The 57671-nt window shown below is 60.4% G+C and carries 39 protein-coding genes and 1 pseudogene (1 of these 40 only partly in view); 15 read left to right on the top strand and 25 right to left on the bottom strand.

Annotation, left to right across the window (positions count from 1 at the left end):
• Positions 1-84 precede the first annotated feature (84 nt).
• Positions 85-2865, top strand: a complete 2781-nt coding sequence (locus CRD60_RS04475; protein ID WP_113860098.1) for a hypothetical protein — start codon at positions 85-87, stop codon at positions 2863-2865.
• Positions 2866-2950: 85 nt separating this feature from the next.
• On the opposite strand, the gene CRD60_RS04470 is transcribed toward CRD60_RS04475, so the two are convergent.
• From CRD60_RS04470 to nrdF (CRD60_RS04450), 4 genes are all read right to left on the bottom strand, one after another.
• Complete coding sequence (locus CRD60_RS04470) at positions 2951-3541, bottom strand: anthranilate synthase component II (protein WP_113860097.1); 591 nt, start codon at positions 3539-3541, stop codon at positions 2951-2953.
• Entirely contained in the window at positions 3522-5039 is a 1518-nt protein-coding gene (locus CRD60_RS04465; protein ID WP_113860096.1) for an anthranilate synthase component I family protein, read from the bottom strand. Before CRD60_RS04465 ends, CRD60_RS04470 begins: the two co-directional genes overlap by 20 nt.
• A 989-nt stretch (positions 5040-6028) precedes the next feature.
• Complete coding sequence (locus tag CRD60_RS08795; RefSeq protein WP_161522186.1) at positions 6029-6184, bottom strand: hypothetical protein; 156 nt, start codon at positions 6182-6184, stop codon at positions 6029-6031.
• 68 nt (positions 6185-6252) lie between these two features.
• Entirely contained in the window at positions 6253-7248 is a 996-nt protein-coding gene (gene nrdF, locus CRD60_RS04450; RefSeq protein ID WP_236630850.1) for a class 1b ribonucleoside-diphosphate reductase subunit beta, read from the bottom strand.
• A gap of 477 nt (positions 7249-7725) precedes the next feature.
• Here nrdF (CRD60_RS04450) and zwf point away from each other — a divergent pair, with 477 nt between their 5' ends.
• The 3 genes from zwf to pgl all read left to right on the top strand — a co-directional run bounded on the left by zwf (position 7726) and on the right by pgl (position 11168).
• On the top strand, positions 7726-9264 hold the full coding sequence (gene zwf / locus CRD60_RS04445) for a glucose-6-phosphate dehydrogenase (RefSeq protein WP_201737205.1): 1539 nt from the start codon (positions 7726-7728) through the stop codon (positions 9262-9264).
• On the top strand, positions 9261-10205 hold the full coding sequence (locus CRD60_RS04440) for a glucose-6-phosphate dehydrogenase assembly protein OpcA (RefSeq protein WP_113860092.1): 945 nt from the start codon (positions 9261-9263) through the stop codon (positions 10203-10205). The genes zwf and CRD60_RS04440 overlap by 4 nt, the downstream gene beginning before the upstream one ends.
• A gap of 144 nt (positions 10206-10349) precedes the next feature.
• Positions 10350-11168: a 6-phosphogluconolactonase gene (gene pgl / locus CRD60_RS04435; RefSeq protein WP_113860091.1), complete on the top strand. Its 819-nt coding sequence runs from the start codon at positions 10350-10352 to the stop codon at positions 11166-11168.
• Positions 11169-11262: 94 nt separating this feature from the next.
• Here the strand turns inward: pgl and gndA are convergent, their stop codons facing one another.
• The 3 genes from gndA to CRD60_RS04415 all read right to left on the bottom strand — a co-directional run bounded on the left by gndA (position 11263) and on the right by CRD60_RS04415 (position 16657).
• Positions 11263-12714: an NADP-dependent phosphogluconate dehydrogenase gene (gene gndA / locus CRD60_RS04430; protein WP_113860090.1), complete on the bottom strand. Its 1452-nt coding sequence runs from the start codon at positions 12712-12714 to the stop codon at positions 11263-11265.
• A 186-nt stretch (positions 12715-12900) separates the two neighbouring features.
• Positions 12901-13599, bottom strand: a complete 699-nt coding sequence (locus tag CRD60_RS04425) for a helix-turn-helix domain-containing protein (protein WP_161522185.1) — start codon at positions 13597-13599, stop codon at positions 12901-12903.
• A 1381-nt stretch (positions 13600-14980) separates the two neighbouring features.
• Positions 14981-16657 (bottom strand): MFS transporter, encoded by a 1677-nt coding sequence (locus CRD60_RS04415; protein ID WP_113860088.1) that lies wholly within the window; start codon positions 16655-16657, stop codon positions 14981-14983.
• Positions 16658-16874: 217 nt separating this feature from the next.
• Between CRD60_RS04415 and CRD60_RS04410 the strand changes: the two genes are divergently transcribed.
• The 6 genes from CRD60_RS04410 to nrdF (CRD60_RS04390) all read left to right on the top strand — a co-directional run bounded on the left by CRD60_RS04410 (position 16875) and on the right by nrdF (CRD60_RS04390) (position 22592).
• Positions 16875-17717 carry a TetR/AcrR family transcriptional regulator gene (locus CRD60_RS04410; RefSeq protein WP_127975637.1) on the top strand — a complete coding sequence of 281 codons (843 nt, stop codon included), beginning with the start codon at positions 16875-16877 and terminating at the stop codon, positions 17715-17717.
• Between the two features lie 392 nt (positions 17718-18109).
• Positions 18110-18373, top strand: a complete 264-nt coding sequence (gene nrdH, locus CRD60_RS04405) for a glutaredoxin-like protein NrdH (RefSeq protein ID WP_113860220.1) — start codon at positions 18110-18112, stop codon at positions 18371-18373.
• Complete coding sequence (gene nrdI, locus CRD60_RS04400) at positions 18370-18888, top strand: class Ib ribonucleoside-diphosphate reductase assembly flavoprotein NrdI (RefSeq protein WP_113860086.1); 519 nt, start codon at positions 18370-18372, stop codon at positions 18886-18888. The genes nrdH and nrdI overlap by 4 nt, the downstream gene beginning before the upstream one ends.
• A 125-nt stretch (positions 18889-19013) precedes the next feature.
• Positions 19014-21209: a class 1b ribonucleoside-diphosphate reductase subunit alpha gene (gene nrdE, locus CRD60_RS04395; protein WP_113860085.1), complete on the top strand. Its 2196-nt coding sequence runs from the start codon at positions 19014-19016 to the stop codon at positions 21207-21209.
• Between the two features lie 101 nt (positions 21210-21310).
• Positions 21311-21487, top strand: a complete 177-nt coding sequence (locus tag CRD60_RS08790) for a hypothetical protein (protein ID WP_161522184.1) — start codon at positions 21311-21313, stop codon at positions 21485-21487.
• A 112-nt stretch (positions 21488-21599) separates the two neighbouring features.
• Positions 21600-22592, top strand: a complete 993-nt coding sequence (nrdF, locus tag CRD60_RS04390; RefSeq protein WP_113860084.1) for a class 1b ribonucleoside-diphosphate reductase subunit beta — start codon at positions 21600-21602, stop codon at positions 22590-22592.
• 622 nt (positions 22593-23214) lie between these two features.
• On the opposite strand, the gene CRD60_RS04385 is transcribed toward nrdF (CRD60_RS04390), so the two are convergent.
• Together CRD60_RS04385 and CRD60_RS04380 are read right to left on the bottom strand one after the other, a co-directional pair.
• A complete protein-coding gene (locus tag CRD60_RS04385) occupies positions 23215-25140 on the bottom strand; it encodes an isopeptide-forming domain-containing fimbrial protein (protein WP_113860083.1) in 1926 nt (641 codons plus the stop codon).
• Between the two features lie 681 nt (positions 25141-25821).
• Positions 25822-27054, bottom strand: a complete 1233-nt coding sequence (locus tag CRD60_RS04380) for a putative ABC transporter permease (RefSeq protein WP_113860219.1) — start codon at positions 27052-27054, stop codon at positions 25822-25824.
• A gap of 501 nt (positions 27055-27555) precedes the next feature.
• On the opposite strand from CRD60_RS04380, the gene CRD60_RS04375 reads away from it, so the two are divergent.
• Entirely contained in the window at positions 27556-30453 is a 2898-nt protein-coding gene (locus CRD60_RS04375; protein ID WP_113860082.1) for a YhgE/Pip domain-containing protein, read from the top strand.
• Complete coding sequence (locus CRD60_RS04370) at positions 30450-32708, top strand: YhgE/Pip domain-containing protein (protein WP_113860081.1); 2259 nt, start codon at positions 30450-30452, stop codon at positions 32706-32708. The genes CRD60_RS04375 and CRD60_RS04370 overlap by 4 nt, the downstream gene beginning before the upstream one ends.
• Positions 32709-34896: 2188 nt before the next feature.
• Here the strand turns inward: CRD60_RS04370 and CRD60_RS04355 are convergent.
• The 4 genes from CRD60_RS04355 to CRD60_RS04340 form a co-directional block, all read right to left on the bottom strand.
• A complete protein-coding gene (locus CRD60_RS04355) occupies positions 34897-36717 on the bottom strand; it encodes an ABC transporter ATP-binding protein (protein WP_113860078.1) in 1821 nt (606 codons plus the stop codon).
• Positions 36718-36743: 26 nt separating this feature from the next.
• Positions 36744-38636, bottom strand: a complete 1893-nt coding sequence (locus CRD60_RS04350) for an ABC transporter ATP-binding protein (protein ID WP_113860077.1) — start codon at positions 38634-38636, stop codon at positions 36744-36746.
• 144 nt (positions 38637-38780) lie between these two features.
• On the bottom strand, positions 38781-39257 hold the full coding sequence (locus CRD60_RS04345) for a MarR family winged helix-turn-helix transcriptional regulator (protein ID WP_330848978.1): 477 nt from the start codon (positions 39255-39257) through the stop codon (positions 38781-38783).
• Positions 39258-39392: 135 nt separating this feature from the next.
• Positions 39393-41006, bottom strand: coding sequence for an amino acid permease (locus CRD60_RS04340; protein WP_113860075.1), 1614 nt, complete (start codon positions 41004-41006; stop codon positions 39393-39395).
• 290 nt (positions 41007-41296) lie between these two features.
• Between CRD60_RS04340 and CRD60_RS04335 the strand changes: the two genes are divergently transcribed.
• Complete coding sequence (locus CRD60_RS04335; RefSeq protein WP_113860218.1) at positions 41297-42850, top strand: amino acid permease; 1554 nt, start codon at positions 41297-41299, stop codon at positions 42848-42850.
• A 187-nt stretch (positions 42851-43037) separates the two neighbouring features.
• On the opposite strand, the gene CRD60_RS04330 is transcribed toward CRD60_RS04335, so the two are convergent.
• The 5 genes from CRD60_RS04330 to CRD60_RS09100 form a co-directional block, all read right to left on the bottom strand.
• A complete protein-coding gene (locus CRD60_RS04330; protein WP_113860074.1) occupies positions 43038-46868 on the bottom strand; it encodes a family 43 glycosylhydrolase in 3831 nt (1276 codons plus the stop codon).
• 460 nt (positions 46869-47328) lie between these two features.
• Positions 47329-48402 carry a ketol-acid reductoisomerase gene (gene ilvC, locus CRD60_RS04325; protein ID WP_113860073.1) on the bottom strand — a complete coding sequence of 358 codons (1074 nt, stop codon included), beginning with the start codon at positions 48400-48402 and terminating at the stop codon, positions 47329-47331.
• Between the two features lie 294 nt (positions 48403-48696).
• Positions 48697-49995 (bottom strand): MFS transporter, encoded by a 1299-nt coding sequence (locus CRD60_RS04320; protein ID WP_113860217.1) that lies wholly within the window; start codon positions 49993-49995, stop codon positions 48697-48699.
• 539 nt (positions 49996-50534) lie between these two features.
• Positions 50535-51593 (bottom strand): sucrose phosphorylase domain-containing protein, encoded by a 1059-nt coding sequence (locus CRD60_RS09495; RefSeq protein ID WP_456236472.1) that lies wholly within the window; start codon positions 51591-51593, stop codon positions 50535-50537.
• 9 nt (positions 51594-51602) lie between these two features.
• On the bottom strand, positions 51603-51902 hold the full coding sequence (locus CRD60_RS09100) for a carbohydrate ABC transporter permease (protein WP_236630832.1): 300 nt from the start codon (positions 51900-51902) through the stop codon (positions 51603-51605).
• 121 nt (positions 51903-52023) lie between these two features.
• Between CRD60_RS09100 and CRD60_RS09095 the strand changes: the two genes are divergently transcribed.
• Positions 52024-52389, top strand: a complete 366-nt coding sequence (locus tag CRD60_RS09095) for a hypothetical protein (RefSeq protein ID WP_236630831.1) — start codon at positions 52024-52026, stop codon at positions 52387-52389.
• 138 nt (positions 52390-52527) lie between these two features.
• On the opposite strand, the pseudogene CRD60_RS09295 reads toward CRD60_RS09095, so the two are convergent.
• The 7 genes and pseudogenes from CRD60_RS09295 to CRD60_RS04285 all read right to left on the bottom strand — a co-directional run.
• Positions 52528-53016 (bottom strand): annotated as a pseudogene (locus CRD60_RS09295) (extracellular solute-binding protein); the annotation flags it as partial.
• Positions 53017-53129: 113 nt separating this feature from the next.
• On the bottom strand, positions 53130-53432 hold the full coding sequence (locus CRD60_RS09290; protein ID WP_269088604.1) for an extracellular solute-binding protein: 303 nt from the start codon (positions 53430-53432) through the stop codon (positions 53130-53132).
• Positions 53429-53650, bottom strand: a complete 222-nt coding sequence (locus tag CRD60_RS09285) for an extracellular solute-binding protein (protein ID WP_269088603.1) — start codon at positions 53648-53650, stop codon at positions 53429-53431. Before CRD60_RS09285 ends, CRD60_RS09290 begins: the two co-directional genes overlap by 4 nt.
• An 11-nt stretch (positions 53651-53661) precedes the next feature.
• Entirely contained in the window at positions 53662-53811 is a 150-nt protein-coding gene (locus tag CRD60_RS09090) for a hypothetical protein (RefSeq protein ID WP_236630830.1), read from the bottom strand.
• A gap of 247 nt (positions 53812-54058) precedes the next feature.
• Positions 54059-54421, bottom strand: coding sequence for a fluoride efflux transporter FluC (locus CRD60_RS04295; protein ID WP_113860071.1), 363 nt, complete (start codon positions 54419-54421; stop codon positions 54059-54061).
• A complete protein-coding gene (locus CRD60_RS04290; RefSeq protein WP_113860070.1) occupies positions 54418-55299 on the bottom strand; it encodes a fluoride efflux transporter FluC in 882 nt (293 codons plus the stop codon). Before CRD60_RS04290 ends, CRD60_RS04295 begins: the two co-directional genes overlap by 4 nt.
• Before the next feature lie 29 nt (positions 55300-55328).
• On the bottom strand, positions 55329-56630 hold the full coding sequence (locus CRD60_RS04285; protein WP_113860069.1) for an adenylosuccinate synthase: 1302 nt from the start codon (positions 56628-56630) through the stop codon (positions 55329-55331).
• A gap of 426 nt (positions 56631-57056) precedes the next feature.
• On the opposite strand from CRD60_RS04285, the gene CRD60_RS04280 reads away from it, so the two are divergent.
• On the top strand, positions 57057-57671 hold the 5' portion of the coding sequence (locus tag CRD60_RS04280; protein ID WP_113860068.1) for a hypothetical protein. 381 nt of this gene lie beyond the right edge of the window; only the first 615 of its 996 coding nucleotides appear in the window; the start codon lies at positions 57057-57059; its stop codon lies beyond the right edge, outside the window.

Below are 57671 nucleotides of genomic sequence, written 5' to 3'. Positions count from 1 at the left end.
TCCCAGATAGCCTCTGAGGTCAATTCCACACGGTTTTATGGTACAGAGAGGCGTAAGGCTGCGCCACGAAAAGGACAGTAGTCCATGAACAACAACTTGCGCACGGACGACAACACTCAGACCCACAGCTCGTTCACAGAGCGGGCCGGCAGGACCCTGCGGGCCCTCCTGATTCCACTTGCGGCGATGGCCCTCGCATTGGCCCTGACCCCCCTGGCCGGAACAAGCCCTCAGGCGCAAGCCGCCGAGGCACCGGTGGACCCCACACCACGCCTATACAAGATGCTGGGCTACAACAACCGCATCGACACCTACCAGGATGAGATCCGTATGGACTTCGTGCTCCGTGTTGCCCATGGGGCCGTGGACCCGACCTGCGTCGCCAAGGAAGGCCCCAAACGTGGCCAGAGCGTGGTCAAACCAGGGGAGTATCCAGCAGCCGGAAACCGCATCGCAACCCAGGCTTGCGGCAACCTTGGGTTTCTGTACTCCTATTATGGCGGCCACAACAACACCAAGGAATGGTGGCGGGTCAAGTATGTGCGCACCATGGGTGGGGCCGGCGCCTCCGATGCGGTGACCATGGATGGCGCCTACCGTTGGGCCCACAACCAGGACCAGTACTACACCATCCACAATGTGCTGAGTTCCGGCAGTTACGACTATCTGACCATTTCCATGGAGACCGACATCAACTACCCTGACACCAGAACCGCCGCCCACGACTCCGGGCTGGCACCAGTCTCCTCGGACCACAAGGGTGGGGTACGGTTCCCCCAATACATCTACGCCTTTGTGGGAGACAACGCCGGCTACTGGTCCTGGACCAAGAACCATGAGGCCGGCAAGGTCTACGGGGATGGCATCCTCTCGACCAATGACACCCAGCAGTTCGTGAGCGACGGCCTGCCCAACATCGCGCAAGAGGCCACGACGGACCTCTATACGGACGTGGTCACCGATACCGCGGACCCATCAAAGGGCAACCACAACGGCCCCATATCCCTCATCGGCTGGGATCAGACACCACAGCTCTGGAGCGGCGGCCAGGCCAACTGGGGACTAGTGACCGACTATGGCCTTCGCTACCACTACAATTACCGGACCGGCGACAGCACGGCTTCTGCCCCCCTCAATACCGCGGCCGAGGGCGTGGCACCACCCCGGTCCTTCTTCGTCTTCTGGAACAATCCGGCCTACGGCAAGACCTACACGGATAGTCATGGCGCCAGCCACCCGTATCCCTGCTCCAAGACGACCTCCTTCTACTACCAGTGGGTGGCCCTCAAGAACGGCAGCGACTGGGTGCCGGTATCCTCGCTGACCCCCACCGCGCAAAAGGTGGACGGGCAAAGGCCCTATGCCTCCGAGTCCCCCTCGTATACTCCCAGCAACGCCAGCGACCCTGTGGCCTACAATGAGGCCCCCAGACCTGGCCACAGTCCCAACACCCTCATCTCACCAGGCAGCGCCCAGCACCCTGACGGCTCCATCGACTTCAAGGCGGCCAAGGATCAGGACGGCCTGGACGGCTATTTCAAACTGGTGACCTGGCCCATCACCAGCAACCAGGACGGCAGCCTCACCGGCTGCGATACCGGCGAGTGGAAGAACGCCGCCAACCCTGACGCCGGCATCACCAGCTCCATGCCCCAAAGCCAGATCACTGAACGAATCAGCAACGGTTGGACGGTCGACACGGCCTTCTACAAGTATGAGTTGAGCAACCCGGCCCCGCCGGTCATCACCGACATCTCGCCCTCGCGGACCAGCAACGCCCACCGGTATGCCCAGACATTGACCCCGACCATCTCCGGCACCGGCGTCCCCAGCAGCCCAGGCAACACCTACCGTGTGGACCTGTACCGGGAGAATCCGGCCCATCCCATCAATGACGCAAACCCGAACGATACTGGGACCAAAGGCATATACGTGGGCAGCGTACAGACTGACGAGCAGGGCACATGGTCCATACCCGACAGCAATATCGACGGAGGCAACGCAGACGGGAAAACCCAGCGCTACCACGCCTGGATCGTGGAGGAGACCTCGGCCTGCGGCCTGACGTCCACCTTCTCCAACATAGAGTCGGTCACGCTCCTGACCGAGACCGACCCGGCTCCGCAGGTCCTTGAGGTCAAGGTGCCCCACACCGTCAACGGTTCCCTGCCTTCTGGCAGTTCAGTCACGGTGAGCGGAAGGGCGGCTCCCCTACACGCCAACATCTCCCGCCTGCAGCTCTATGCCATCGCACTGGCTGACCACTCGGGCACCCCGGTCCTGCTCTACACCAGCGACCTCCTGCCCTCAGTGGGCGACCAGGCCTGGTCCACCCAACTGAGTCCCTCAGCATTCGCCCAGTCAGCGACCGAGGCGCGTTACCGCTTCCAGGCGGTGCTCATCAACCCTGTTGGCGCGCAGTCACCCAAGGGCGAGATGACCCAGAACATGGACATGACACCACCAAAACCAAGCATCGCCCATGCGGACTGGCGGGGCATCGACGCCAGCTCACTCAACGGATTCACAGCCGGCGACTCCAGCCCGGAGCAAGGAGACATGATTCAGGTGGAATGGCCTGACGGATCCCAAGCCGCGTACTCCCCCAGCCACCTCACCGGGGCCGACGGCTCCTGGCATATCGACCTTCCGTCCAGCATGCAATCCGGTACAGTACGCATATGGGCCAAGGATTCAGCCGGCAACGAGTCCGCATCGGTCGAAGCTCAGCTGCAGAGCATCAAACCCGTGACTTCCCTGCCCTTCACCGGCGGCCCAAGACTTCCGATGCTTCTTCTCGGACTGCTGGGAGGCTTCACACTGATACTTGTGGGCCTGGTCACAACAATGCGGCTCTCCTCCTGAACAAGAGGTCACTAGCGCACCAGCCAGGGGCAGCCCCTCCAGCTCAGAGGTGCCGGCCGCCAGCAAAGCGGGAACTGCCCCCTCATCAGCCCAGGCCAGCAGGCCGACAGTATTGATCGAAGAAGTTGGCGATCAGCCGCCGGCCTTCCTGACTGGCGATGCTCTCAGGATGAAATTGGACCCCCTCGATCGGGAACCGCCTGTGGCGCAGCCCCATAACATACCCATCGTCCTGAGCAATGGCACTGACTTCCAAATCAGGCGCGGCCTGCGCTGACTGCCGGTCGACCACGAGCGAATGGTAGCGAGCGCCCTCCAACTGGTCTGGAAGACCGGTAAAGCAACCCCTCCCGTCATTGTCAATCAGGCTTGTTTTGCCATGACGACGCTGGTCGGCAATGGTGACCTCTGCCTGGAAGAACTCCCCAATGGCCTGCATTCCCAGGCAAATGCCGAAGACCGGTCTTTGCCCGGCCAGGCGATCCAGCAGTTCAAGATATCCGGCGTCCTCCGGCCGACCAGGCCCTGGACCCAGTATCACGGCATCGTAGTCCATAGGGTCCAGCTGCGGCAGCTGGTTGGTCCGCGCGACATCGGTCTGCACCCCCAAGAGGTCCACATAGTTCTTGACTACATATACGAAGCTGTCAAAGGCATCAACCAATAAAACCCTCATCAGCGAGCTCCTTTCCGGTGATGGCCAGGTAGGCCGAACTCATTTTCTTAATGGTCTCCAGCCATTCGCTCTCGACCTGAGAATCCTCCACAATGCCGGCTGAGGCTCGAAGACGATAGGTGCCCATACCCTCGGCGGCAGCCTGGTAGGCGGCGGTACGGATGCAGAGGGCGGTCAGGGTGCGGCCATCGAAGCCCAGGAATCCGACGGCTCCCGCATAGACTCCTCTGGACGTGACCTCGGTCTCTTCAATGAGTTCGACCGCCCGAACCTTGGGGGTGCCTGTCATGGTTCCGGCAGGGAAGGCCGCTGCGAAGGCATCGTACTTATCGAGTTCCGGCCGCAGCTGGCCGACCACGTTCGAGACCATGTGAATGACGTGGGAGTAAAGTTCGGTGACCATGAGCTGGGTGACCTCCAAGGATTCTGGAATGCAGCAGCGGGCCACATCATTACGGCCCAGATCCACCAGCATCAGGTGTTCCGACCGTTCCTTGGGGTCAGATGTCAAGCGGTCAATGGCGGCCTGCCGGGCTGGGCCGCCCTCTGCAGGATTGCCTACTGTACCGGCAATGGGCCGTAGGGTGATTTGCCCCTGGGGAGTCAGGCCAATGAAGAGTTCCGGACTGGCTCCTATGATATGCAGTCCTTGTGGAGTGACGAAGTAATACATGTAGGGAGAGGGATCCTGAGAGCGCAAGTGGCAGTAGACCTGGAAGGGTGCAATGGCAGAGTCGACCACGATCTCATGCCCAAGCTGAAGCTGGTAGACATCACCCTGGGCGATATGCCGCTTGGCTTTGGCGAACCACTGTGAGAAATGGTCACGATCAATGCTGTCGTGAGCCCGATAGGGGCGGGTGGTGTCCCGTAGGCTAACAGTCTCTTCCTCCGGACATGACTGTGCCAATACGGCCATGGTTTGCTCGGCCAGTTCGGGGCAGTCGCCAGCAATATGGATGATGGTCAGGCTGCCGCTTCCATTCTCCGGATTGAGGGTGACGATGCCCCGGTAGAGGGTCAGGGAGATGACCGGTGGCTCACTGCTGCGATCAATGCGCTCCTCCAAATCCTCTATCATGAATATGGTGTCATAGCCGAAGTAGCCGAACCAGCCCATGCCGAAAGTCCCATCAGGGTCACCCTGCCGGTCGAACAGGGCCTCAAGCCGACGCAAGACCACAAAGACCGCCTCCATATCAGCAACCCGGCTGCGGTGAACTCGGTCCTTACCAGCCGGACCCAGTAGAGTGATCAGCTCCTGGTCCACAGGGCCTGCCTCCAAGCTTTGGACGGACAGCGTCCGGTCGCTGACCTCCAGGGTGAGCATGGGATCGAAGCCGATGATTGACCTGCTCCCATCTCGTGCGGGTCCTGCGAGCGACTCGAGCAGGAACAGACGGTCCTCGCCATGGACCGCCCGCAGCTTGCCATAGAGGTCAAGCGCCTTCCCTGGTGACGGGATGCTTCGGGTTTCTATCTGCGCTGGAATGCTCATGATTGCCTTTCTGATATGGCGAGACCCTTACTGAGTGGCACTGTTCTGCTGCCGTCATGCCACCCCTGCCTGACCAGCAGCCTCATGTTCGCGTGCGGGAAGCCGTGGACGAGGCCAGGCCTGGGTCTCATATACATGTATGGAAATGTGGCTTAGGGCTACAGCTAAGCCTTGTGGGCATGGCCCGAATATCCATGGGGGCCTGTGCCTGGCTTTCAGCGCCTATCGCCGAACCGGCACCCATCGCACGCTCATCGCGGAAGGGCGAGGGAAGGTGTGGAAGGGCGGGTCTGCGAATCCGTGCCTTTCTACCTAGAACAGCGGACCAGCAAGCTATCGGTCCAGCAGACCACCATCGGCACCTGCACTCCAGTGTCCGCTTGCGCCACTCAGGGCACCGGGTTCGAACCCGCGAATCAGATTAACGACGCCATCGAAAATCGGCAGAGGAGCAGGCACACATGTGCAGCTGTTCGCAATCCGATATATAAGCAGTCATGCTGTTGATGGTAAGGGCAATACGGGCATACCTACGCGCGAAATCCACCATGTGGACTCAATACAGCAACATTGCTGCTATTCACTTGGCGTAACGCGAGACCACCTGCGGGTCCACCGGCACAGGACCCATGCAGCATCCGGCTACTGCTGGAGCGAGCCTGCCGAGCCAGGCCTCCCAAGCCTCCACCACAAGCCCAGCAGAAGGACTGAGACAAGCAGCCGGAATGCAAGGTGCGAGAAATGAATCTGCCCGTACATGACCAGTCCGTTGACAAGGGCCGCTGCCAGAAGACCCAGCACTCCCACGGGCAGGAGTTGCCACCACCTCAGTGAGGCCAAGAGGCAGACCGCGCACAGCAGCGTCAGAATCCGCGGCCAGAGGGGCATCTCAGCATCCACCATGATGGCCGACGCTCCCATCAGCAGGGCATATACAACTGTCAGGCACCTATAGAGTATCTTCATGGCGGCTCCCTTCACCGGCCATATTACTTGAAGTTCACAGCCGCAATCTTATCCAGCCACCGTTGGCGGCGCTCAGGTCTGGAACCTGTGATGCCGCCGAAGTCATACCAGCTTCCTGTGCCCACGCCCAACTGCTTCAAAGTCTTGTTGACGACGATCCACTTAATCCCATTGCCCATGAAAAGCATGGAAATGCGATGGTTTGAGGAGGGGGCTAGAGCGATACCTAGCCCCTTCCCCGGCATTCCTAGAAGGCCCAGTCGTCGTCATCGGTGGACTCGGAATGGCCCATCACATAGGAGGAACCCGACCCGGAGAAGAAGTCGTGGTTCTCGTCCGAACCCGGCGACAGGGCAGCCAGAATTTCGGGGCTCACAGCGGTCTCCTCCGCAGAGAACCGCGCCTGGTAGCCTAGGTTCATCAGGGCCTTGTTGGCGTTGTAGCGCACAAAGGCCTCCACATCTTCCATGAAGTCGAAGCCCTGGTAGTTCTCTTGGGAGTAGCGCATCTCCAGATCATAGAGCCGGCCCATCAGGTCCATGGTGTAGCGTTCCAGCCGCTGCTGCTCCTCGGGACTGCGCTGTTCCAGCCCGCGCTGATACTTGTAGCCCGAATAGTAGCCATGGATGGCCTTGTCGCGCAGAATCAGGCGAATCATATCGGCAGTGTTCATCATCTTGCCGCGGGAGGCGAAGTGGAGGGGCAGGTAAAAGCCCGCGTAGAGCAGGAGGGAGGAAAGGAGGGTGGCGGCAACCTTGCGCTCCAGGGGGTCCTCGCTCTCATACTGCAGCAGCTCGGTCTTGACCCGCTCCTGCAGGAGGTCGTTGGCCACGGCCCAGCGGTAGGCACGGTCTGTCTCCTCAGTGGAGCAGAGGGTGGAGAAGATGGAGGAATAGGAGCGGGCATGGACGGCCTGCATGAAGGCGATATTGGTGTATACGGCCTGCTCGTGCTCGGTGCGGGCGTACTCAATCTGGCAAATCTCGCCGACGGTGGCCTGGGTGGTGTCCAGCAGGGTCAGCCCGGTGAACACACGCACTGTGGTGTCACGCTCCAGCTGGGTCAGGCTCGCCCAGGAGGGGATGTCGTTGGACAGGGGGATTTTCTCGGGGAGCCAGAAGTTGGAAATCAGACGGTTCCAGACCTCCAGATCCTTCTCATCAATGATGTTGTTCCAGTTGATGGGGCGTACGCGCGCCTCATGATTGTCGCGGAACCGGGGAGGGGTAACGGAAGCCGCCATCATGGCATCATCGGCATACCGCAAACCGTCCTGGCCCTCACTATTATTCAATGTCCTGTCGTCCATATGGACCTTCCTTGTCCTACCGGCCCTATTGGCCCGGCCCTTCTGCTTGACCTTGCACTCACGGCTGACCGAGTCACAGACCGGGCCTGAATCAGGCCCGCCCCTCAACCGACCTCACACTTCCAGCCCATCGTCCTTGCTCCACAAACACAATATCTAGTGTTTTGTCTCAAGTCAGACACTAGATAACGTATTGCATAGAGAAGGAAAACCCAAGCCCAAAACCCCGAACTGAGCACAATGTGACATACCTGACATTGTCGTCAAGCTCAAACAACAGCCTCAACACCAGCCAAAAGGCCCCTGAACGGCAGCGGCCCCTCGATCGCACCCGAAAAAGAGGAGGGGACGACAATTCTCCTATATGGAATAGAGACATGAAGCCTCAACAGGCTAGCTAGAATGGGGTGCATGAGCGAAACAACCACCTGGGCCAATCCGCTAAGGGACCCACGCGATTTGCGCCTGCCGCGCATCGCAGGCCCCTGCAGCCTGGTCATCTTCGGAGTCACCGGAGACTTGGCCCAGAAAAAACTTCTACCCGCCGTCTATGACCTGGCCAACCGTGGTCTCCTGCCACCCAGCTTTGGCCTGATTGGTTTCGCGCGGCGAGACTGGGCCGCCGACCACTTCGTCGACGTGGTCAAGGAAGCCATCCAGGCCCACTGCCGCACACCCTTCCGGGAATCCACCTGGAACAACCTGCTCAAGGGCATACGCTTCGTCCAGGGAACCTTCGACGACCCGGCCGCCTTCGAGCGCCTGAGCCAGACCGTCCAGGAGCTGGACCGGGACCGGGGCACACGCGGCAACCACGCCTTCTACATGTCGGTGCCACCCAGCGCCTTCCCGGTGGTGGCCAAGCAGCTGGCCGCTTCGGGGCTGTCCCGTTCCTCCGAGGGCGCCTGGCGCAGGGTCATCATCGAGAAGCCCTTCGGCCATGACCTCAAGAGCGCCCAGGAACTGGACCGCACGGTCTCCGAGGTCTTCGACCCCTCCTCCGTCTTCCGCATCGACCACTATCTGGGCAAGGAGACGGTGCAGAACCTCCTGGCCCTGCGCTTCGCCAACTCCATGTATGAGCCCATCTGGAACTCCAACTACGTGGACCATGTGCAGATCACCATGGCCGAGGACATCGGCATTGAAAGCCGTGCCGGCTACTTCGACGGCATCGGAGCCGCCCGTGACGTCATCCAGAACCACCTCCTCCAGCTCATGGCCCTCACCGCCATGGAGGAGCCGGTCTCCTTCGCCGCCGAGGACCTGACGGCCGAGAAGATCAAGGTCCTCTCCGCAATCCGACTCCCCCACGACCTGTCCAAGCACACCGCCCGAGGCCAATACGCCCAGGGTTGGCAGGGTTCACGCGAGGTCAACGGCTACCTGGACGAGAAAGGTGTTGACAGGGGCAGCACCACCGAGACCTATGCGGCCATCCGGCTTGATGTTGACACCCGCCGCTGGGCCGGCGTCCCCTTCTACCTGCGGACCGGCAAGCGTCTGGGCAAGCGGGTCACGGAGATCGCCGTGGTCTTCAAGCGCGCCCCCCACCTGCCCTTTGAATCCACTGCGGTACAGGAACTGGGCAATAACGCCATCGTCATCCGGGTCCAGCCCGATGAGGGTGTCACCATGCGTTTCGGCGCCAAGGTGCCCGGAGCCACAGCCATGGAGGTGCGCGACGTCTCCATGGACTTCAGCTACGGCCGGTCCTTCACTGAGAGCTCGCCGGAGGCTTACGAGCGCTTGATTCTCGACGTGCTGTTGGGTGATCCGCCGCTCTTCCCGACCACCAAGGAGGTCGACCTGAGCTGGAGGATCCTCGACCCGATCGAGGAGTTCTGGTCCACGCTTGGCCAGCCCCAGCCTTACCGCGCCGGCACCTGGGGACCCGCCGAGGCCGACCAGATGCTCGCACTCGACGGACGCCATTGGAGGATGCCATGATCATTGATCTACCCAGGACCCATACCCGCGAGGTCTCCCAGAAGGTCGACGAGCTCCACGAGGAGCGGGGGGAGGCGGCCACCGGCCGTGTGCTGACCCTGCTCATCGCCACCGATGAGCGGCAGCTGGAGAAGTCACTGGAGGTGGCCAACGCCGCCAGCCGTGAGCACCCCTGCCGGGTCATCGTCATCGTCCCCAACCATGAGCCCAGCGACAATGACCAGGATGCGGACTCCGATCTGGACGCCCAGGTGCGCTTCGGCGCGGACGCCGGTGCAGGCGAGATCATCATCCTGCGCCCCCGCAACGGGCTCATCAAGCATCAGGACACCCTGGTGATCCCACTCCTGGTGCCCGACGCCCCGGTCGTGGCCTGGTGGCCGACCGAACCGCCAGCCAACCCCTCGGAGGACCCCCTGGGCAAGATCGCCAGCAGCCACATCACCGATGCCCTGCGTTCCAGCAACCCGGAGGCCAGCATCGAGCGCCTGCGGCGGAACTGGTCGGCCAGGGACATCGACTTGAGCTGGACCAGGCTCACCGCCTGGCGCGCCATGCTGGCCTCCATGCTCGACCAGCCGCCCCACCTGCCCGTCACCGGCATCGAGGTTTCGGGCCCCCGCGACTTCCTGCCCATGACACTGCTGTGCGCCTGGTTGAGACTGCGCCTGGACGTGCCGGTCACAACCAGATACGACAAGGGTGCCAAGGCGGTGACGGGAGTCTACCTGACCCGGGAGGATGGCGTGCTGGCACTAGAGAGGCCCAAGGGCGACCAGGCCACCATCAGCCAGCCAGGCCAGACCCCGCAGCCCATCTCCCTGCCCCCCCGGACCCTGGAGGACTGCCTCAGCGAGGAGCTGCGGCGAATCGACCCCGACGAGGTCTACGGCGAGGTCATCAACAAGGGCTGGGACCTGATTCACGGCCAGGTCGAATAGACAGCCTCAAAGAAAGGGCGGCACTGCCAATGCGCAGGGCCGCCCTTTCTGTTACCGGTGGAACCCGCCGACAGGCAGCCTCAGCCCATACCAACCGCCCACCATCACCTATACTGGCAAGCACAGGATTCAAAGGAGCAGGCCATGACACGAGGACAGTTCATCGTTTACAAGGACAAAGATACCCTGGCCCAGGCGGCGGCCCAGCGCATCATGCTTACCCTCCTTGAAGCCCTGCCGGCCGGGCCCCAGTCCGACACAGGCACCCTCTCCTCCAACCGGCAGAACCGTTTCGACCTGGCGCTGACCGGTGGTTCCGACACCATTGCGGCCTTGCAACATATGGCCTCCAACCCGCTGTTGCCCTCCGTGGCCTGGGAACGAGTTCACCTCTGGTGGGCCGACGAACGCTTTGTGGCCGCCGGCGACGAGGACCGCAATGACCTACAGGCCAAGCGCCTGCTCCTGGACCAGCTGGTCGAACAGGGACTCCTGCCTGCGCCCAACATCCATGCCATGCCTACGGACCAGACGCTGGCGACCGGCACGGCACCAACGGCCAACGACACAGAGGCCCTGGATGCTGCCGCCAAGACCTACGAGCAGGAACTGGTGGAGGAACTCGGCCCCCAGCCCAGCTTCGACCTGCTGATTCTGGGCATGGGTCCCGACGGCCACTACGCCTCCCTCTTCCCCAACCACCCCCAGGTCCGCGAGACCCGTCGCCTGGTCGTGGGAGAGACCGACTCACCCAAGATGCCGCCCCTGCGCCTGACGCTGACCACACCGGTCCTGGCCCACAGCCGCCGCTCCTGGTTCCTGACCGCCGGAGCCGGCAAGGCCCAAGCCCTCAAGGAGGTCCTGGCCAAAGGCCAGAACCCCGCCTACCCGGCCTCCTTCGCCGACGCCCAGAACCAACTCCTCTGGCTGACCACCCCAGACACCGTCTCCCTCCTCTCCTAGCCCACGCTCCCTTAATCATTACGAGACTGGGTGGTACGAACAACAAAAGACCCTTGGGGCTCCTTATGAGCGCCAAGGGTCTTGGTGGGTGAGACTAGGCCTCGATCTCGGGGCGGCCGGGCTCAGCCCAAAGGGTATGGAAGGCGCCGGGGGCGTCGACACGGCCATAGGTGTGGGCGCCGAAGAGGTCGCGCTGGCCTTGGATCAGGGCGGCGGGCAGGCGCTTGGAGCGCAGGCCGTCGTAATAGGACAGGGAGCTGGCGAAGGCCGGCACGGGCAGACCCTTGAGGGAGGCCTGGGCGACCACGCGGCGCCATGATTCCTCGGCCTGCTCGATGGCTTCCTTGAAGTAGGGTGCCAGCAGCAGGGAGACATCAGCCTGGCCGGACTCGAAGGCGTCGGAGACCACGTTGAGGAACTGGGCGCGGATGATGCAGCCGCCACGCCAGATCCGGGCCACGGCGGCCTGGTCGATCTTCCAGCCGTATTCCTTGGCACCAGCGTTGATCTCGTCGAAGCCCTGGGCGTAGGCGACGATCTTTGAAGCATAGAGGGCATGGCGAATGTCCTCTATGAAGGCCTTGCGCTCCTCGGCGGACAGGTTCATGGCGGTGTCGGGACCAGCCAGACCGACCTTGTCGGCCTCGGCGCGCTGGGCCTCCTGGCCGGAAAGTCCACGGGAGAAGACGGCCTCGGCGATGCCGGTGACCGGCACCCCCAGGGAAAGTGCGGTCTGCACGGTCCAGGTTCCGGTGCCCTTCATGCCAGCCTGGTCAACAATCACATCAACCAGCGGCTTGCCTGTCTTCTTGTCGACCTGGTGGAGAACCTCGGAGGTGATCTCAATCAGGTAGGAGTTGAGCTCGGTCTTGTTCCACTCCTCGAACATATCGCCAATCTCAACCGGGCTCATGCCCAGGCCGCGGCGCATGAGGTCGTAGGATTCAGCGATCAGCTGCATGTCCGAATACTCGATGCCATTGTGGACCATCTTGACGAAGTGGCCCGCACCGTTCTCACCGATGTGGGTGACGCAGGGCTCGCCCTCGGCCACGGCCGCAATGGACTTGAGGATGGGACCCAGGGTCTTCCAGGACTCCTCGGTGCCACCGGGCATCAGGGAGGGGCCGTTCAGGGCGCCCTCCTCGCCGCCGGAGACGCCGCAGCCCACATAGTGCAGGCCGCGAGCGCGGATGTCCTTCTCGCGCCGGATGGTGTCCATGAAGTAGGAGTTGCCGCCGTCGACGATGATGTCGCCGGGTTCCATGGCGTCGGCCAGCTCCTCGATGACCGCGTCGGTGGCGGCTCCGGCCTTGACCATGATGATGGCGGTGCGGGGCTTGGCCAGGGAGGCGACGAACTCCTGAATGGTCTTGGAGGGGATGAACTTGCCGTCGTTGCCGTGCTCGCTCATGAGCTTTTCAGTGCGGTCATAGTGGCGGTTGTAGAGGGCTACGGTGTTGCCATGCCGGGCCAGGTTCCGTGCCAGGTTCGATCCCATGGCCGCCAGGCCTACCACTCCGATATTCGCTATAGCTTCTGCCATTGCTGACCTTTCAATCCCTTGCCGGCCTCCGCCCAGGGGCTGCCCCGGCTCCGTGCTGTAACAAAGCTGTCTTCTCAGTTTAGCCTTACCCGGCAAGTTGGCACAGACACGGTCCCATATTCTGTTGCCAGCCAAGGAGACAAGGGCGGGTCCATCCGCAATGAACCAGAAGTCCGCGCCATTCCACTACAAGGCGTGGCGCTTGCCCTGGGCAAGCCAGCTTATGCCAAAAACATGAATCAGGGTCCATACGATGCCCACGCCGAGAAGGCAGCCAAGCATACAGACCAGGAAGAACGCGATGACGGGTCCCGCAATCGGATGGGACTTGAAGGCCAGCCCAGGAGACTGGGGTATAGCCCAGCGTTGAAAGCGCGTACGCTTGCTCCTGTCCACTTCCTCGCCAGCTAGGAAGGCTTTGATCTCGCGATAGGTCTGCACATCATTACGGGCCTTTATCCGATCGGTGTAAGCGAACGTCAGGACTCCGAGGACTGCCGCGATCACCACCACGGCCAGAGTGGCATCCAAAATCACGATTTGCTTATGGAACATCATATAGAGGCTGAATCCGATGATGATTGCCGCGTACATGAGGGCTATGGGGATCACACCAGCCCAGTTGGGTCGCCGGAGGGTCTTGGCTTCCGAATCAATGCTCTTATCCATAATGTCGAGGTCTCCCTTGATCAGCTGGTCGATGGTCACATCGAAGGGATTGGAGAGGATGAGCAGGTTCTGCACGTCCGGGTAGTTGCGGTCGTTCTCCCAGTTGGATATGGTCTGGCGGGATGCGCAGATCCTCCCCGCATGATCCGTCCTGGGACATACCCTGCTCCGATCGATACCGGCGAATCTGATTGCCGAGTTCCATACCTCTGCCACTCGCTTTCCGCGACCATCGTTCACTGATAGAAGTTGGTTGGTGACTATGTGTTTGAGTCATCGTGACCTGCGCAAGTCCGACCCCCTCACGCCAGCAAGCCAACCTCGTCCCAACCAAAAATCAGCCCGGCAAAATTCTTTGACACCCTTATTTTCAAGGGTTCGCGCAGCTTATGTACGTGCTGTTCTAGACAGTCTGTTGGCTTCATTGCGATGGTCCGGTCAAAACCATCCTTATTCCGTAGGCTTTTTACGCAGGACCCTGAAATAATTCTTGACGAAATCCCGACGGCTACGAAAAACCTCTGGTCGGTGGCTGTCTCCTGATTCGCATCAAATTGCTTGGCAGTAAGTTCAAGAGTGCACAATAAGTCAGCAACCTGCTCAAGCCAGTATATTACAGGCGAAACATTTTTATGTATGACTGCTTCCTTACAGAGGGCACAGTCAATCGACGCCCTCAACGCATCAGTAACTACCTATTGGCCATTATCGTAGTAGATCTTAACCGTGTCGAATGATTGAAAATACTCGAGATGCGACCATAGGAAATCAGCCAGATCTTTCCTTAGCTGAGCGGTGAAACGCACTTTATCATCATTGAATTCTTTTTTTGCCGCGCAAAAGTCACATACGTAAATGGTGGCTTGCGCGCCAAGGTAAAGAAGGCAGGAAACAATCTCTTTCGTGCCTCCACAGGTAAATCTCGATACACGTCATGCCCGTTGGGCAAGGGGCTTGCTTGAAACGGAATATCTGGCAAATTGGAACTTTGCAAATGAGACGCACATCCTTTTAGACCTCATTGAAAGTCTCCGACTGGTTATGGAATACAAGAGTTATGAGATAGTAACGTGACAGCTTTCCCCACTCGCCAGATTCATCAACCATGATGCTGAGCTCAGACATAGGCAAGGGACCCTTAAATAAGGTGCCGGGGAATACCCCCAGCGACTTGGAACCTTTTAATCTTACGATTGCAAAGCACTTATATTGCACACAACATGGCGTTATATCAATCAACCTTGCTCTGAAGCAATTAGAACTGCCCATATAGATATGTGGGCCTTGAACGGATTCGTTCGAGTCCCACATGATCCCCACACCGGATGGCTGTTGCAACGGTAGCGTAAAAGCAGTCACGAAGCTCCATCACCGGCGTGGTCCAGACGCTGGATGCAAACACTGGGGCCCGGACGCGCTCAGTCGTCCGGGCCCCAGTGTTCCCCTTGCCGGTCGGGTAGGTCCAACCTCACTTCAAGGGATCGAATGTCCGACCCAACCGGCTACCAGCCCCGTGCATATCCCCATGCACCACAAGGGAAGATTCGTGATGCCGACGGCGGTAGGGGCCAGGACCACCCTCGGCGTGTGTCAGCTCCTATATGCCGGCCTGCTTGGAGGCGGAGCGGACCTTGATGGAGGCGACCAGTCCGATCAGCAGGAGGACGCAGGCGATGCCCATGGCCCACTGCCCGGCCTGGATGAAACCGGAGGTCATGGCATCGACCACCTGGGGGCCCAGGCCGCCAAGCTTGCCGTTGGTGCCTTGGGAACGGATGCCGCCGATGGCGTTGCCCGCTGAGCTGCTGACGGCCTTGGTTAGCCCGTCGGCGATCCGCTGTGGCAGGTGCTCGATGACCTCAAGTTTGCCGGGCAGTACGGCGTGGAGGGCCACAGCCAGGGATGTACCAGCCACGGCCGCACCCAGGCCGGTGCCCAGCTGGCGGACGGTGGACTGGGTGGCCGAACCCTCGCCGGACTGGGCGATGGGCACCTGGGAAAGCACCAGCGAGGTCAGCTGGGCCGAGGCAAGGCCCAGACCGAAGCCATAGATAACCAGTGGCGCGAGCAAAAGCAGGGCAGAGGACTTGGCGGGCATAAGGACAATGAGGATGACCACTCCTATGATTTCCAGCACCAGACCAAGCTGGACGGTGCCGCCGGGACCGATCTTGGCGGACACGAGCCGGGCCAGACCACCGGCGACAATGGAGCCGACCGCCAGGCCGGCGATCATGCCACCTGCGCCCAGGGTGGAGTACTGGCGGGCGTTAATCAGGTAGAGCGGCAATACGAAGACGATCACAAATTCGCCGGCGGCGATGGCCGCGGCCGCCAGGTTGCCCCAGGAGAAGGTGTGAATACGGAATAGGGAGAGGTCGAGCATGACCGGCTTGCCGATCCGACCACGCTTGCTTTCGACCAGGGCAAAGGCCCCAAAGAAGAGGAAGCCGAGCAAAAGGCAGCAGGGGATGGGAGAGATGGGCCAATCCTTGCCCCAAGTCAGGGCACCGAGCGTCAGCTCGCTGTTTGGCTTCCACCAGCCATAGGTCTCGCCCTCGATCAGACCGAAGAGCAGCAGGGCCGACCCCAGGGCCGACAACACGACACCCAGGGGGTCGAATCCGGCCTTGACACCCTCCTGGCGGCCACCCGACTGGGGTACGAAGAGGACGGAACCGACGAAGACGATCAGACCCAGGGGCACGTTCACCAGGAAGATCCAGCGCCAGCCGATGGTCTGGGTGAAGAGACCGCCCAGCAGTGGGCCGATGGCGGCGGCGGCGCTCATGACGGCACCCCAGACACCGAAGGCCGCTGCCCGGTACTTGCCCCGGAAGGTGGCCGAGACCGTGGAGAGGGTGGTGGGCATGATCATGGCTCCGCCGATGCCTTGGAGGGCACGGGACGCCAGGAGGAGGCCGCTGCCCTGGGAGGAGGCCGCCAGGAGGGAGCTGAGGACGAAGATGACCACGCCCACCTGCAGGACAGTCCGTCGCCCGTGGATGTCGCCGAGCTTGCCGAAGGGAAGAAGCAAGGCCGCCAGCACGATGCTGTAGAGGGAGGTGATCCACTGGGCATCGGTCAGGCTGATGTGGATCTCGTTGATGATGGTGGGGATGGTGACGTTGACGATGGATCCATCGAGCACGATCATGGCCAGTCCCAGGGCCAGCACCCACAGGGCGTTCCAGGGCGGGGTGTCAGCCTCGGCCGCCTGCCTGCCGGCAGGGTTGCCAGTGGGCGATGTGCGCTTCCCGGTCTTCTCACTCATGATTCGCCTCCGAAAGACATGCTTGACGGGCGGTCCTGTGGCATCCTCGCATAGCAGAAGCTTTCAGGACACGCCGTCTCTAACTTTTGCGACTATACGTCCCTACAATGGAAAGCGCAAGTCGGTCCACAGGGTGTCGCAGTCCCATACCCCAGCGTATACACTCCTGCGATGGGGAACCAAACAGGCGACACGAACGGGAGAACGAGGTGATTCGATGCCACGCATCAGCGAAGCGACACTGGCCGAGCACAGAAAGAACACCATGCAGGCCCTCCTGGACTCGGCCGAGCATATCGTCAAGACCCACGGCAAGGAGGCCCTGACCCCATCCGCCGTATCCAAGGGCGCCGGCATCGCCCGCAATTCCATATACCGCTATGTACACGACATGGATGACCTCTGTCAGCTCCTCCTTGAACGGCACATGCCCCACTGGCAGCATGCCTTGGAGGAAGGACTGGCACAAATCCAGGACCCAGTGGACATCATAACCGCTTGGGTACGCATCAACCTCGACGAGGCGGTGGGGGAAGGCAAGGGCTGGCTGCTGGAGATTCCCAACCTGCCGATGGACAAGATACCCCAAGACCAGGCAGGGTCGAAAGAGGACCAGCACGACAAGCAGGGACGCGAGGACGGCCGGACCGAGCAAGCAGGCCCATCAGACCGGGACCGCGAGGCCAATGCCGAGCAACAAGGCACGACAGGCAAGGACCGCAGCAACAAGGCCTACGGCGAGTTCAATCACAATTATCGCCACATCAAGCAGCTATACTCCCAGATCGATGAACCCATGATGAAGGCCTGGCAAGCCCTCAACCGCGACAAGGCGCGAATCGGCATCGCCCTGACCCGGGGGATGCTTGGCAGCAGCATGCATCTGCTCACCATCAGAGGAACCTCACCCGTCTACGGGGACAAACCTGGCGCCACCGCAGATGACCAGTCACACAAGTCCAGGAAACAGCAGGCAGAGCAGGCCGCCATCATCGAGGACACCGTCCAAGCCTGTCGCACCATCGCCGAAAGCTTCCGGGGCGAGGAGCGGCCAGATTAGGCAGATCCCAAGCGGAATACAGACCCCGCCAAAGGGCCAGGACGGCAAGATTCCTCACTCATCAGGCACATCATCGATGACGGCAAAAACCGCTACCGTAAACCCCGGCAACTTGCAAGCCAGAAACCCAGATGTGATTAATACAACAATTCACGATTCGACATCTAGTGGCCAAGGGTTCGACGATTGGCTTGGAGCCTAGGGATACAGGGCTTTCAAGCACTACATCTAGTGTTTGCTGCGGCGACACGCCACTATAGTTAGTGATTCTCTTCCAAAGAACAAGCATGTAATCTGTCTATTCTGTAAGTACTGATTCCCGTAAGCCCAAGGGCGAGAGAATTATGACCTGCCCTGCCAGACCGGCTGAGCACCCAGACCAGGAGGACATCATGACCGTTACCGTCTTCACCAAGCCCCGCTGCCCCCAGTGCGAGGCAACCAAGCGCCAGCTGACCCGCCAGGGCGTTGATTTTGAGACTGTAGACCTCACCGAGAACCCCGCCACCCTGGACCAGCTCCAGGAGGCCGGTTTCCGCCAGGCCCCCGTGGTCATCACTCCCGATGCCTCCTGGAGCGGCTACCGCCCCGACCTGATCAAGGCCCTGGTCAAGCAGGACGTGACCGAGCTGGCAGATCACCAGGTCCTAGCATGAGCCAGCCCGAATACGCCGCGGAGGGAACACAGGCCATAGGGGCCGTGGTCTACTTCTCCTCGGCCTCGGAGAACACGGCAAGGTTCATGGCCAATTGCCACCTGCAGGACGAGGGAATCAACGTCTACCGCATTCCCCTGCGGCCCAAGGAGCCTGCTCTGGAGGTCCGGGAGCCCTACATCATCGTGGTGCCGACCTATGGCGGCGGCAACCCGAAGAAGGCACTGCCGGTCCAGGTCAAGAAGTTCCTGAACGAGCCCGAGAACCGCTCGTGGATTCGTGGGGTGGTCGCAGCCGGGAACACCAACTTCGGCGAGGCCTTCTGCGCCGCAGGTGACATTATCTCCAGAAAATGCAAGGTGCCCTTCATGTACTACTTCGAGCTCATGGGCACTCCCGAGGACCAGGCCAAGGTCAGAAAAGGCGTGCTGGATTTCTTCCAGCAGCACCCTGAACATGCCTCCGACAGTGTCACCGCGGATACCGTCGCCTCAGGCACTGTCAGCGGGATGTAAGCAAGCCGCCAGCAACACACCGGTAAGGCCGGCACAACACACCAGCAGCAATCGGCTTGGGACAAACCCGTCCGCAGCCCGTCTTTCCAAGCCGGACCAGGCCCACAACACACTAAGGAATACCAATGGCAAGCATCGACAACACCATGCTGAACATGGACCAGACCCAGGAGCCGACCGGGGAGACCTACGATCCGGCCCACGACTACCACGCCCTGAACGCCATGCTCAACCTCTACGACGCCGACGGCAAGATCCAGTTCGGCAAGGACAAGGAGGCGGAGCGCGAGTACGTCAAGGGCCATGTGGCCGCCAACACCCTCTCCTTCGGCAGCACCCGTGAGCGCCTGGACTACCTGATTGACCACCAGTACTACAACAAGGCCGTCTTCGACCAGTACAGCCCTGAGTTCCTGGACTCCTTCTATGAGCACATCGAAGCATCCGGCTTCGAGTTCGACACCTTCCTGGGCGCCTTCAAGTTCTACACCTCCTATGCCCTGAAGTCCTTCGATGGCAAGCAGTACCTCGAGGACTTCCCCCAGCGGGCCGGGGCCGTGGCCCTGGAGCTGGCCAGCGGCGACGAGCAGGCAGCCATCAAGTACGCCGACGAGATCATCTCCGGACGCTTCCAGCCGGCGACCCCCACCTTCCTAAACCTGGGCAAGGCCCAGCGCGGCGAACCGGTCTCCTGCTTCCTGGTGCGCATCGAAGACAACATGGAGTCCATCTCCCGCGGCATCAACGCGGCCCTCCAGCTCTCCAAGCGCGGCGGCGGCGTGGCCCTGCTCCTGACCAACCTGCGTGAGCAGGGAGCCCCCATCAAGCACATCCAGGGCCAGTCCTCCGGCGTGATTCCGGTCATGAAGCTCCTGGAGGATTCCTTCTCCTACGCCAACCAGCTTGGTGCGCGCCAGGGCGCAGGCGCCGTCTATCTGAACGCCCACCACCCTGACATCCTGCGTTTCCTGGACACCAAGCGTGAGAATGCGGACGAGAAGATCCGCATCAAGTCCCTCTCCCTGGGCGTGGTCGTGCCCGACGTGACCTTCCGCCTGGCCCAGAAGAAGGAGAAGATGGCCCTCTTCTCCCCCTATGACGTGGAGCGTGTGTACGGCAAGCCCTTCGCCGACATCTCCGTGACCGAGCACTATGACGAGATGGTGGCCGACGACCGCATCACCAAGACCTACATTGATGCCCGTGAGTTCTTCATGACCCTGGCTGAGATCCAGTTCGAGTCCGGCTACCCCTACATCCTCTTCGAGGACACGGTAAACAAGGCCAACCCCATCGAGGGCCGAATCACCATGAGCAACCTATGCTCGGAGATCCTCCAGGTCCAGGAGGCCAGCGAATTCAACGAGGACCTGACCTACAAGCATGTCGGCAAGGACATCTCCTGCAACCTGGGTTCCCTGAACATCGCCAAGGCCATGGACGACGGCCTGGCCGATACGGTCGAGACCGCCATCCGCGCCCTGACCGCCGTTTCCGAGGAGGAGAACGTGGACTGCGTGCCCTCGATCGAGCGGGGCAACAAGGAGAGCCACGCCATCGGCCTTGGCCAGATGAACCTCCACGGCTTCCTTGCCCGTGAGTCCATCATGTACGGCTCCGAGGAGGCCCTGGACTTCACCGACATCTACTTCATGACCGTGGCCTACCACGCCTACAAGGCCTCCCATCAGCTGGCCGTCGACCGTGGCTCCGCCTTCAAGTCCTTCCCGACCTCCGCCTACGCCAAGCCGGCCGGCCAGGGGAACTATTTCGACAAGTACACGGACGGCAGCAGGTCCCTGGAGCCCCGCACCCAGCGGGTCAAGGACATGTTCGACCGTTTTGGCATCAACATTCCCAACCTTTCGGATTGGGAGACCCTGCGCGACGAGATCATTCGCGACGGCATCTACAACCAGAACCTCCAGGCCATTCCGCCCACAGGGTCCATCTCCTACATCAACCACTCCACCTCCTCCATCCACCCGATCGCCTCCAAGATCGAGATTCGCAAGGAGGGCAAGATCGGCCGCGTCTACTACCCGGCGCCCTACATGACCAACGACAACCTGGAGTACTTCAAGGATGCCTACGAGATTGGCTGGCAGGCCATTGTGGACACTTACGCGCAGGCCACCCAGCACGTTGACCAGGGCCTGTCGCTGACCCTCTTCTACCCTGACACGGTCACCACGCGCGACCTGAACAAGGCCCAGATCTACGCCTGGCGCAAGGGCATCAAGACCCTCTACTACATCCGCATCCGCCAGCAGGCCCTGGAAGGGACCGAAGTGGAGGGCTGCGTCAGCTGCATGCTCTAGGCGGCAGCCCGCTGGTGGCGGGAGCCTGAGTCTGATCCGTCAGCGTTCAGGCTTTGGCTCCCGCCACCGCACTGTCATCAGTAGGCAGTAAAGGAGAATATATGTCACCCCGCATCTACAAGGCCCTCCTGCATCTGACGGCCCCGGAGGACTTCACTGAGGTCAAGTCAGCCAGGCAGGTCCACACTGCCGGCGCCCAGGCCTTCAAGCCCTTGGCAGATGGCAACCCACAGGCCTTCATGAAGCCCAGCAAGGCCGAACTCCGAAAGACACCCTGAATGCCCCTGCCGGATGCCGGTTCACTGACAAAACAGTGAACCGGCCAAAGGCAGCCTTCCCGCATTCTTAACAGCAACAACCAACCCCCTCATAGGGAGAAAGACAAGAACCATGGCACCCATTTCCGTTCCACGCAAGCCCCTCAAGCTGATTGACCGCGTATCCGCCATCAATTGGAACCGTCTCGAGGACGAGAAGGACCTGGAGGTGTGGGACCGTTTGACCGGTAACTTCTGGCTGCCGGAAAAGGTGCCGGTCTCCAACGACATCCCGATCTGGAACAAGATGAGCGAGGAGGAGCACACCCTGACCATGAGGGTCTTCACCGGCCTGACCCTCCTCGACACCATCCAGGGCACAGTCGGCGCCGTGTCGCTGATTCCCGACTCCCTGACCCCCCATGAGGAGGCCGTGTACACCAACATCTCCTTTATGGAGTCCGTGCACGCCAAGTCATACTCCTCCATCTTCTCCACCCTGGCCTCCACCCCGGAGATTGACGCCGCCTTCGATTGGTCTGAGCACAACGAGTTCCTCCAGAAGAAGGCCGAGATCGTCCTGGACTACTATGAAGGCGACAGCCCCCTCAAGCGCAAGGTGGCCTCCACCCTGCTTGAGTCCTTCCTCTTCTACTCGGGCTTCTACCTGCCCATGTACTTCTCCTCCCACGCCAAGCTGACCAATACCGCCGACCTGATCCGTCTCATCATCCGCGACGAGGCAGTTCACGGCTACTACATCGGCTACAAGTACCAGAAGGGCTTGGAGAAGGTCTCCGACATGGAGCGTGAGGACATGCAGGACTACACCTACGACCTCCTCAACGAGCTCTATGACAATGAGGTTGCCTACACCGAGAGCCTCTACTCTGGCGTGGGCCTGGTGGAGGATGTTGAGAAGTTCCTGCGCTACAACGGCAACAAGGCCCTCATGAACCTGGGCTACCCCGCCCTCTTCCCCGCCGAGATCTGCGATGTGAACCCCGCCATCATCGCCTCCCTGAGCCCCAACGCCGACGAGAACCACGACTTCTTCTCCGGCTCAGGCTCCTCCTACGTGATGGGCAAGGCTGTCGAGACCGATGACGAGGACTGGGACTTCTAAGGAGCCTTACAGCCTTTTACCCAGCACCACCTTGACTGCCTAAGCTGGCCGTCGCCCCTCATCAGCAGGAGCGGCGGCCAAGTCATATCCGCAGAACAGCAGCGATGAACTCAATGTAGAGGTTTTTGAGAAGTTGAAATGAAACAGTGACTATGCAGAACGTGTTGCTGTCCACAAGAAACATCTGTGCTTCCTGAATTACAGCTTGAGAGCTTGTATGACGAGAGACCAACCGCCCAAGTATTCACAAATCACCTGCTCTCGTCGTAGAGCAGAATCTATCAAGTGATCGCGATTAATCAATGCTTGGGAACTCGCTCATATTGAATTCGTGTCAACAACTCTGTGGACCGGACATGAAGGCAAAAAGTGAAACGGCCGGCGCCGAACCTGGAATTCTAGGAATTTCAGGCCGACACCGGCCGCCCATACGTCTTCTGGCCCCGCACGGTACAAGTCCGCAGGGCGAGGAACCGGGAAAGATGGGGGTATCCCCCGGTTCGCCGCAATTTGACCAAAAAACGTAGGTCTTAAGACGCAGCGAGGCAAAGCACTCACTGGTCAAAACTAGAGGGTCTGACCTGAGACCTGATCAGGAATCAGGTCAGACCGTAAAGGGACATCAGCGGGTCAGCAGACCAGCGGAAGCGGAGGCCATGCGACGGCGACGGACCTGAACCAGGACCAGAGCCGTGACACCGGCACCCAGAGCAACGATGACGGCCAGGATGATACCGGCGCCACCAGTGATGGGCAGCTGAGCGATGTTGGTGACGTTGTCAACACGAACGGTTTCCCACAAAGGCTTGCTGGTACCGTCGTTCGGGTTGTTCCTGGTACCAACATTGGTAATCAGGCCGAAGTCGCTGATCGGAGCAGAGGTGTAGGTGAAGACAGGAGCATCGGGAGTACCACTGTTGATGGTCTCAGTGAACTCAGGCAGAACAGCGGAGTGATTAGTAGCCTGGACGGTCTCCTTGATCTTATACTCGCCAGCAGCAAGACCATCAATATACAGGTGTCCCTTGGGTGCATCAGGTAGGCTTGCACTCGTGGCATCAGAAACCTCAAGCTCCTCGACGCAGGTAGTGTTGTTGACTGCGCAGGTGTTGGAGACAGCCTTCTTGAAGTTACCATTACCCAACTTCACGAACTTCAGGGAATCCATAACACCACTCTTCCTGACAGTGAACTTGGCACCAGTGAGGTAAGCTGAGGAAACCTTGTCCTGCTTGTTGATATCGAAACCGTAGAAGTACAGCTGAGGTGAGGTGTTGTTGCCATTGTTGTTGTTTCCATTGTTGGACTGGCCAGGAACTTGCTGCTCGTTACCAGTGTTGGTTTGACCGGTGTTGGCATCATCACCATCACCAGAGCCACTATTGCCAGGCACGTTCGGACCATTCTGCGGGGGGTTGTTCGGGGTGGCAGGAGCGTTGGGGTTGGTGGAGTGACGAATGCTAACATTGTTGTTGATGTTGGTGGAGTCAGCGGTGGAATTCACCAGAAGCTGGTACTTAATCTCAATATCGGCGCCAACTGGGAAAGTGGTGCTGTTCATGATGCCGTTGAAAGCAACAACGAAACGGTGCCGACCAGAATCAGTAGTGAGAGTCCAAGTGTTTACGCCAGACGTGACTGGACGGTTGTTAACCAGGACCGTAACACTGGTGGGCAAATCGAAGCCTCGACCGGGAGCATCAGTGACACGGAAGAGGTATCCGCCCAGAGGGTAGCCAACAGTCGAAGGAACCTTGGTCTTCACGGAGAAAGGAACCTGATCGCCGATAGCCACATCCTGAGCCGAAGTGGTTTTGGTGAGCTCAGGCTCGTTTTCAGACTTGAACTCGACCTTACCCAGCTCAGGGGAAGATGCGTTCCCAATATGTACGGCATTGGAGCCTGAAGTACCAATCGGGGTACCAACCAGCATCGGGATGGACTTATTCCCAGTTACGCCGGCACCGGAAGTCTCAACAATCACGTACAGACCCTGCGCCAGGTTGGAGAAAGTCGCACCAGAAGTAGTTGCTGTAACTTCGGTCTGACTGTTCAAATCGGCCTGAACCGTAGAATCAGCAGTGAAAGAGGTCATGAACTTACGCAGCATGCCGTCGAAGTGCGCACCCCGGCTATTGGAGGTTGTATCTGCACCCGAGTAACCGGACCAGTCAGTGGCAACCTGGGCAAAAGCATTGTTGGCGTACTGACCGGAGTTGAAAACGCCACCGGCTGCAGTGATAGCATTCTCTGCAGCGGACTCATAGGTGCCAACAGTGGAGACGGATACGCCATCAGCGATGGTCTGGTCAGCGGCATTCAAGGTAGCAGCCGAGTAGTCAGCAACCTTCAGGGCCTTGAACTTATGGCCAACAATGGGACGCTTGGCGGGATCCGTGCTAATTACAATGTCGATACCATTGGTCTTGGTCAAATCCACAGTCTCGACAGCCGAAGCCGTCGAAGCGCCTGCCAGCGACAGTCCGAGGACCATCGCCGCGCTCACCGTGAGGCCAAGTACCCCACGACCTAACGCGTTTTTCTTCATTATTACTCCTTTATTTTTCCTTTGAGTGATCACTCAAAAATCATGCACCAGTCAGAGTCCAACAACCCCAAACCGGAGTTTCCATAGTCAACCTTGACGGCAGCCCGCAAGCGGGTCCCTACCGACCGGCTCTTGGAGGTCTGCGCCTTTCTTTCGAAAAGGTGCGACCAACCAATGGGCTATGGTCAATCTTGCTCTTGTGGCACCCGTGAAAGATTCACCGACCCTGTAGAGGGCGGCTGCAAACAAACGGAAGATTACTAGGCATCACATGGTGTATAAACAGCGCACGTCTAACCCACGCGTACCTATATGCATCCGTCGGTATTCCTTGAGGAAGTTCACAAGACCAAGTCATGAACCATAACGAGAAGGTGACAGCATTGAACCACCCAACAAGGATGAATGATGGGAATTAGATGCCGAGGGCTTAATAGCCAACTCGAGCAAAACCCTTACTCCAACCAACGCCGGTTCGATGCTAACGCACACAAGCCCCCTACTTCAGTAAAGGCGCAGCCCGTTAAGTCCCCCATCGAACATCTATGAAGAACATTACCATCAACTGATCCGGCAATGCAAGCCGACTGGGTGTCGCGATATATTGAATCCGCAATGTCAGTGGCCTCTTATACCCATACATCCGCCAGCACCGGGGCTGCACGCCGGCAGAAAGAGCCTTCAGCCGCGATTTGAACGGGCTGGGTCAATGCTCATGGTCTGGAAGCGCGACTGCATGTAGTCATTGCTGAAATAATGGCCGAAGAAGCGTGTCACGGGAGAGTCTTGAGGGCCACCAGAGAGACGGCCATACCAGCAATCAAGGGCCATGAGGGTCATGACCACGTCAACGAGCATTAGGAGCAGGAAGACCGCAGTAAGCGAATAGCGGACCTGCCAGGGGATGAGGTTGATCAGCCAGAGGAGCCTGGGGAGGATGATCTTGATCCACAGCACCCCCAGCAGCCCCCAGAAGAACATGTAGAGACCCGAGGTGCGACCGTCGATGGAGAGCCAGTGACCCGTGTAATCCCAGGCGACGATGCCGAAGGCCACCTCCATGAACCAGGAGACGAAATACTCGAAGGCACCGCCGATGACCGCCGAAGCACAGAAGATGAGCAGGGGGTTGGAGCGCCAGAGGCGGTTGAGGAAGACCGTCAGGAGCAGGGCTCCGCAGCCATATATGGGTGAGAAGGGCCCCCAAAGCAGGCCGGCGCGGTCCTGGAACTCCCCGTAGACCAGCAGATGGTAGACGGTCTCGACCAACAGGCCGAATATGCAGGCGATGACAAAGAGCCAGAAGGAATTGAAGAAGTCCAAGGAGATGTAGCCCTTGCCCGTGGGGTCACGGCCCAGCATGCCGTGGGTCAGGGCGGACTCATAGTCGTCCCGGTCATCCATGCGCTTGAGGGAGTGCTGGAGGCGACGCTCCTCGATCAGGGTCGGGTCCAGGCTGATGGACAGGGCCACCAGAATGGCCAGCTGGACCAGGGGGAGCAGGAGGTTGGTGCCCAGGCCGTCCAGGGCCAGGGACAGCATGCCCTCCGCCAGGGTCAGCGGCATCAGAATATAGGACCAGCCCGCGGCGTGGCGGCGGTGGTTGCGTAGGAGGAGGATGCCGAACACCACCAGGCCCAGCAGACTCACCAGGCTCACAGCCACATGAAGTACCGAGAGGATGAAGTTGAGGGAGAGGGCGTCGATGTGCATGTGGCCGGTCAGGAAACGGCGGGCATTGTCAATGACGTCCCAGACCAACTGAGGCAGGGAGACCAATCCCTGGAGGAGGACCAGGACGCCATAGATGCGGGCGATCAGGGGCAGGCGTTTGCCATCGGTGCTGGGCTGGTCCTGTACAGCCTGGAGGGATTGGTAGGTGGCCAGTTCCTCGGCCGCGTGCAGGGTGTCCATGGCGACCGACTGGTCAGTGGGAAGGGGCCGGAGCTGCTGCGGAATCAGGTCAGGATCTGTAGCCAATGCTCGGTCCTGCTGCGAACCATCCAGCGGGGCTGGCAGACCCTCGTGCTTGCTGCCCTCGTCCGAGCCGTGCATGGGACCTCCATTCCCTCTTCAGTACAACCATACCTATATATACACGGTCTCATTTACCGAGATGGGATTCACCCACAGTATGAGTGGTCGGGAAGGGCCTGGATTTTCACAGAATCTCTAGAGCCGCACGCAGCCCTTGTATCAAGCCGATTGCAGCCCTGGCAGATCGAGCAAAGGCAGGCGGATGAAGCTGCGTGATTCTTATAGGCCTAGGGCTACTATGGTCTCTCTAGTATGCTCAGGTATGGCAGGGTATTGACAAACTGTCAATACCTTGGGCCGGCAGCGGCAACCGGACTTGCTGAACCGCCCGATGCGGCCGGATGTAGCGAAGAGTAGTCGAGGGGAATCTAGGTAATCATGAGGAACGTGTTCGCCATTGTGAAACGCGATGTGCTCAGGCTCTTACGGGTGCCATCGGCCTGGATCATCATATTGGGACTCATCTTCATACCACCCCTGTACGCTTGGTTCAACGTCATCGGCTTCTGGGACCCCTACGGCAACACCCTCAACATCCATGTGGCCATAGCCAACCAGGACGAGGGCACTAACAACAAACTGATGGGAAAGGTCAACCTGGGAGACCAGATCGTCAGCCAGCTCAAGGGCAACAAGCAGCTGGGCTGGCAGTTCGTGGACCGCAGCGAGGCCATGGAGCAGGTGGAATCCGGCAGAAGCTACGCGGCCATCGTCATACCCAAGGATTTCAGCGAACGCCTGTCCGGGGTGGTCACCGGGGACTCAAAACGGCCCCAAATGGAGTACTACGTCAACGAGAAGGCCAACGCCATAGCCACCAAGGTGACCGACACCGGCGCCAACACCGTTGACCAGCAAGTCAACAACACCTTCGTCTCAACCGTCAGCAAGGTGGTATCCAAGACCCTGAACACAGCCGGGGACACCATCAACGCCGCCAGCGACGAAGCCAGCCGGGAAACCGCGGCCGACCTCAAGACAGTGCAGGACAACATCGGCAAGGTCCGCTCCCTGACCAACGACCTCAGAGGGCAGCTGGGCGACATCCCCAACAAGACCCAGGAGGCGCGCCAGGCCCTGCAGACCACCCAGGACCTGCAAGCCAGCGCCTCACAAGGACTGGCCGGAACCGCCAACGTGCTGGGACAGACCCAGGATGGCATCAACGGATTCGTGGCCTCCACCTCCAGCAACCTGGACCAAGGCTCAGCCTTACTCTCGCACGCCAGCGGCAAGGCCAACCTGGTCATCTCCGACCTGACCTCACATCTGACCGTGGCCAATGGAGACGTGGGGGCCGCCGTCAACAAGGTCCAGGACCTCAACGACACCAACGCGCAGATCATCAAGGACCTGGAGGACCTGGGGCTGCCCGGCAGCGCCGACATCATCGCCAAGCTCAAGGCGCAGAACGAGACCCTGGGCCAATCCATCAGCAACCTGCAGAAGCTCAACGCCGACACCGGCGCGACCATCAGCAACACCGGCGCATCAGCCGATTCCATCAATACCGCCACCCAAACCACGCTCACAGCCACCGGCCAGGCCCGCAAGGACATCATCTCCGGGGCCCTACCCCAACTCAACAACGGACTGACCACCCTCTCGTCCACCAGCGCCAACCTGGGGGCCGGGCTCAACAGCCAAGGCAGCCTCATCGACCAGACCAAGCTGGTGTTGGACCAGCTGGACAAGTCCGCCGCAGCCTCCATCAAGTCGTTGGAATCAACCGATACGGGCCTTCGGCAAATGCAGGACAAGCTCGCCACCCTCTCAACCGACCTGACCGCCCTGGGCAGCTCCAATGCCTTGGGCAAGTACTTCGGCAAGGACGGCAAGCTGGACGTGGCCATGGTGGCCGACTTCATGCTCTCCCCCACAGTGCTGGACACCAAGCTGGTCTACCCGGTGGCCTCCTACGGTTCCGGCATGGCACCGCTCTTCGTAAACCTTTCCCTGTGGGTGGGAGCCTTCATGCTCATGGTGATCGTGAAACTGGAGGTGGATGACGACGAGCTGGACGACCCGACTCCGAGCGAGCGCTACTGGGGACGCTGGCTGCTGCTGGCCCCCATGGCCGCGCTCCAGGGGCTGGTGACGGCCATCGGATCGTCCATGATCGGCGTGCAGACGGCCTCGCTGCCTGTCTTCGCTCTGACGGCCATGGTGGCGTCACTGGTGTACCTGTCCATCACCTATGCCCTGTCAACCACCTTCCTGCACGTGGGCAAGGGCCTGTGCATCGTGCTGGTGATCCTGCAGATTCCGGGAGCCTCAGGGCTCTACCCCATCGAGATGATGCCGGCCTTCTTCCGGAACATGTACCCCTTCTTCCCCTTCACCTACTCAATCAACGCCCTACGGGAGACCATCGGTGGCTTCTACGGCAACCACTGGCTGATGGACATGGGCAAGCTGCTGATCTTCGCCGTGCTCTTCTTCACGCTGGGGCTGCTGGGGCGGCCACGGTTGAACAACCTCAACCTGCTCTTCGCCCGGCAGATCGCCGAAAGCGACATGATAGTGGGCGAACCCGTGCAGCAGATCAGCCACGAATTCCGGCTCTCGCAGGCCATCAGCCTCCTGGCCGACAGGGACGAATACCGGCAGATCATTGAACGCAAGGCCAACCACTTCGCCCAGCTCTACCCAAAGCTCAAGCGGATCGCCCTGGTCGCCGGTATTGTCGTGCCGGCGATCCTGGCCGTCGTCTTCTCCTTCACCACCGGCACCATGCTGGTGGCCTTGGCGGTGTGGATTGTTTGGATTCTCATCATGATCGCCTTCCTGATGGCCATTGAGATGATGCGGGACAATGTGACCAGGCAGGTGCGGCTGGGGACCCTGGACGATGAGGCCATTCGGGGCATGCTGTACTCCTACGAGAAGCCACGGATGAAGAGGGCACGGGCCCGGTCGCGGATCGCCAATGGCCTGCGGGCCGGAAACCTGGGCGAGGCACTGGCTGTCGCTACCGGTGCAAGCACTTCGGGTGGCGAGGCCAAGGAAGCAGCCAGTAGGGCCGCTAATGGAACCAGCGCAAGCTCGCCACACACCGATGCCGGGAATGTCGACTCGGCCCGAACGGAGCAGCTGCCGCCCATACGAGAGGACGGATTTGAAGCCCTGCGCTCGAGAATACAGGGACCACCACCACCGGATTCAGCCGGAACCTACAGCCCGGATACGGAGCAACTGCCCACAAGCAGCGGTCAGGATCCGGCCAAGGGGCACAGCGAGAACACGAACCAAGAGCAGGGAGGTGAGCAGGCATGAGGGCCATATGGAAACTCTTCACCGGCGACCTGAGGCGCATGACCTCCAACGTCGTCTCCATCATCATCGCCATCGGCCTGATCGTCATCCCCGGGCTCTTCACCTGGTTCAACGTGGCGGCCAGCTGGGACCCCTTCTCCAACACCAAGAATCTGAAATTCGCCGTCGCCAACGTCGACAAGGGCTACAAGAGCGACCTGATACCAATCAAGATCACCGTCGGCGACCAGGTCGTCAACGAGCTGCGGGCCAACAGCCAACTGGACTGGACCTTCACCAGCGAAGATGACGCCATTGACGGGACCAAGTCAGGAAAATTCTATGCGGCCGTAGTGATTCCGCATGATTTCAGCAAAGACATGATGACCTTCTTCTCCCAGGACATCCACCATGGCAAGCTGACCTACTACACCAACGAGAAACTCAACGCCCTGGCCCCCAAGGTGACCGGTCAGGGAGCCGACCAGGTCTCGGCCCAGATCAACGAGATGTTCGCCAAGACCATCACCGGAACGGCCCTATCCATAGCCTCCCAGCTCCTGGACCAGCTCAGCAAACCCGAGGCCAAGACCCAACTGACCAACTTCACCGGCAACATCGACGACTTCGCCAAGGAACTTGACCAGGCCTCAAGCACGCTGACGAGCTTCGGCACCCTCAGCGATGGGGCCACGGGGCTGCTGGACTCATCAAACCAGCTGATCTCCAGCGTTTCCGACAGCGTGGACAAGGCAGGCAAGGACCTGAAACAGGGCAAGAGGGGGGTCCAAGACATCAGCGGGGCCCTCAACTCCACAGCCTCCAGCCTCACCAACGCCCTGAACCAGTCCAGCGAATCCTTCACAGCGGTGGGGCAGAACATCGACGCGACCTTTGACAGCGCCAACGCCAGCGTCAACGACACCGCAAACAGTATCCGCCACCAGGCCGGACTCATCGACCAGCAGGCGGCCAAATACCAGGAGATTCGCGACGCCCTGGTCTCCCCCAACGGCCTGCAGGACCACGCCGGCACCAGCGGGGAGCACGGGACCATAGGCGGGGGAACCGCCAACGGGTCGGTGAGTATAGACAGCAAGCTGAAACTCAGCCCCAACCACCCCATCATCAAGGCCCTGGACCGGGTAATCGGCCAGCTGCGCGCCCTGCGGGACTCCCTGAACGGCAGCGCGGACCGGCTGACCGGCAAGGACGGCGACCAGCGGAAGCAGCGGCAGGAGATCAAGGACCTGACCAACCAGGCCAAGGCCAACATCGACGGCATCTCCAGCGACTTCAACAAGACCCTGAAGCCGCAGATAGACCAGATTGTAGCCACCCTTGACAAGAGCGCCGGCTTTATCGACTCCGGATCCGCCCAGCTCAAGAGCACCCTGGGCGAACTGGGGAAGACCAGCGGCACCGCCAAGGGCGACATGGACAAGGTCCGGGACGTCCTGACCTCCACCGGCGAGCTGCTGGGCAAGGCCAGCGGCAAACTGGCTGATTTCAGCGGCAAACTCAGGACGGCGCTCAACAGCGGAGACATGGACCAGGTGCGCAAGGTTCTGGGCGACAACCCAGAGACTCTGGCCGCAACCCTGGCCGCACCGGTCAAACTGGACCGCAAGGCCATCTTCCCCGTGGAGAATTTCGGCACGGCCCTGACGCCCTTCTACACCTTCATTCCCCTATGGGTGGGGTCGCTGCTGCTGGCGGTCACACTCAAGACCACCGTTTCGCGCAAGACCCGCAAGGCCCTGGGCGATCCCAAGCCCCACCAGCTGTTCTTTGGGCACTTCGGGATCTTCGCTGTCCTGTCCCTTCTGCAGAGCAGCTTCTCCTGCGCCGGGAGCCTGCTGTTCGTAAGGGTTCATGCCGAGCACCCCTGGCTCTTCATGCTCAATGGGTGGGTGAGCGGACTGGTATATGCCTTCCTGGTATATACCCTGGTGGTCTCCTTAGGCAATATCGGCAAGGCCATAGGAGTCATATTCCTCGTGATGCAGATTTCCGGGTCTGGGGGCGCCTACCCCCTGCAGGTGCTGCCGGGATTCATCGACCGGCTCAACCCCTACCTACCGATCTCGCACTCGGTGGAGGCCATGCGTTCAGCCATCGCGGGCCTATACATGAACGACTACTGGGTACAGATGGGCGAACTCCTGCTTTTCGTACCGCCCATGCTCCTGCTGGGGCTGGTGCTGCGCAAACCCCTGGTTCGCTTCAACCAGCGCATCGTCGCCAAGGCCGCCTCCACCCGCGTCCTGGAGTAGCGGCCTCCGGGAGGGGCTGGCCGGGCTGGCTGCCCCCCCCCCGGCTGCCCCCGGTCTGTCCCCGGGCGGCCTTAGGCAGCATGCGAAATCAGCAACTGAGAACAGTCACAGGAGACGGTGTCTTGCAACTCTGCCGGTGTCAGCTCTTGCTCAGCTACCGGCAGCCGTCAAAGTCAACGCTATAGCGCTACCGGCCTTCTGGGGATGCCCACCTCCAGCAAGCTGGAAATAAGTGTGTCTCGTTCACCTACTTGCTTGTAGTTCGTCCGGATTACCAGGCTGACACCAGCCCGGCTCAGGGCCTTTTCCCGGCTCCTCTCGTCATCGACCACGTGCTCCACGCTTCTGCCTCGCGTCATAGTCTTGGCGCGGAATTTGACCAAACCGTCATACTCAAGAACAACTGTCCGCCCATCGCCAAGTCGCCAAGTAAAATCAGCCCTCATAACCCTCGACGTATCAAGAGGGTCACGAAAGACCACCTGCAGCAGAGGCGGCTGAAAGCCCTCCTGAATAATGCAGCCACGGCACCAGGACTCACCGCCATTCTCACTCAGCCCGCTGGCATATGACAACAATCGCAATATTCTGCCGCAGTCGGCTCTGACAGTCCGGCATTCCTCCTCGATCGCTCTTTTGCCGACGAGCCTGAGACGCAAGGCTGAGTCAAAGCAGCCCAAGGCCTCCGGGAAGGAATACCGCAGTCCGCAGTCCGCAGTCCAGCAATGTTCGAGCCGGACTTGTCACGTGGAGCCCAGCAACCGTTCGCACACGGGGGTGCGGAATAAAGATGCGTTCCAACCTGCTGCTGGACTTGGCGTCCGCATACGCGCTTGCCAGCTGTATGGTCTGCTGTCTGTGCATGGACCAGGGGTGATCTATTCCATATATTGAGGCGGCGGTCATCCCGGCAAAAATCCACTGCGGGTGCACAATAGCCAGAGTACGGGCGGTGTAAACGGTTCGTTCAATAGGATTCAGCTGCTTCCAGCGTGAACCGATGCGTACACATTGGGATAGGGACTGACCATGGCTCCCGCCATGTATTGTCGATACAGGCACTTGTACTCGCGGGCATTGCTGCCGACGCAAAACCGTTGTTCAGCCGCCGCGGAATGCAGGAGCGCACGCAGGGTGGAGTTCTTCTTCATGTGAAAATACTGACATACTGTGCGACTGGACCAACCATGGTGCGGGTTATGTGGTCGAACGTCTGGCCGGCCGGTGTGTCGCGGGATTCCGCTGGGCCAAGCACCTCCCGCGCAGTCCCAACGTTGGTTGCCCCACCTCCTCCCTGCCCACTGTCATCTTTGACCCGCCGGACCCTGTCCTCCCTGATTCCGTCCTCCTTATTCCTGTCCTCCCCCACCCACCGGCCCATTTTCCTCACGGACTCGCCCGATTCGATCCTCCCTGATTCTTTCCTCCCCAACCCGGTCCTCTCCGATCCGTCCAACCCCATCCGACCACCCGTCAGGCGAATCAGGGCCAGCCAATACTAATCCTATTAGGCCCAATCTCAGCCTCAAATTGTCTTATGTCCGAAATCCCTCAATGAGGAGGGTCTTATGAGGAATATTGGACAAAATATCGCAAATTCTGTCCAATATTCCTTAATAGCAGCAAACTCCTGAGGGATTTCGGACAGTAGGAGTCCAACCGATGGGTAGGCGGGATAAGTGGGATGGGAAGGACAGACCTGATGGGGCAGTCTGACGGGATTGGGTAGGTATGGGGATAAGCGGGGCGAATCAACCGGATTAGGGGGTGAACGAGGGGGCACAGAGACGAGCGAAAGCGGACCGAGCGGATTGGGAAATGAGTGGGGAGGGGGTGGAAATGATCGAGGAGATCAATGAGGGGGAAGAACGAGACGATGGGGATGAACTGGGGCGGACCAACCAGAAAGGTGAGTAGTGGATGTGAATGAGACGAACTGACGGTATAGGGGACGAGAGGGGGGGGCGGACCAACCGGATTGGAGGATAAGTGAGGGGGATAAGTGAGGGAGGGGATGACGAGGGGAAGGGAATAAAACGGATAGCGGACAGGCCGGATAAGACGAACTGGTGGGATTGGATGGATTGGGGGATGAACGGATATGGGGCAGCCGCCGGCACGGGGTGTGCGGGCGGCTGCGGGGGGACGGAGTGGGTGGTATAGGGCGGATGCGGGGGCTGGACGGGAATCATCCGTCGATTTGGGTGAACTGGCTGTTGTAGAGGGAGGCGTAGAAGCCGCCCTTGGCCAGGAGCTCATCGTGGGTGCCACGTTCAACTACGTCGCCATGGTTGACGACCAGGATCATGTCGGCGTCCTTGATGGTGGAGAGGCGGTGGGCGATCACGAAGGAGGTGCGGCCCACGGTCAGGGCGTCCATGGCCTTTTGAATCAGCTCCTCGGTACGGGTGTCGACCGAGGATGTGGCCTCGTCCAGAATCAGGATCGGAGCGGCCTGAACCATGGCTCGGGCGATGGTCAGGAGCTGCTTCTGCCCCTGGGACAGGGAGGTCTTGTCGTCCAGGACCGTGTCGTAACCCTGGGGCAGGGAGGAGATGAAGTGGTCCAGTCCCACGGCCTTGCAGGCGGCAACCACCTGCTCGTCGGTCACACCCCGCTTGGAGTAGACGACGTTCTCGCGCACGGTGCCGCGGAAGACCCAGGTGTCCTGCAGGACCATGGAGAACTGGTCGTGAACGTTCCAGCGAGGCACTGTTTTGGTATCGACACCGTCAATGGAGATGGAGCCACCGTCAATCTCATAGAAGCGCATGAGCAGGTTGACCAGGGTGGTCTTGCCTGCGCCGGTGGGCCCGACGATGGCCACCTTCTGGCCGGACTTGACCGAGGCCGAGAAGTCGCGGATGACCGGTTTGCCGGGTTCGTACCCGAAGTTGACGTGACTGAAGTCCACATCGCCACGCACACGAGAGCCTTGACCCAGCAGCGCGGGCTTATCGGACTCGTCGGCCATCTCGGGCTCGTCAAGGAACTCGAAGACGCGCTCGGAGGCGGCGGCGCAGCGCTGGAGGTTCTGGAAGGCCTGGGCGAACTGGCTGAGGGGCTGGGTGAAGAGACGGATGTACATCATGAAGGCCACGATCACACCGAACTCGATCTTGCCGTCCATGGCCAGCGCGGCACCAACCACGCAGACGGTGACGAAGCCAAGGTTGCCGACCATGTTCATCAGTGGCATCATCAGGCCGGAGAAGAACTGGCTCTTCCAGCCGGAGACATAGAGGTCGTCGTTGTAGCGTTCAAAGCGGCGGATTGAACCGGCTTCACCGTTGTAGGCCTTGACGACGGTATGGCCGGCGTACATTTCCTCAACATGTCCGTTGACGTTGCCCAAGGCCACCTGTTGCTGGGTGAAGTACTTCTGCGACGCCATCATGACCAAGACCATGATGACCATGCCCAGCAGGGAGATGCCGATGGCGCAGAAGGTGAGGATGACGCTGTTGTAGAACATCATGACCAGGGAGCCGATGAAGAGGGTTATCGAGGTGATCAGCGGCCCAACGGATTGCCCCAGGGTCTGGCCGATGGCGTCCACATCGTTGGTGATCCGGGAAAGCACGTCACCGTAGGAGACCTTGTCGAAGTACTTGAGGGGCAGCTTGTTGATCTTGACACTAATGGCCTGCCGCAGACCTTGGGCGGTCTTCTGGGTGATGGTGGCCAGGAGCAGGCTCTGCACGTACCCGAGCAGGGCGTAGCCCAGGTACAGCCCGATCAGTATCAGGGCCAGGTGGCCGAGGGCGTTCATGTCGATCGAGCGCAGGATCGGCTTGCCATGGACCACCATGGGAAGGCCCTTGGCGATCTCATTGGTCATGTCCTTGAGTCGGTCGGGTGTGATGATCTGGCAGATGGTACCCACGACGCCCAGAATCAGGGCGATGACGACAACGGGAATGTAGCGGCGGCTGAAGTCCACAAGTTGGCTCATGCTGCCACCGAAGTCCTTGGGCTTCTCGACCGGGCCTCTATTTGGTCTTGCCATAGTATGCTTCCTTTCGCGAACCGGTCTCAGTCGGCCAACTCGGCGGCACTCAGCTGCGACTGGGCGATTTCACGGTAAACCTGGCAGCTAGCCAGCAATTCCTGGTGGGTGCCCTGACCGACGACCTTGCCGTCGTCAAGGACCACGATACGGTCGGCATCCATGATGGTGCCGATCCTTTGGGCGACAATCAGTTTGGTGGAGTCCTTGGCGTACTCGGCCAGAGCCTCACGCACCTGCCGGTCGGTCTTGAAGTCGAGGGCGGAGAAGGAATCGTCGAAGATCAGAATCTCGGGCTGCCGGTAGACGGCCCGGGCTATGGACAGTCGCTGCTTCTGCCCACCTGACACATTGGAGCCGGCCTGGGCGATCTCAGCCTGGGCGCCGCCTTCCATGCCGTCGACGAATTCGCTGGCTTGGGCGACGCCTATGGACTCAACCACCTTCTGCCGCTGTTGGTCGGTCAGATGACGGCTGGCATCGGCGGCCAGCATGGCGGCCTCGGCCTTGCGACCTGCCGCAGTGGAGGTGTCGGCCATGGCCACATCCGCGTTATCCCCCGGCTGGTCACCGTAGGAGACGTTGGATTCCACGGTTCCCTTGAAGAGGAAGGACTGCTGGGGAACGTAGCCGATCTTGTCGCGCAGGGCCTTCAGGTCATACTTGCGCACGTCCACGCCGTCGACCAGAACCTGGCCCTGGGACACATCGTAGAAGCGTGGCACCAGGTTGATCAGGGAGGACTTGCCGGAGCCGGTAGAGCCGATGAAGGCCACGGTCTGGCCATGGTCGGCCTTGAAATCGACTCCCTCCAGCATGGGTTCGCGGGAATCGGGGTAGGCGAAGGAGACGTTTCTGAACTCCACCTGGCCGCTGGGCAGGGAGCCGGTACCGGACTGGGCTGCGGCTTCGGCCTGGGCCAGCTCCGGCCCGCTGAGTTCGCCGTTCTTGACGATGGGCTCGGTGTCCAGAACCTCCAGGACGCGCTGGGCGGAGACGTCCGCACGGGGCAGGAGGACGAAGACCATACTCATCATCAGGAAGCTCATGATCACCTGCATGGCGTAGTTGGAGAAGACGATCATGTTGGAGAAGAGGGTCAGCTTGTCGGCGGCATCGGCTGCGTTGATCAGATACGCGCCGATCCAGTAGACAGCCAGCATGAGGCCGTTCATGATGGTGGTCATCAGCGGCATCATGATCGACATGGTACGGGTGGTGAAGAGCTGGGTGTCGGTCAGTTCCTTGTTGGCCTTGGTGAACTTGGCCTCCTGGTAGTCCTCGGCGTTGTAGGCGCGGACCACCCGCAGGCCGGTCAGGTTCTCGCGGGCCACCTGGTTGATGTTGTCGGTCAGGCGCTGCATGGAGCGGAACTTGGGCATGACCAGCATCATGATGATGCCGACGCCGACCAGCAGTATGACCACGCCAACGCCGGTGGCCAGGGTCCAGTCCCAGCCCTTGCCCGCGATCTTGCACACGGCCCAGACCGCCATGATTGGGGATTTGACCAAGAGCAGGAGGCCCATGGTGATGAACATCTGAATCTGGGTGATGTCGTTGGTGGAACGGGTGATGAGGCTGGCTGTGGAGAAGCGGTTCATTTCCGCCAGCCCGAAGGACTCGACCTTGCGGAACTCCAGGGAGCGCAGACGCTGACTCAACGAGGCTCCCACCCGGGCGGTCACATAGCTGGTGGCCACGGCGCAGAGGGCCGAGCCTATGGAGATGGCCAGCATCTTGCCTCCCGAGATCCAGACGTCAGCCATGGTGCCGCCCGGTGTCTCGACATGCTGGGTGATCTCTGACATGTAGTCAGGAAGCTTCAAATCAAACCAAATCTGACCCACCACAAAGATGAGACCTACCAGCAACTGTCCTAGCTCCGCTTTGGAGAGGTATTTGCAGATGCGGACCATCGGCCCTTCTTTCCTATGCTTCTTGACCGCCATTAATTTCTTACGGTGTTAGATATTATGCCCTTCAGGGAAAGGACTCGCCCAATAACACGCGGTTCGGGTTCTTTATGCCGAGAGCGGAAGTTCCGCTCGGCCAAAATCGCCTCAGCAGAGGGGAAACATGCCATCAGACGGATGCTCGGCCTCTTGCCTGGCCTGGGCGAAAGCCTCGGCAACTTCCTTATCGGTGGGCAACGGCTCCCCCGGGCGAGCTACCGACATATAGGTCACGAACTCATCCAGCAAGTCCAAAAAGTCATGGGACCGCCGACGCCCCATTTGAGCGAAGACCCACCGCATGGAGCCACTGACGACCTCCATGTCCTTCTCGGCACGCTCACGACCAGATTCGGTCAGTGAGACCAGAATGTTGCGCCGGTCCTCCGGATCAATGTCCCGCGTAATATAGCCCTTCTTCTCCAAGGACGAGAGAATGGCGGAAACCCGGCCGGAACTGGCCTTGAGCGCAAGGGCCAGCTGGGAGGGATTGGAGACACCGGCCCGCGACAGATAGGCCATGGCCAAATGCTCACCCCTACTGGCCTTGGACACATGATCCAGCATGAGACGTTTGCCACTCATAATGGCCGTCAACCGATTGAGTGATTCCTGCTCGAACCCCATGAAGGACCTTCCACGCTAGTACTACCCACTACGCAATATCTTACACCGTAAGTATTTAAGGGGGCAACAGACATCGAAGCTCCAAAATCACACCTAGGCGTGGGGTTTCACCAAGCCTCCCTGACTGGCCTTACGGTTGCCCAGAAGGCAGTACCCGCCGAAGAGTACCAGCCAGAGCAGGCCGGCGATGGCCGAACCGCGCGTGTCAGGAGCCAGGAACAGGGTGAGGTAGATAAACACGAAGAAGACGATGGCCACGGAACCCGTGAATTTGTAGGCTGGCAGGACAAAGCCATCGGCGTTGAAATCGTCGGACGCCCGGTAACGCCTATGGGCGATCATGACCAAGATATAGATGAAGATCATCACTGCGCTTGATGCCGAGGAGAAGAGCACAAAAGCCGTGGAGACCTGGGGCAGGGCGTTGATGGCCGGGGCCAGCAGAATCAGCAGGGCAGAGACGATGATGGCCCGCGCCGGGATCTTGCGCTCCGAGACCACGCCGAGCTTACCCAAAATCGGCGACTTGGAGACCTCCGCAAGCTGGAAGAGGTGACGGCCGGCCGAATAAAGCAGGGAGTTCAGGGCCGAGGCGGCGGCGGTGATGACCACGAAGAAGACGAGTCCCGAAGCCCAGTTCAGCCCCGCATACTGGAAGACCATGATGAAGGGCGAGGTGAATGAACCGTCCTTATTGGGTTTGAAGGACTGCCAGGGCACAATCAGCATGATGGCCAGCAAAGCGCCCACGTAGAAGATGAGGACACGGACGATGATCTCGTTGATGGCCTTGGGCAGGACATCGCGGGGATTTTGCGTCTCCGAGACGGTGACGCCCACGAACTCAATCATCTCGTAGGCGAAAAAGACCATCTGGAAGCTCATCAGAAAGGACATCCACCCGTTGGGAGCCAGGGAGAATCCGTTGAGAATATTGGAAAAGCCGGCATGACCCGCAGGCGAAGGAGCATCCACACCATGAATCTGCACAGCCGGGTAGTGGTAGCCGACCGCCACCATGACCAGAGCCGTGACGATCATGGCCACAATCAGGGTGATCTTGATCATGGAAAACCAGAATTCGGCCTCTCCGAAGGCCTTGACCGCTATGAGGTTGATCAGGACCAGAACCGCCAGGAAGCAGAGCTCTATGAGCCACTTCCAAGAGCTGACATCTATGCCGAAGGTATCGAAGAAGGTGACGCAGTAAGTGCCCACGGCCGTAATCTCCGTCAGGCCGATCAGGATGAGGACAATCCAATAGGACCAGCCGGCGAAATGCCCCCAGCCACCGCCCAGATAACGGGCCACGAAGTTGATGAAGGTATGCTGGCTGGGATCGTGGTACATGAGCTCACCGATAGCCCGCATGAGAATGAACATGATGAGGCCGACGGCTATGTAAACCAGAACGATGGACGGGCCGGTCAGGCCAATGGACTTACCGGAGCCCAGGAAGAGCCCGGTGCCAATGGTGCCGCCGATGGCGATGAACTGGACATGGCGTTTGCTCAGCCCACGGTCCAGGTCGTTGCTCTGATCCAGGGATTCGACCGATTCAAGATTGACGCCATCGCCATCCGGCAGGGCACTGCCAGAGCTTGTGGAAGGCCCGGCCGCAGCAGCAGCACCAGTCCCGGCCCCAGCAGCGGCGGTCTGCCGGCCGCTCCCCTGGTCCGTGTTTCCGGTCGTCCTGCCACCGTTCATGCGATTGCCGGTCGTCACTACATCACCTTCCAATCTTTGCCACCCCGCAGCTGCGGTCCCCACTTGCCTCCAGCCACGGCTCATATGTTGCGAACTCCAAGACTACCCTTCCCGCATTCCAGGCCTCTGGGCCAATCCCACTATAGGGACAACGCCTCGACGGACGCCGGCCCACCTGTCAGTCGGTAGGCCCAGCCAGCACACCTGAACCGTTAGGATGGAACAAGCCGAACCGAAATCATATGAATCATATGGAATGGATGGGCGGCACCCAACGAGAAGGACAGACCATGGGAACCAGGGAAACGACCCCACAGAAGACGGAAGACAGCGAGCGCCGGCAAGCCATTGGCAAACACGACGCCAGCTGGCAGGCCGCTTCCGCCCCGGCACCCACGGCTCACCACACGGACGACGTACCGGTACCAGCCACCCTCCGCAGATCCTTGAAAAACCGCCATATACAGTTGATCGCCCTGGGCGGGGCCATCGGTACGGGGCTCTTCTACGGCTCAAGCGAATCCATCGCCTTGGCCGGCCCCAGCATCCTCCTGGCCTACCTGATTGGGGGCCTGGTCATCTTCATGGTGGTGCGTGCCCTGAGCGAGATGAGCGTGGAGGACCCGCAGGCCGGTGCCTTCAGCTACTATGCCAGCCGCTACTGGTCCAAGAGGGCGGGCTTCGTCTCCGGCTGGAACTACTGGTTCAACTACGTGCTGGTCTCCATGGTGGAGCTCGCCGTGGTCGGCTCCTTTGTCAACTACTGGTTCCCGGCCATTCCCACCTGGGTGTCGGCTGCCGTGTTCCTGGTGGCCATCACCTGCGCCAACCTCTTGGGGGTCAGCAAGTTCGGTGAGTTCGAGTTCTGGTTCGCCATCATCAAAATCGTTGCCGTGATTGCCATGATCATTGGCGGGCTGGCCGTCATCCTGCTCAATCTGCCCACGGCCTCCGGCATACGGCCCTCCTTTGCCAACTGGTTCACCATTGACGGCGGCTTCATGCCCAAGGGTCTGCTCAGCCGGGGTGCGGACGGCCAGTGGACCGGTCTGCTGATGGCCCTGTGCGTGGTCATGTTCAGCTTCGGAGGCACGGAGCTGATCGGCATCACCGCCGGGGAGACGGCCTCGCCGCGCACCACGATTCCAAAGGCCACCAACAGCGTCATCTGGAGAATCCTGGTCTTCTACATCGGCGCCCTGGGTGTCATCATGGCCGTGGTCCCTTGGAACACCATTGACGGCAAGACCAGCCCCTTTGTGCAGATCTTCGATTCGGTGGGGGTCCATGCCGCCGCCGGCATTCTCAACTTCGTCTGCCTGACCGCCGTTATGAGCGTCTACAACTCCGGCCTCTACGCCAACTCACGCATGCTGTACTCCCTGGCCCAGCAGGGGAACGCACCGACCTACCTGGGCAAGCTCAACCGGCGTGGCGTTCCGGTGGCGGGTGTGCTGACCTCGGCCGTCATCACTTCCCTGGCCGTCGTGGTGGTGTTCCTGTGGCCTGAGTTCGCCTTCACCTATCTGATGAGCATCACTACCATTGCCGCCTTCATCAATTGGGGCATGGTGATGATCACCCAGATGCATTTCCGTAAGTCCGTGGCCCAGGGGCATGGGCCGGAAGCCTTCAAGGGACTCACCGGCCAGGCCGCCCTTGACCGCATTCAGTTCAAGCTGCCCTTCGCGCGGATCACACCCTGGCTGGTGCTGACCTTCATGGTCCTGGTGGCCGTCCTCATGGCATTCTCTCCCAGCTACCGCGTGGCACTGGTCATCGGACCCATCTGGGTGGCCCTGCTCCTGATCATCTACCAGCTGACCGAGGGGCGAAGGCACTAGCGAACCCGGCGATCCTAGGTAGCATTACATCAGGGAGCGGCCACACAGAAACTAGTCCGAATTGGTCCCCTCCCCCCCCCTCCCCACTCCTGCGCATAAGGAGTGGGGAGGGGAAATTACCAGACGATGGAGCCGAAGCTAGGGGAGGTTGCGGCCCCGACCCTTTTTACGGTCATCTGTGCTTGGTTCAGCGACCGCTGCCATGCCAACTCAAGGCTTTGGGCAGCGCGATAGCCAGTGATGCCAGCAGGAACAGACAGGCCAGCAGAACAAGCGGAAGCACCGTAGCCCCCGTTGCAGAGAGGGAACCGGTCTGGCCTACCCCACCCTGCCGCCTTGCTTGGTTTTCACCATTCCCAGCGCCAACTCCCTGGGGGGCTTTGGCAAGATTTTTGGAGCTCGGATCAGGCCGGCGGTTCGCCCCCGGATCATGCCCAGGAGTCTGGCCCGGCGCAGGAATCGGGGACGGAACGGGGATGATGCCGTGGCCCGGATCAGGTCCGGGGACAGGGGCTGGTAAGCCGCCTTGGTCACCCCCGGTCGGATCTGTGTCCAAGGCTTGGACCAGAACCTTGTCCGACCGCAATTCCAGCGTCTTCGCAGGAATCTTCTGTTCCCTGGTCAAGACCCCCGTAGCCGCCTGAGCGTTCTGCAGAACCCCAGTAGTTGAAGCACCGATGACGCGGGAATTGACCCGATGCCCTACATCAGCTGCGGTCAGCCGGTATCCCTGGCCCTGAGCACCAGCGATCAATTTGTCGTCACGGTACCACCGGACCCTTTCCACCGCCCAGCCAGCATTGAAGTGGGCGCCTAGCTCTTCCCCTACCATGGCACGGCCATCTGCCTCCGCCTGCCCCTTACATAGGGACAGATCGGGGATTGTCTCGGCGGGCAGTCCCTCATAAGTTACCGGTACTGGTTGAATCAGCGGCACCTGCCCTGCATCGACTTCTGCCTGGCTGGGCTCGCTATAGGTCATCCGGGCGATGCGTATCTCACGCTTGTTGCCGGTCCGCAGCTGGCTTCCGGTGCTTTCGTCCTTATAACGGGGGCGCATCTGGTCGTCCAGGAAGCAGTGGTAGACCATGTACCAATCATCAGTTCCTGGTACTTGCAGTATGGAATGATGGGCGGTCCCCAGGATTCCCTTGGCCTCATCCTTATTCGGAATCTCGCCCCGGTAGGTCCATTGCGACCCATCCCCCTTCATACTGGGAGCCGTCGCATAGGCCACCCGATAGTCGGGGCTATTGGTGTAATCAATTGAATAGCTGTAGTAGTAGGTCCACTTACCCTTCCACTGCCGGGCAGTCAGGTACGATCCCTCACGGATGTTCTGGGTAGCGCTGGTGGTCACGGTTGTCCCGGTTTTGATCGATGTCATATCGTCATTGAATTGCGCGTATTTGCCCGTTCCCTGCCCCCAGGCCATATACCAGATGCCGGTCGCTGGATCCTGAAAAGTGGCTGGGTCGATGTTATCAGCCACGACACCGTCATGGTTGTTACCGGCATCAGCCTTGATGGTGTAGGGGCCAGTGACCTTGTCCGCCACGGCCACGTTGGTTTGATTGGTCCCGTTTATGCCCTCATTCCCGGAGAAGTACAGATAGTACTTGCCATCTTTGGCGGCGAAGGCCGGGGCCCAAGCCGTGGATGTGCGTCGGGGCAGCGGACTGGTGTCACCGGTGCCATCGAGCTTCTGATCCCGGAGATCGACTACCACGCCCTTGTCCTTCCAATTGACCAGATCATCGGATTCAAAGCAGCGGATCTGCCAACCCCTCCACCCTGAATAACCATCTGTGGTCGGGAAGATGTAGTACTTGCCATTCACTGCCACCGCCTGGGGGTCGGCAAAAAACTTCATACCTGTGGCACCAGTGCCATCCTTCGAGCCGGCAGCTCTGATGGGGGTAGTCAGCACGACGGCGGAAACCGTATAGACCTGTTCGGAGGCAGAGGCCACCACCTTCACCTTGAAGGGCTTGGTCAGGTCCTGCCGGACAGGAATTGGGCTGCCGTCGGCCATAGTCAAACTGGCGCCTGCGGGAGCTGTGAAGTTCAATGCCAGCTTGGATTTGTCGGTGCGAGACCCATCCGTGCCGCCTTGCGGGGTCCAGTAGTCCAAAACCAAATCCAGCCGCTTGTCGCCGTCCTCACCTTGACTGATTTTCTGAGAGAGAATTTGCCTGCCAGGCATAGTCTGAGCAATCAACAGGCTGGTGGGATCGGCTGTCCGCCCCCGGTCCACCTCCTGCTCGGACAGGGCCCTGTTCCAGATGGAGATATTGTCAAAGGCGCCTTGGAAGTATGGATCATTGTAGAAGGATTTACCCAGGTAGGCCAGGAGGTTGGTTCCCAGATTGGTGACCCGGTTGGCCATGGAATCGTTCTCGGCCACCTTGGTCCCGTCAACATACAAGCACATGGTGGCGCCATCAAGAACTATGGTCATCCTCCGCCAATCTCCTCCGGTTAGCACAGCATCGGCCGTCTCTTCCGATTGCCAGGAGCTGGTACTCATATGGCTGCCTAACTCCCCATTGTCGCGGTAACGCATGAAGTAATAGCGGGTGGAATCCTGTCCGAAAGCGAAGGTGAAGAGATTGCCGGATTTCTGGCTGGTCACATCCATTTCCACAGTCAACTTGTCCCGACGGTCGAACAGACCCCTGGGGAATGCGGCGTATTGCCCACCACCGTCCAGCTGCAGGACCTTGCCGGGTCCACGATCCGAAGCCTTGATGGTTGGGCTGCCCACCAGGGTCAGGTCATGTCCCTGGCCGGTGGTGTCCTTGCCTGGGGTGGCCGCATCCTCGAAATCATAGGTGGCTATGGGCCCGCTCCCAACCGGGTCGGGGGCTACCGGACTGCTGATGTCATAGGCATCCAGCACAGCTGTTTCCTCAGCCTTGGTCAAGTGCATGACAGTACCATGGCGAAAGCGTTGACTGAATGTGGATCCAACGGGAGCGAAAGCTCCACCGGTCTTGAGGCTGGCGAGATGGTCGATCCCATAGGCCTGATAGCCCGAATGGTCGGCCATGGCGATCCATGATCCGTCAGGGGCTTGGTAAAGAGTCAGTCCCTCGTTGCCATTGGTGCCGAAAAGACCCGATGCCGTGGTGGTTATGACCCGGTCACCTGTGATGACGGACCTGCCTTGGCTGACTGCGGCATCACGCTCCACCAGCCGTGTCCAGTTGGCCGCTTCCAGATTAGGGACGGTGTCGACCACCGTATACCAGTCCGAGGTCGAGAAGCGATAATAGTCGCCATCTTCCCCCTTGACGATGCTGGTGTCAATGATGTTCTCCCCAGCTACCGCGCTCTGATCAATCCATAGGATCGGATTGGTGAAGGACTCGAAATCCTGTGTATGGGCCTTGTACACCTTGAGATTGGTGGTGGCGTTGGTCATACCTGTCGATAGGTCACGGCTGGACCAGTAAACCAGGTAATCATTGGTCTCCTCGTCCCAGATGGCCTCAGGCGCCCAAGCGTTGCCAACACTTGTCCCCAGACCGGTGGAGACCAGTTTGGGACTGGTCCAGTCGACCAGGTTCTTGGATTTGGCGACGACCAGGTCCTTGCTGGCCGTTATCTGGTCCCAGCTGCCGCCCGGAGCGCTGCCCTCGGCGTGAAGGTCCGTACCCAGCATGAGGTATTTGTTGCCTTGGGCATCTGGGCTCTTCAAGCGCAGCAGATGGGGGTCACGAAGCCCCATGGTGCCAACCTGGGAGGCCAAGATGGGCTGACTGTCATTGAGCTTTTTCCAGCTCAGGCCGTCCTCGCTGTACCCGTAATACACCTGCTCGTAATCGCTGGCACTGAAATGGAGCCATAAATACCCGGGATCCGTCTCGGATCTGGCTCCAAGCGTCCGTTCATGAGACCAGACAGCCTGCCTCGACTCATCTGGGGGCCCTAGGGGTGTGGCCACGGCCGGCACACCCATGGCCAGCATGGGCAGGGCTAGCGCCATGGCTATGAATTCCCCCTGCAATCGCATCCTTGCATCCTTTCACCACATCACCTCCCCCATGGAGGCAATGTGCAAGATCAGTTACCCCGCTCCAATGGGTGGGTTCCCTCTCAACTCTCAGCCCTGCCTGGTGGCTCTGTGCCGCTGTCATGGTCAACGGCGACCAACAAGAGACGTTTGCGGCCCATGGGCAGGACCTAGCGCATGGCTCCAACTACTATGTGCGGAGCCATACTGCTCTTATCTTCGCATTCCAGAGCCGCTGGGGAAGTCTCTGACGGTAACAATTCAATAACAAAATCGCTTCGACCGTCAGTGGGGGAGGTTCACTTGAGGGGGTGGGTTGCCGGTCCCAGGAGGCGGGATCGCACGCATGCAGGCGGTCTGTTTACACCTTATACGCCAAGGGCCGCCGTCACGCTGACTCCGGTTGGGAGTGAGCGGCGACGGCGGCCCTTGGGTGTGGTGCAGACCTTAGGCGCTGGGCTTACTGAACCTGGGCGCGGGCGATCTTGCCGGTGAAGGACTGGTTCTCGTCGGCATCGGCGGCCTGGCCCTTGTTCCAGGAGAACATGGCGCGGAGCTTGGGGCCGACCTCCTCGATCTGGACGTGGCTGTACTCCTCTTGGAGCTCCTTGAACTTGGGGGCTCCGGCAGCCTGGTCATCCATGAACTCCTTGGCGAAGGAGCCGTCCTGAATGCGGCCGAGCTGGTAGCGCATGCGGTCCTTGGTGGAGTCGTCGACGACCTTGGAGATGAAGTCTCCGTACTGGGCCGTGTCGGAGCAGGACCAACGGGCCTTGTTGAGGCCACCCTCGTTCATCAGATCGACCAGGAGCTTGAGCTCGTGGCAGACCTCGAAGTAGGCGATCTCCGGCTGGTAGCCAGCCTCGACCAGCACCTCGAAGCCGGTCTCGACCAGATGGTTGACGCCACCCATGAGCACATCCTGCTCACCGAAGAGATCGGTCTCGGTCTCTTCCTTGAAGGTGGTCTTGATGGCGCCTGCGCGCAGGCCACCCAGGGCCTTGGCGTAGGCCAGGGCGATGGCCCAGCCGTCACCACGGGGGTCCTGCTCGACGGCGACGACCACGGGGACGCCACGGCCGGCGGCATACTCACGGCGGACGATGTGGCCGGGGCCCTTGGGGGCGACCATGAAGACGGGGTGGTCGGCGGAGGGCTTGATGTAGCCGTAGTGGATGTTGAAGCCGTGGGCGAAGGCCAGGGCGGCCCCCTCCTTCATGTTGGGCTCGATGTCGTTCTTGAAGATCTGGGCCTGGTACTGGTCAGGAGCCAGAATCATGATGACATCGGCCTCCTTGGCAGCATCGGCCACGGACTTGACCTCCAGGCCCTGCTCCTTGGCGAACTCGACCGACTTGGAGCCCGGACGCAGACCGACGACCACGTCGACACCGGAATCGCGCAGGTTCAGCGCGTGGGCATGGCCCTGGGAGCCGTAGCCGATGATGGCCACCTTCTTGCCCTGAAGGGTTGCGAGATCTCCGTCGTCTTCATACCAGATTTGTGCTGCCATAATACGATGCACTCCTTGCATTTCCATATTCATTGTTTGAGACCAACAACACAGGGGCTCGGCTTGTGCGTGCTTTCATGTCGTCGGTGGTGGCCCGAGGGCCCTTGCAAGAGGATTTTGTCCTAATTGCCCTTCAGCCTAGCGTCCCGGCCGGCGCAAATCCCGGCCTCGTTTCACCAGTTGAACAGCTATTGAGAAAAGTCCTCTCAAAACTTGTGTACTTGTCTGAATTGACTGAATAGTTGATTGCCGGCGCTGATCATTGCTGACCATGCATACCCAGCCAGATGGCTTGTGGTCCTCCCCCTGCACATTCTACTCGGAGAAGTCGGTATCCTTGGTCTCCTTGCAGGTGAGGACCGCCACCAGGCAGCAGATGGACATGGCCGCCAAGTAGAGCCCCACCGATTCGACACCCCACTTGTGGGAAAGCCAGGTGGCGATCGTGGGCACGAAGGCCGCGCCGACGATGGCCGCCAGGTTGTAGCCGATGCCGGAACCCGAATACCGGACGTTGGCCTTGAACAGTTCCGGCAGGAAGGCGCCGATGGGCCCGAAGGCGATGCCCATGAGGGCGAAGCCCAAGCATAGGAAGACGATGACGGCCAGAAAGTCACGCTCGCCGGTCCCCATCAGCAGATAGGGGAAGCCCAGGGCGAAGAGGACCAGGGCGCAGGAGGAGAACACCAGGATCCGCTTGCGGCCGATCCGGTCAGCAAAGAGGCAGGACAGGACGATGAAGGCGGCGAAGACACAGACCCCGACCATGAGCATGAGCAGGTACTCACGGTTGGTGAAGCCCAGGCCGCCGCCACCCTGCTCAACAGGTTTGGTGCCCCAGGCCAGGGACCAGGTGGCCAGGGTGTAGAAGAGGGTGTAGGTGACCGCTACCAGGAAGGTGGCCTGCAAAACCTGGCGCCAGCTGGTCTTGAAGACCTCCTTGAGCGGGGACTTGACCACCTTGTTCTGTTCCTGGGCCAGGCGGAAGACCGGGGTCTCCTCCATATGGACCCTGACGACCAGCCCGACAACCACCAGGACCGCCGACAGGAGGAAGGGCACCCGCCAGCCCCAGGCCAGCATGGCATCGGCATCGTTGAAGGTCTCCAGAAGGAAGTAGGTGCCGTTGGACAGGAAGAAGCCGATGGGAGCACCCAGTTCAGGGAATGACCCATAGAGGGCCCTCTTGTCTTCGGGGGCGTTCTCGGTGGCGACCAGAGCCGCACCCGACCACTCGCCTCCCAGCCCCAGGCCTTGGACGAAGCGGCAGATGACCAGAAGGGCCACCGCCAGCCAGCCCCAGGTCTGGTAGCTGGGCAGGCAGCCAATCAGGAAGGTGGCGATGCCCATGGTGAGCAGGGAGACCACCAGGGTGTTCTTCCGGCCCATCCGGTCTCCGAAATGGCCAAAGACCAGGGAGCCCAGCGGCCGGGCGATGAAGGCGATGGCGAAGGTCAGCAGGGAGCCAATCAGGGCCCCGGTGCCGCTATGCCCGAAGAAGACCTTGGGAAAATAGTTGGCCGCGGCGGTGCCGTAGGCGTAGAAATCATAGAATTCGATGGCGGTACCGACCATGGAGGCGGCGATGACGGTCTTGACCGAATCCCTGACCATGGCCGCGGCCTTACCGGAGGCCGATCCGGCCGAAGCACTCGCCCCGGCCCCCTGACTTTGCTGGCCCTCGGCGGCCGGATTTCCTTGTGCACTCATGCGTTCCCTCTCGATGCGGATGTGGCGGTGGCGGCTGCCTGCTCTTCACCAATCCTTGTGGGAGTGAGATATGAAGAAGACCCCGCCATCAGCAGGGTCTCAACGTTCAGATTATGTCCGTTCCCAGAGCCCTGCCTTCGTTGACAGGACCTAGGTTGCTACCGAATCAGTCCGCCAACGACGACGGAATAATAATTCGGACGAAAACTAGAGCGGAATCATATCGTGTGGTCATCGCGCGGACCTCCTTTCGATCTTCAAAGCCTTATGGACCTCGGTTATGGTGTGAACCGTAGTCCCCCGTGCCGGCCGCCGGCATCCCAGCATCCACTATGTGGACACCGGATGGCTGCAATCATGCCAGCCCATCGCCAGCCCCGCGGAATCCAGTCAGCAGATCATCGACCCTGTGTTGGCCCTGGGCATCGGACCAACCAGCCTCACTAGGGAGGGGCTGTGGCCAGTCCCGGCACCAGCAGCCTCAGCCCCTTGGACGGGTGGAATTCCAGGGTCGCGCAGGAGCTCACACCATCCCACGACAGGACGATGGCCTCGCCGTCCACCCTCCAAGAGAAGTCGCCGTCGAATGCATTCAGGCTGTTCCTCATGCGACACAAGGCATTGAGGGCCTGGACCACCGGCCGTTCAAGGTTCCGGTCAATCTCCTCGACCCAGCAGTAGTGCCGGTTGATGTCACGACCGGGTCCGCACCGGCCAGGAGCACGCTGTAGTTGGTCGCGTTCTGCACCGTGGAATACAAAGACAGGGCCACCGGCAGGGTGCACATGCTGTTCGACTGCGCAGAGACCAGCGGCCACAGGAAGTTGTTCCAGGAGGAGAGAAAGGTCAGCTCGGCCAGTGTCGCCAGAGGCGGCTTGCACTGGGGCAGGACGATCTGGAAGAAGACCCTGAGCTCGCCGGCGCCATCGAGTCGCCCGGGCCTCCAACAGGGCGTCTGCAATGCCCTGCATGAACCGCCTCACCAGGAAGACACCGACCGGCTGCGTCAGGAAAGGCAGGACCAGGGCAAAGTAGGTGTTCAGCATGTGCAGGTTCGCGATGATGCCGAACAGGGGAATGAAGGTGGCGACGCTGGGCACCATCAAGGTGACCCTAGCCAGCAGGAAGAGCACGTTCTTGCCTGCGAAGTCCATCTTGGCCAAGGCGTACCCAACCATCGAGCAGAACACCGGGTTGCCGAGCATGGTCAGAATGGCCACCACCAGGCTGTTGGTGAAGTAGGTCCCGAAGTGCAACTGGGTGAACCACTGGCCGAAGTTGCTCATGGTCGGATTCTTGGGCAGGAGCGTGGGCGGCACGGCCATGATCTCGCGCTGTGGCGTCATGGAGCCAAGAATCATCCAGAAGAAGGGGAAGACCCACGCAACGCCAATGAGGCTGAGGACCACATAGGTGATGCCATGGGCCTTGCGGAAACGCTTCCACAAGCTGGCTTGTTGTCTGGAACCGATGGGGGATGGACTGATAGTCGCAGTAGACATGATGCTCTCCTAGTCCTTGGAGTTCAGCGTCTTGAACTGAAGCAGGCTGACCAGGGCGATGATGATGAACAGGACGTAGCCGGCCGCCGAAGATACGCCATACTGGCCGAAACCGAATTTCTCGTAGATGTAGTAGGAGGCCGACAGGGTCGAATCCAGGGGGCCGTCCTGGGTCATCACGAAGGACTCCTCGAAGAACTGCGGGTGGAGCACAGCGCCCAGCAGCAGGGTGGGCCTGAGCAAAGGCAGGGTGATGTTGCGAAACTTGGGCCATTCCGAGGCGCCATCCATCTCGGCGGCATCGAGCACCTCCTCGGGTACGACGGAGGCCGGCCAGGAAGATGATCATCAAGGTTCCCATGTTGCGCCACAGGGTCATTACCACCAGAGCCGGCAGGGCGGTCTTGGCGTCATGGAGCCAATCGGACCCTTGCACACCGATCAGGGCGAGCAGGGTGTTGAGCAATCCATCCCTCAGCAGAATGTATCGCCAGACCACCGAGACGGCCACGGTACTGGCTACTACAGGGGCGTAGAAGAGGGCCCTGAAGAAGGCGTTGACATGGCGCAGACCTTGTTGAAGGCCAGGGCGACCATCATGGTGAGCGGCAGACCCACGACGACGAAGATTGCTGTTGGTCCCCAGGGAGTGGAGGTAGTGGGGGTCTTGGAAGAGCTTGATGCCGTTGTCAAGACCGGTGAAGTTCACGTTGGGGGGGGGCTGAATATCCCTGGCGGTGATGTCCGTGAAGGACATGCGCAGGGAGGTCATCAACGGGATCGGCATGAAGGCTGAAAAGACAATGACAAAAGGAAGGGCGAATCCCCAGGCTACCAAAGTCCTTCTGCGGTGGGCAGGGCTCATGCCCCTGCCCACCGACGAGGAAGGGCCTCGCCCCCCTTGTGGTTCTAGGCGACAAACTCATCACTACCCTTACATTCCGGTTCCAATGGAATCGGCCTGCTGCTGGATCTCTATGAGCCCGTCCTCAACGGAAACAGTGCCCTTGTTCATCTTCTCGTAGGCCGTATCGGCGGCCTTGCTCATCTGCCCCCAGGTGAAGGCCACGGGCATGGACCGCACACTCTTCAGCTGGTCGCCGATGGCCTGAAGCTTGGTGTTGGAGGCCAGTTTCTCATCCTTCCAAGCCTTGTTGGATGCGGGAAGGTCGGAGGTGACCCCATACCAATCAACCCGGGTCTCGGGCTGTGCGAACCACTTGCTGAACTTCCAGGCAGACTGCTTGTTCTTGGAGGTCTTGAAAACGGACCAGTTACACCCACCCACGAAGGATGTGGAGTTCTTCTGGGCCGGCACCACGGCGGTCGTGTACTTATCGGCGAAACCAGCGCCGCCAAGTTCCTCGACCTGACCGACGGCGGTCGGGCCCTCAATCATCACGGGGGTGGCGCCAGAGACGAATTGCTGCGTGTTTGAGCCCGGGGGTCACATCGGCATCCGGGTCGGCCAGGCCCTCCTTGAAGAGGCTGGTGATGTACTTGAGGGCTTCCTTGAGCTCAGTGGTGTTGAAGGTGTTAGGACTTGTTGTCCTTGCTCACAAAGTGGGCGCCGTTGGAGAAGGCGAAAGGCGACATGGCCTGGAAGCTGTCGTTGCCGGAGGGGAACATGAAGAATCCATACTTCACGCCGTCCACCTTCTTCATGTCCTGGGCCATCTTCTTGAGTTCGTCCCAATCCTTGGGGGCGTGATCCCAACCCGCCTGCTGGGCGATGTCGGTCCGGTAGTAGAGGATGCGGGTGTCGACGTACATGGGCACACCAACCTGGGAGTTCGAGCCCTTGCCACTGGCCTTGAGGCCATCGTTGAGACCGCTCATCTCGAGCTCTTGGGCCCGTAGGACAGGGCCTTAGGGTAGATGGCCATGTCTGTGTTACCCATCATGGCAGCGTCGGGGCCGGTGCCGGCCGCAATGGCGGTCTGGAACTTATCCTTGTATCCGGACCAAGGAATCGAGGTGACGGAGATCTTCACAACGAGGTTCTCCCGCTCGAACTTCGTGACGAAGTTGCCCATCTTCTCACCCTCATTGCCCATGGCCCATACGGTCAGTTGACCCGTACCCTTGGAACCTCAATGCTGGTGACCGCACTGTCATCCTTACCCACGCTGTCATCGGTGCGACCGCAGGCGCTGAATGACACCAACGCCGCAATACTCACCACTTCCGCGGCCAGTGCTCGTACATGTGAGTTCATCTGAACCTCCTTGCTCAGATAGCTAAACGCTTAGATACAGTAAAGAGTATGAGCGTGTAGGTATCACCCTGCCAACCTTGGAAATAATCACCGCCAAGTCAGGAATTACAGCATTGTACACAGGGATTGATGGAAACCGCCGGGGGTGGTTTTCCGGCTTGAATCCAGTTTGCGCCGGTCTAAGGCATGGCGCATAGGTATGCTCGCTCCCCACCATGCGGCCACCCCTGTACCAGCCCCTGCCCAGCTACAGCAACCACCAGCCCGCAGCCACACAGGCCAGGGGCAGGAGGATGGTCAGCAGGGCATAAGCCAAGGCCATGGCCCAATGCCTGGCAGCAAGCAGCCCGTGCACCTCGTTGATGGCAGATGAGAAGGTCGAGAATCCGCCAAAGAAACCGGTAACGAGGAGAAGGTAGGCAGCCTGGCCCATGGACTGCTTGGCGTAGGCCGCAGCCGCCAGACCAACACAGAAGCAGGCCAGCATGTTGATGAGCATGGTGGGCAGAGGGAAGAGCCAGCCCCACCGTCTACCCAAGGCAGCATTGACGATGAAACGGACCACCGACCCCACACCACCGCATATGCTCACCAGCAGGAACAAGGTCATCGGGCCTCACCCCTCACCGGACCGGCGACCGGGAGCCTTCCCGCAGCACTTGGAGCCTGTGCGGGGGCCGGGGCCGGTTCAGCCCCGTGTGCGCCCGAGCTCTTCGCTGGCACCACGGCTGGGAGACCCGTGGCCGGACCCTCCAAGCCGACGTCCGGCGATTCCATCGGGGCGATGGGCACGGCGGGGTTTGAGGAACCGCGGTTCGACCGTCCCGGAAACGGCGGTACGCCACCATCAGCGGGGGAGACACCCTCGCCTCCCATACGCCCGGCGGCGAGCCTGGTCCCAAGGTAGGAACCCACATAGGTCACGAGCAGACCGCAGGCAAAGGTCAGCAGTAGGTAGAGGGCAACACCAGCGATCTGACCGTCGCGAAGGGAAGCCAAGGCCTCCACCATCAGGGCCGACAGAGTGGAGAGGCCGCCGCACAATCCGGCGCCCAACCCCTGGCTGGCCAGCTGACTGGCCCCTTTGCGCATCCATACAGCCTGCGCAAGGTAGGCAGTCAGGAAGGCCAGGCCACAGGAAGCCAGCATATTGACCAGAAAGGTGGCGACATGGACGGAGCTCAACAAGCCGGAAGCCGCCATGCGCCCCGGAAACAGCAAGGCGAGACCATAGCGCAGGGCCGTGCCCAGGGTGCCGCCGCAGAACACGGCCAGATAGACCAGCGGGGCAGCCAGGGGGTCAGGCCGGGAATGCTGAGGGTCAGTCGACGCTCGAGATAAGGCCGGCGAAAAGCGCTCTGGCGGCGAAACCGGCTCAGACTCAGACTCCGCCCGATCCCCCTGCCCGCAGACAGTGGGGCTTTCAGGAGCAGAGCACCCGGCCCCTTGCCCGGACTCGGCCCCTTCGGCATCATTGGATTCGCTCATGCTCCGCACCAACCAAGCCCTCGGCGTGCCTAAGCGACCAGCGAGCGCAGGGAGATGATGTGGTCACGGCTGGGGCCGGTGCCGATGGCCGAAATCCGGCAGCCGGACAGATCCTCCAAGCGGTGCACATAGGCCTGGGTGCTCTGGGGCAGGTCGGCGAAGTCACGGATGCTTGAGATGTCCTCGCTCCAGCCGGGCATGGACTCATAGACGGGCTTGGCAGCTGCGAAGGCTGCCTGGTCTATGGGCATGCGGTCGAGGCGGCTGCGGGTGCCGTCAGGATTCTCCACCTCGTAGGCGACACAGATGGGAATTTCCTTGAGGCCAGTGAGCACATCAAGCTTGGTGAGAACAATGTCGGTCAGGCCGTTGACCTCAGTGGCGTAGCGGCTGACCACCGCATCGAACCAGCCGCACCTGCGGGGCCTGCCGGTGGTCACGCCGAACTCATGGCCTTGGGCCCGCAGCCACTCCCCCTGCTCGTCGAACAGCTCGGTGGGGAAGGGGCCCTCGCCAACCCGGGTGGCATATGCCTTGGAGACACCGATGACCCGGTCGATCTTGGTCGGCCCCACTCCCGTGCCCGTGCATGCGCCTCCCGCGGTGGGGTTGGATGAGGTCACGAAGGGGTAGGAGCCATGGTCGATGTCCAGCATGGTGGCCTGCCCGCCTTCAAAAAGCACGGTCTTGCCGGCGTCCAGGGCATCGTTGAGAATCTGGGAGGTGTTGGCCGCGTAGGGGCGCAGGCGCTCGCCGAGGGCCAGGAGCTGGTCTGTGGTCTCGTCAATATCTATGGGATGCCGGTTGTAGAGCTTGACCAGCATCTGGTTCTTCTGGTGGAGGCTGGCTTCGACCTTATCCCGCAGATGACTCTCGTTGAAGAGGTCGTGGACACGGATGCCGACCCGGTTGATCTTGTCGGCGTAGGCCGGCCCAATCCCCCGCCCCGTGGTTCCGATCTTGCGCTTGCCCAGGAAGCGTTCGGTGACCTTGTCGATGACCCGGTGGTAGGGGGCGATGACCTGGGCGGCATCGGATACCAGGAGCCGGGAACAGTCCACGCCGCGCTGCTGGAGCCCGTCGACCTCCTCGAAGAGGACCTCGGGGTCGACGACCACACCATTGCCGATGACCGGAATGACATTGGGGCTGATGATGCCGGAAGGCAGCAGGTGGAGGGCATAGGATTCATCGCCGACAACCACGGTATGGCCGGCGTTGTTGCCACCATTGAAGCGGGCCACATAGTCGACGCTGCCACCAATCAGGTCGGTGGCCTTGCCCTTGCCCTCATCTCCCCACTGGGTTCCGATAAGAATTATTCCCGGCATGCTCCACCTCCGTGCGTACATGACTCCCATGGTTCCGCCAAAAACAGCCTAGCGTAACGTCCCTACGGGCAGGTGGGGCGCTGGTGGTGGCCCGTCCATCCTCGACCGGCATGTGGATAAATAGGGGGACGACACACCTGGGCATGTGGATAAGTGGAGGCCTTCGACCACATAGCCCCAATTCAGCCGGCATGACCCCATGGCCGGCCCTAGATTCATTGATATATGGCGGGGCCGCGTTCTGTGCCCCGTAGGCCCAGGATAGGAGAGGAATATGCGGCAGCACGCACCAAGCAGCCAGTACTCATTCAAGCAGAAGCCAAGCAGGCAGAAGCCCCAAGACCCCTGATGTGGCTTGAACCACCAGCTTGCTCTAACCTGAGAAGAGGATCCTTACCACATAGGACACTCAACGAAGAGGACTTCATGAAAGAAACCGGCACAGCATCCACGGCAGATGCCAAGCAACCCACCAACGACACTGGCTCCACGGGGACCAAGAAGCGATGGTACGTTACCTTGTTGCTCTTCACACTTCTGGCCATGGCCTTGATCGCCGGGGCGGGATTGACCTGGCAGCGGCACAGGACCCACGAGCGGGCCCAAGCGGATTGCGCGTCAGCCCTCAGCGGCCACTCCAAGGCCCTGACACAGCTCAACAAGAGCCAGACCAAGGCAGGGCAGGCCTCTGGAATCACCGCCGACGAAGTCAAGGACCCCGAAACGGTGAGTTACCTGGCGCATGCCTCCAAACAGGCCACACTGCTTGCCGCCTCCAGCAAGACCGCTGTGTCTTGTGAAGCCTCTCAGCCCACGGCCGAGCTACTCGGGAATCGAAGCAGAGAAGACCAGGATGCCCGACAGCTTAGGCAGCGGACCAAGCAATTGGACAAGGCCGCCGAAGCGGTCATCGCCTCGCGTGATGCCAAAAGCATGGATGATGCCAGGGCGGCCTTGCAGGGCAAACGCGACGAGGCCGGCGCGCTCCTGGTCACATCGGAAGGCAATGTCGCCGATGGGGCCACCCGCGAGACCCTGACC

The sequence above is a fragment of the Bifidobacterium aemilianum genome (assembly GCF_003315635.1).
In the GTDB taxonomy this organism is placed as follows: domain Bacteria; phylum Actinomycetota; class Actinomycetes; order Actinomycetales; family Bifidobacteriaceae; genus Bifidobacterium; species Bifidobacterium aemilianum.
Note: the sequence above shows the minus strand (reverse complement) of the source record. Positions and strands in the feature narration are given on the sequence as shown.

Coding starts and splice junctions, on each gene's coding strand:
- CRD60_RS04475 (WP_113860098.1), top strand. CDS start 85: ATGAACAACAACTTGCGCACGGACGACAACACTCAGACCCACAGCTCG.
- CRD60_RS04410 (WP_127975637.1), top strand. CDS start 16,875: ATGCCACGCATCAGCGAAGCGACACTGGCCGAGCACAGAAAGAACACC.
- CRD60_RS04415 (WP_113860088.1), bottom strand. CDS start 16,657: ATGAGTGAGAAGACCGGGAAGCGCACATCGCCCACTGGCAACCCTGCC.
- nrdF (WP_236630850.1), bottom strand. CDS start 7,248: ATGGCGGCTTCCGTTACCCCTCCCCGGTTCCGCGACAATCATGAGGCG.
- nrdH (WP_113860220.1), top strand. CDS start 18,110: ATGACCGTTACCGTCTTCACCAAGCCCCGCTGCCCCCAGTGCGAGGCA.
- CRD60_RS08790 (WP_161522184.1), top strand. CDS start 21,311: ATGTCACCCCGCATCTACAAGGCCCTCCTGCATCTGACGGCCCCGGAG.
- CRD60_RS04470 (WP_113860097.1), bottom strand. CDS start 3,541: ATGAGGGTTTTATTGGTTGATGCCTTTGACAGCTTCGTATATGTAGTC.
- nrdI (WP_113860086.1), top strand. CDS start 18,370: ATGAGCCAGCCCGAATACGCCGCGGAGGGAACACAGGCCATAGGGGCC.
- CRD60_RS04465 (WP_113860096.1), bottom strand. CDS start 5,039: ATGAGCATTCCAGCGCAGATAGAAACCCGAAGCATCCCGTCACCAGGG.
- nrdE (WP_113860085.1), top strand. CDS start 19,014: ATGGCAAGCATCGACAACACCATGCTGAACATGGACCAGACCCAGGAG.
- CRD60_RS09495 (WP_456236472.1), bottom strand. CDS start 51,593: ATGTCTACTGCGACTATCAGTCCATCCCCCATCGGTTCCAGACAACAA.
- CRD60_RS04385 (WP_113860083.1), bottom strand. CDS start 25,140: ATGAAGAAAAACGCGTTAGGTCGTGGGGTACTTGGCCTCACGGTGAGC.
- ilvC (WP_113860073.1), bottom strand. CDS start 48,402: ATGCAAGGAGTGCATCGTATTATGGCAGCACAAATCTGGTATGAAGAC.
- CRD60_RS08795 (WP_161522186.1), bottom strand. CDS start 6,184: ATGGGCAATGGGATTAAGTGGATCGTCGTCAACAAGACTTTGAAGCAG.
- CRD60_RS04285 (WP_113860069.1), bottom strand. CDS start 56,630: ATGCCGGGAATAATTCTTATCGGAACCCAGTGGGGAGATGAGGGCAAG.
- CRD60_RS04330 (WP_113860074.1), bottom strand. CDS start 46,868: ATGCGATTGCAGGGGGAATTCATAGCCATGGCGCTAGCCCTGCCCATG.
- CRD60_RS09285 (WP_269088603.1), bottom strand. CDS start 53,650: ATGGGCAATGAGGGTGAGAAGATGGGCAACTTCGTCACGAAGTTCGAG.
- CRD60_RS04335 (WP_113860218.1), top strand. CDS start 41,297: ATGGGAACCAGGGAAACGACCCCACAGAAGACGGAAGACAGCGAGCGC.
- CRD60_RS04380 (WP_113860219.1), bottom strand. CDS start 27,054: ATGGACACCCTGCACGCGGCCGAGGAACTGGCCACCTACCAATCCCTC.
- nrdF (WP_113860084.1), top strand. CDS start 21,600: ATGGCACCCATTTCCGTTCCACGCAAGCCCCTCAAGCTGATTGACCGC.
- CRD60_RS04440 (WP_113860092.1), top strand. CDS start 9,261: ATGATCATTGATCTACCCAGGACCCATACCCGCGAGGTCTCCCAGAAG.
- gndA (WP_113860090.1), bottom strand. CDS start 12,714: ATGGCAGAAGCTATAGCGAATATCGGAGTGGTAGGCCTGGCGGCCATG.
- CRD60_RS04350 (WP_113860077.1), bottom strand. CDS start 38,636: ATGGTCCGCATCTGCAAATACCTCTCCAAAGCGGAGCTAGGACAGTTG.
- CRD60_RS09290 (WP_269088604.1), bottom strand. CDS start 53,432: ATGAGCGGTCTCAACGATGGCCTCAAGGCCAGTGGCAAGGGCTCGAAC.
- CRD60_RS04345 (WP_330848978.1), bottom strand. CDS start 39,257: ATGAGTGGCAAACGTCTCATGCTGGATCATGTGTCCAAGGCCAGTAGG.
- pgl (WP_113860091.1), top strand. CDS start 10,350: ATGACACGAGGACAGTTCATCGTTTACAAGGACAAAGATACCCTGGCC.
- CRD60_RS04370 (WP_113860081.1), top strand. CDS start 30,450: ATGAGGGCCATATGGAAACTCTTCACCGGCGACCTGAGGCGCATGACC.
- CRD60_RS04340 (WP_113860075.1), bottom strand. CDS start 41,006: ATGAACGGTGGCAGGACGACCGGAAACACGGACCAGGGGAGCGGCCGG.
- CRD60_RS04320 (WP_113860217.1), bottom strand. CDS start 49,995: ATGGTCAGGGATTCGGTCAAGACCGTCATCGCCGCCTCCATGGTCGGT.
- CRD60_RS04295 (WP_113860071.1), bottom strand. CDS start 54,421: ATGACCTTGTTCCTGCTGGTGAGCATATGCGGTGGTGTGGGGTCGGTG.
- zwf (WP_201737205.1), top strand. CDS start 7,726: ATGAGCGAAACAACCACCTGGGCCAATCCGCTAAGGGACCCACGCGAT.
- CRD60_RS04355 (WP_113860078.1), bottom strand. CDS start 36,717: ATGGCAAGACCAAATAGAGGCCCGGTCGAGAAGCCCAAGGACTTCGGT.
- CRD60_RS04375 (WP_113860082.1), top strand. CDS start 27,556: ATGAGGAACGTGTTCGCCATTGTGAAACGCGATGTGCTCAGGCTCTTA.
- CRD60_RS04290 (WP_113860070.1), bottom strand. CDS start 55,299: ATGAGCGAATCCAATGATGCCGAAGGGGCCGAGTCCGGGCAAGGGGCC.
- CRD60_RS09090 (WP_236630830.1), bottom strand. CDS start 53,811: ATGAACTCACATGTACGAGCACTGGCCGCGGAAGTGGTGAGTATTGCG.